Source organism: Wolbachia endosymbiont (group A) of Barypeithes pellucidus, assembly GCF_964030885.1.
Taxonomy (GTDB): domain Bacteria; phylum Pseudomonadota; class Alphaproteobacteria; order Rickettsiales; family Anaplasmataceae; genus Wolbachia.
The window spans coordinates 1,384,115-1,440,814 of sequence record NZ_OZ034985.1 but is presented as its reverse complement, the minus strand read 5'-3'; the positions used below and the strand labels follow the sequence as shown (position 1 = coordinate 1,440,814).

62 protein-coding genes, 3 tRNA genes and 4 pseudogenes are annotated in these 56,700 nt (G+C 36.2%); 44 read left to right on the top strand and 25 right to left on the bottom strand.

Annotation, left to right across the window (positions count from 1 at the left end; translation table 11 throughout):
* Positions 1-187: 187 nt before the first annotated feature.
* The 7 genes and pseudogenes from ACQH1X_RS07380 (at position 188) to ACQH1X_RS07350 (ending at position 4,468) form a co-directional block, all read left to right on the top strand.
* Positions 188-523 (top strand): hypothetical protein, encoded by a 336-nt coding sequence (locus tag ACQH1X_RS07380; RefSeq protein WP_425385942.1) that lies wholly within the window; start codon positions 188-190, stop codon positions 521-523.
* A gap of 75 nt (positions 524-598) precedes the next feature.
* A complete protein-coding gene (locus ACQH1X_RS07375; protein WP_265026145.1) occupies positions 599-1,057 on the top strand; it encodes an IS4 family transposase in 459 nt (152 codons plus the stop codon).
* A gap of 6 nt (positions 1,058-1,063) precedes the next feature.
* Positions 1,064-1,231, top strand: a pseudogene (locus tag ACQH1X_RS07370) (IS630-like element ISWpi10 family transposase); the annotation flags it as partial.
* 565 nt (positions 1,232-1,796) lie between these two features.
* The gene (locus ACQH1X_RS07365) at positions 1,797-2,570 is read left to right on the top strand and encodes a reverse transcriptase domain-containing protein (RefSeq protein ID WP_425386133.1); all 774 of its coding nucleotides are present in this window, start codon (positions 1,797-1,799) and stop codon (positions 2,568-2,570) included.
* The gene (locus tag ACQH1X_RS07360) at positions 2,560-2,946 is read left to right on the top strand and encodes a hypothetical protein (RefSeq protein ID WP_246433168.1); all 387 of its coding nucleotides are present in this window, start codon (positions 2,560-2,562) and stop codon (positions 2,944-2,946) included. Before ACQH1X_RS07365 ends, ACQH1X_RS07360 begins: the two co-directional genes overlap by 11 nt.
* A gap of 26 nt (positions 2,947-2,972) precedes the next feature.
* Positions 2,973-4,274 (top strand): group II intron reverse transcriptase/maturase, encoded by a 1,302-nt coding sequence (gene ltrA / locus ACQH1X_RS07355; RefSeq protein ID WP_425385808.1) that lies wholly within the window; start codon positions 2,973-2,975, stop codon positions 4,272-4,274.
* Positions 4,275-4,285: 11 nt separating this feature from the next.
* Positions 4,286-4,468: a hypothetical protein gene (locus tag ACQH1X_RS07350; RefSeq protein WP_425386132.1), complete on the top strand. Its 183-nt coding sequence runs from the start codon at positions 4,286-4,288 to the stop codon at positions 4,466-4,468.
* Here the strand turns inward: ACQH1X_RS07350 and pnp are convergent.
* The 5 genes from pnp to ACQH1X_RS07325 all read right to left on the bottom strand — a co-directional run bounded on the left by pnp (position 4,410) and on the right by ACQH1X_RS07325 (position 8,386).
* Positions 4,410-6,683, bottom strand: coding sequence for a polyribonucleotide nucleotidyltransferase (pnp, locus tag ACQH1X_RS07345; protein WP_425386131.1), 2,274 nt, complete (start codon positions 6,681-6,683; stop codon positions 4,410-4,412). The genes ACQH1X_RS07350 and pnp overlap by 59 nt on opposite strands.
* A gap of 14 nt (positions 6,684-6,697) precedes the next feature.
* A complete protein-coding gene (rpsO, locus tag ACQH1X_RS07340) occupies positions 6,698-6,970 on the bottom strand; it encodes a 30S ribosomal protein S15 (RefSeq protein WP_006279944.1) in 273 nt (90 codons plus the stop codon).
* Complete coding sequence (locus ACQH1X_RS07335) at positions 6,971-7,264, bottom strand: hypothetical protein (RefSeq protein WP_425386130.1); 294 nt, start codon at positions 7,262-7,264, stop codon at positions 6,971-6,973. It lies immediately after the preceding gene.
* A 286-nt stretch (positions 7,265-7,550) separates the two neighbouring features.
* Positions 7,551-7,694, bottom strand: coding sequence for a WPE palindromic element domain-containing protein (locus ACQH1X_RS07330; protein WP_265035086.1), 144 nt, complete (start codon positions 7,692-7,694; stop codon positions 7,551-7,553).
* 619 nt (positions 7,695-8,313) lie between these two features.
* A tRNA-Gly gene (locus ACQH1X_RS07325) sits at positions 8,314-8,386 on the bottom strand.
* A 180-nt stretch (positions 8,387-8,566) separates the two neighbouring features.
* Between ACQH1X_RS07325 and ACQH1X_RS07320 the strand changes: the two genes are divergently transcribed.
* The 8 genes and pseudogenes from ACQH1X_RS07320 (at position 8,567) to ACQH1X_RS07285 (ending at position 13,833) form a co-directional block, all read left to right on the top strand.
* On the top strand, positions 8,567-9,187 hold the full coding sequence (locus ACQH1X_RS07320; protein ID WP_375604205.1) for a ribonuclease D: 621 nt from the start codon (positions 8,567-8,569) through the stop codon (positions 9,185-9,187).
* 124 nt (positions 9,188-9,311) lie between these two features.
* Positions 9,312-9,635, top strand: coding sequence for a thioredoxin (gene trxA / locus ACQH1X_RS07315; protein ID WP_182320954.1), 324 nt, complete (start codon positions 9,312-9,314; stop codon positions 9,633-9,635).
* A gap of 42 nt (positions 9,636-9,677) precedes the next feature.
* Positions 9,678-9,754 (top strand) — tRNA-Ile (locus ACQH1X_RS07310).
* A 78-nt stretch (positions 9,755-9,832) separates the two neighbouring features.
* Positions 9,833-10,447, top strand: a pseudogene (locus ACQH1X_RS07305) (CADD family putative folate metabolism protein).
* A 94-nt stretch (positions 10,448-10,541) separates the two neighbouring features.
* Positions 10,542-10,928 carry a hypothetical protein gene (locus tag ACQH1X_RS07300; protein WP_246433168.1) on the top strand — a complete coding sequence of 129 codons (387 nt, stop codon included), beginning with the start codon at positions 10,542-10,544 and terminating at the stop codon, positions 10,926-10,928.
* Positions 10,929-10,954: 26 nt separating this feature from the next.
* Positions 10,955-12,256, top strand: a complete 1,302-nt coding sequence (gene ltrA, locus ACQH1X_RS07295) for a group II intron reverse transcriptase/maturase (RefSeq protein WP_425385808.1) — start codon at positions 10,955-10,957, stop codon at positions 12,254-12,256.
* Between the two features lie 11 nt (positions 12,257-12,267).
* Positions 12,268-12,423 carry a hypothetical protein gene (locus ACQH1X_RS07290; protein WP_425386129.1) on the top strand — a complete coding sequence of 52 codons (156 nt, stop codon included), beginning with the start codon at positions 12,268-12,270 and terminating at the stop codon, positions 12,421-12,423.
* 138 nt (positions 12,424-12,561) lie between these two features.
* Positions 12,562-13,833 carry a phage tail protein gene (locus ACQH1X_RS07285; protein WP_425386128.1) on the top strand — a complete coding sequence of 424 codons (1,272 nt, stop codon included), beginning with the start codon at positions 12,562-12,564 and terminating at the stop codon, positions 13,831-13,833.
* Here ACQH1X_RS07285 and ACQH1X_RS07280 read toward each other — a convergent pair.
* Positions 13,787-14,539, bottom strand: coding sequence for an IS5 family transposase (locus ACQH1X_RS07280; protein ID WP_425385758.1), 753 nt, complete (start codon positions 14,537-14,539; stop codon positions 13,787-13,789). The two genes, ACQH1X_RS07285 and ACQH1X_RS07280, sit on opposite strands and share 47 nt — an antisense overlap.
* A 124-nt stretch (positions 14,540-14,663) precedes the next feature.
* Between ACQH1X_RS07280 and ACQH1X_RS07275 the strand changes: the two genes are divergently transcribed.
* The 6 genes from ACQH1X_RS07275 (at position 14,664) to ACQH1X_RS07250 (ending at position 20,090) form a co-directional block, all read left to right on the top strand.
* Positions 14,664-14,885: a phage tail baseplate protein gene (locus ACQH1X_RS07275; protein ID WP_425385986.1), complete on the top strand. Its 222-nt coding sequence runs from the start codon at positions 14,664-14,666 to the stop codon at positions 14,883-14,885.
* Positions 14,886-15,152: 267 nt separating this feature from the next.
* Positions 15,153-16,316 carry a multidrug effflux MFS transporter gene (locus ACQH1X_RS07270; RefSeq protein WP_425385987.1) on the top strand — a complete coding sequence of 388 codons (1,164 nt, stop codon included), beginning with the start codon at positions 15,153-15,155 and terminating at the stop codon, positions 16,314-16,316.
* Between the two features lie 141 nt (positions 16,317-16,457).
* On the top strand, positions 16,458-17,852 hold the full coding sequence (locus ACQH1X_RS07265) for an ankyrin repeat domain-containing protein (protein WP_425385988.1): 1,395 nt from the start codon (positions 16,458-16,460) through the stop codon (positions 17,850-17,852).
* A complete protein-coding gene (locus ACQH1X_RS07260; protein ID WP_425386690.1) occupies positions 17,774-18,154 on the top strand; it encodes an ankyrin repeat domain-containing protein in 381 nt (126 codons plus the stop codon). Before ACQH1X_RS07265 ends, ACQH1X_RS07260 begins: the two co-directional genes overlap by 79 nt.
* A 38-nt stretch (positions 18,155-18,192) precedes the next feature.
* A complete protein-coding gene (locus ACQH1X_RS07255; protein WP_425385989.1) occupies positions 18,193-18,780 on the top strand; it encodes an ankyrin repeat domain-containing protein in 588 nt (195 codons plus the stop codon).
* Positions 18,781-19,067: 287 nt separating this feature from the next.
* Positions 19,068-20,090, top strand: a complete 1,023-nt coding sequence (locus ACQH1X_RS07250) for an IS110 family transposase (protein ID WP_425385829.1) — start codon at positions 19,068-19,070, stop codon at positions 20,088-20,090.
* Positions 20,091-20,271: 181 nt separating this feature from the next.
* Here ACQH1X_RS07250 and ACQH1X_RS07245 read toward each other — a convergent pair whose 3' ends face one another.
* A complete protein-coding gene (locus ACQH1X_RS07245; protein WP_425385836.1) occupies positions 20,272-20,400 on the bottom strand; it encodes a hypothetical protein in 129 nt (42 codons plus the stop codon).
* Positions 20,401-20,553: 153 nt separating this feature from the next.
* On the opposite strand from ACQH1X_RS07245, the gene ACQH1X_RS07240 reads away from it, so the two are divergent.
* Entirely contained in the window at positions 20,554-21,510 is a 957-nt protein-coding gene (locus ACQH1X_RS07240) for an IS5 family transposase (protein ID WP_425385760.1), read from the top strand.
* A gap of 784 nt (positions 21,511-22,294) precedes the next feature.
* Here ACQH1X_RS07240 and ispH read toward each other — a convergent pair.
* A complete protein-coding gene (gene ispH / locus ACQH1X_RS07235; protein ID WP_425386689.1) occupies positions 22,295-23,224 on the bottom strand; it encodes a 4-hydroxy-3-methylbut-2-enyl diphosphate reductase in 930 nt (309 codons plus the stop codon).
* 20 nt (positions 23,225-23,244) lie between these two features.
* On the opposite strand from ispH, the gene ACQH1X_RS07230 reads away from it, so the two are divergent.
* Positions 23,245-24,792 carry a peptidoglycan D,D-transpeptidase FtsI family protein gene (locus ACQH1X_RS07230; RefSeq protein WP_425386127.1) on the top strand — a complete coding sequence of 516 codons (1,548 nt, stop codon included), beginning with the start codon at positions 23,245-23,247 and terminating at the stop codon, positions 24,790-24,792.
* A gap of 2 nt (positions 24,793-24,794) precedes the next feature.
* Here ACQH1X_RS07230 and ACQH1X_RS07225 read toward each other — a convergent pair whose 3' ends face one another.
* Positions 24,795-25,103 carry a hypothetical protein gene (locus ACQH1X_RS07225; protein WP_253307278.1) on the bottom strand — a complete coding sequence of 103 codons (309 nt, stop codon included), beginning with the start codon at positions 25,101-25,103 and terminating at the stop codon, positions 24,795-24,797.
* 178 nt (positions 25,104-25,281) lie between these two features.
* Positions 25,282-25,989 (bottom strand): isoprenoid biosynthesis glyoxalase ElbB, encoded by a 708-nt coding sequence (gene elbB, locus ACQH1X_RS07220; RefSeq protein WP_425386126.1) that lies wholly within the window; start codon positions 25,987-25,989, stop codon positions 25,282-25,284.
* A 136-nt stretch (positions 25,990-26,125) separates the two neighbouring features.
* Here elbB and ACQH1X_RS07215 point away from each other — a divergent pair, with 136 nt between their 5' ends.
* Positions 26,126-27,136, top strand: a complete 1,011-nt coding sequence (locus ACQH1X_RS07215) for a hypothetical protein (RefSeq protein ID WP_425386125.1) — start codon at positions 26,126-26,128, stop codon at positions 27,134-27,136.
* Positions 27,137-27,416: 280 nt separating this feature from the next.
* Positions 27,417-28,646: an IS256-like element ISWpi15 family transposase gene (locus ACQH1X_RS07210; RefSeq protein ID WP_425385875.1), complete on the top strand. Its 1,230-nt coding sequence runs from the start codon at positions 27,417-27,419 to the stop codon at positions 28,644-28,646.
* Here the strand turns inward: ACQH1X_RS07210 and ACQH1X_RS07205 are convergent.
* From ACQH1X_RS07205 to ACQH1X_RS07190, 4 genes are all read right to left on the bottom strand, one after another.
* A complete protein-coding gene (locus ACQH1X_RS07205) occupies positions 28,587-28,967 on the bottom strand; it encodes a hypothetical protein (RefSeq protein ID WP_425386124.1) in 381 nt (126 codons plus the stop codon). The genes ACQH1X_RS07210 and ACQH1X_RS07205 overlap by 60 nt on opposite strands.
* A 144-nt stretch (positions 28,968-29,111) precedes the next feature.
* Entirely contained in the window at positions 29,112-30,086 is a 975-nt protein-coding gene (locus ACQH1X_RS07200; protein ID WP_425386123.1) for a hypothetical protein, read from the bottom strand.
* Positions 30,087-30,171: 85 nt separating this feature from the next.
* The gene (gene trxB, locus ACQH1X_RS07195) at positions 30,172-31,110 is read right to left on the bottom strand and encodes a thioredoxin-disulfide reductase (RefSeq protein WP_425386122.1); all 939 of its coding nucleotides are present in this window, start codon (positions 31,108-31,110) and stop codon (positions 30,172-30,174) included.
* Complete coding sequence (locus tag ACQH1X_RS07190) at positions 31,097-31,696, bottom strand: peroxiredoxin (protein ID WP_425386121.1); 600 nt, start codon at positions 31,694-31,696, stop codon at positions 31,097-31,099. The genes trxB and ACQH1X_RS07190 overlap by 14 nt, the downstream gene beginning before the upstream one ends.
* A gap of 1,099 nt (positions 31,697-32,795) precedes the next feature.
* On the opposite strand from ACQH1X_RS07190, the gene ACQH1X_RS07185 reads away from it, so the two are divergent.
* Positions 32,796-32,869: transfer RNA gene (locus ACQH1X_RS07185), tRNA-Arg, on the top strand.
* An 8-nt stretch (positions 32,870-32,877) separates the two neighbouring features.
* Here the strand turns inward: ACQH1X_RS07185 and ACQH1X_RS07180 are convergent.
* Both ACQH1X_RS07180 and ACQH1X_RS07175 read right to left on the bottom strand, forming a co-directional pair.
* Positions 32,878-33,828: a complex I NDUFA9 subunit family protein gene (locus ACQH1X_RS07180; RefSeq protein WP_425386120.1), complete on the bottom strand. Its 951-nt coding sequence runs from the start codon at positions 33,826-33,828 to the stop codon at positions 32,878-32,880.
* Between the two features lie 50 nt (positions 33,829-33,878).
* On the bottom strand, positions 33,879-35,255 hold the full coding sequence (locus ACQH1X_RS07175) for a UDP-N-acetylmuramoyl-tripeptide--D-alanyl-D-alanine ligase (protein WP_425386119.1): 1,377 nt from the start codon (positions 35,253-35,255) through the stop codon (positions 33,879-33,881).
* A gap of 185 nt (positions 35,256-35,440) precedes the next feature.
* Here ACQH1X_RS07175 and ACQH1X_RS07170 point away from each other — a divergent pair, with 185 nt between their 5' ends.
* From ACQH1X_RS07170 to mdh, 7 genes are read left to right on the top strand one after another with little or no spacing between them, the layout of a single operon-like run.
* A complete protein-coding gene (locus ACQH1X_RS07170; protein ID WP_425386118.1) occupies positions 35,441-36,310 on the top strand; it encodes a hypothetical protein in 870 nt (289 codons plus the stop codon).
* 25 nt (positions 36,311-36,335) lie between these two features.
* On the top strand, positions 36,336-36,590 hold the full coding sequence (locus ACQH1X_RS07165) for a hypothetical protein (protein ID WP_182367681.1): 255 nt from the start codon (positions 36,336-36,338) through the stop codon (positions 36,588-36,590).
* Between the two features lie 3 nt (positions 36,591-36,593).
* Entirely contained in the window at positions 36,594-36,962 is a 369-nt protein-coding gene (locus ACQH1X_RS07160; protein WP_425386117.1) for an HIT domain-containing protein, read from the top strand.
* Between the two features lie 18 nt (positions 36,963-36,980).
* On the top strand, positions 36,981-37,334 hold the full coding sequence (locus tag ACQH1X_RS07155; RefSeq protein ID WP_425386116.1) for an NADH-quinone oxidoreductase subunit A: 354 nt from the start codon (positions 36,981-36,983) through the stop codon (positions 37,332-37,334).
* A gap of 3 nt (positions 37,335-37,337) precedes the next feature.
* Complete coding sequence (locus ACQH1X_RS07150) at positions 37,338-37,853, top strand: NuoB/complex I 20 kDa subunit family protein (RefSeq protein WP_164224545.1); 516 nt, start codon at positions 37,338-37,340, stop codon at positions 37,851-37,853.
* Positions 37,846-38,418 carry an NADH-quinone oxidoreductase subunit C gene (locus ACQH1X_RS07145; RefSeq protein ID WP_425386115.1) on the top strand — a complete coding sequence of 191 codons (573 nt, stop codon included), beginning with the start codon at positions 37,846-37,848 and terminating at the stop codon, positions 38,416-38,418. The genes ACQH1X_RS07150 and ACQH1X_RS07145 overlap by 8 nt, the downstream gene beginning before the upstream one ends.
* 3 nt (positions 38,419-38,421) lie before the next feature.
* A complete protein-coding gene (gene mdh, locus ACQH1X_RS07140) occupies positions 38,422-39,381 on the top strand; it encodes a malate dehydrogenase (protein ID WP_425386114.1) in 960 nt (319 codons plus the stop codon).
* A 5-nt stretch (positions 39,382-39,386) separates the two neighbouring features.
* Here mdh and ACQH1X_RS07135 read toward each other — a convergent pair whose 3' ends face one another.
* Genes ACQH1X_RS07135 through ACQH1X_RS07125 form a run of 3 tightly spaced genes read right to left on the bottom strand, consistent with a single transcriptional unit; the run spans position 39,387 to position 41,249 of the window.
* The gene (locus ACQH1X_RS07135; RefSeq protein ID WP_425386113.1) at positions 39,387-40,175 is read right to left on the bottom strand and encodes a TatD family hydrolase; all 789 of its coding nucleotides are present in this window, start codon (positions 40,173-40,175) and stop codon (positions 39,387-39,389) included.
* Positions 40,172-40,666: an RNA pyrophosphohydrolase gene (locus tag ACQH1X_RS07130; RefSeq protein ID WP_406832574.1), complete on the bottom strand. Its 495-nt coding sequence runs from the start codon at positions 40,664-40,666 to the stop codon at positions 40,172-40,174. The genes ACQH1X_RS07135 and ACQH1X_RS07130 overlap by 4 nt, the downstream gene beginning before the upstream one ends.
* Positions 40,653-41,249: an AAA family ATPase gene (locus tag ACQH1X_RS07125; protein ID WP_425386112.1), complete on the bottom strand. Its 597-nt coding sequence runs from the start codon at positions 41,247-41,249 to the stop codon at positions 40,653-40,655. The genes ACQH1X_RS07130 and ACQH1X_RS07125 overlap by 14 nt, the downstream gene beginning before the upstream one ends.
* A 570-nt stretch (positions 41,250-41,819) precedes the next feature.
* Here ACQH1X_RS07125 and ACQH1X_RS07120 point away from each other — a divergent pair.
* Together ACQH1X_RS07120 and ACQH1X_RS07115 are read left to right on the top strand one after the other, a co-directional pair.
* Positions 41,820-42,104, top strand: coding sequence for an AAA family ATPase (locus tag ACQH1X_RS07120; RefSeq protein WP_425386111.1), 285 nt, complete (start codon positions 41,820-41,822; stop codon positions 42,102-42,104).
* 45 nt (positions 42,105-42,149) lie between these two features.
* Positions 42,150-43,100: an IS481 family transposase gene (locus ACQH1X_RS07115; RefSeq protein ID WP_425386110.1), complete on the top strand. Its 951-nt coding sequence runs from the start codon at positions 42,150-42,152 to the stop codon at positions 43,098-43,100.
* 208 nt (positions 43,101-43,308) lie between these two features.
* On the opposite strand, the pseudogene ACQH1X_RS07110 reads toward ACQH1X_RS07115, so the two are convergent.
* A pseudogene (locus tag ACQH1X_RS07110) lies at positions 43,309-44,295 on the bottom strand (IS630 family transposase).
* Positions 44,296-44,379: 84 nt separating this feature from the next.
* On the opposite strand from ACQH1X_RS07110, the pseudogene ACQH1X_RS07105 reads away from it, so the two are divergent.
* From ACQH1X_RS07105 to ACQH1X_RS07090, 4 genes and pseudogenes are all read left to right on the top strand, one after another.
* A pseudogene (locus ACQH1X_RS07105) lies at positions 44,380-44,840 on the top strand (phage tail protein); the annotation flags it as partial.
* 276 nt (positions 44,841-45,116) lie between these two features.
* The gene (locus tag ACQH1X_RS07100; protein ID WP_246433168.1) at positions 45,117-45,503 is read left to right on the top strand and encodes a hypothetical protein; all 387 of its coding nucleotides are present in this window, start codon (positions 45,117-45,119) and stop codon (positions 45,501-45,503) included.
* A gap of 26 nt (positions 45,504-45,529) precedes the next feature.
* The gene (gene ltrA / locus ACQH1X_RS07095) at positions 45,530-46,831 is read left to right on the top strand and encodes a group II intron reverse transcriptase/maturase (protein WP_425385808.1); all 1,302 of its coding nucleotides are present in this window, start codon (positions 45,530-45,532) and stop codon (positions 46,829-46,831) included.
* A gap of 11 nt (positions 46,832-46,842) precedes the next feature.
* Positions 46,843-47,532: a hypothetical protein gene (locus tag ACQH1X_RS07090; protein WP_425386109.1), complete on the top strand. Its 690-nt coding sequence runs from the start codon at positions 46,843-46,845 to the stop codon at positions 47,530-47,532.
* A gap of 969 nt (positions 47,533-48,501) precedes the next feature.
* Here ACQH1X_RS07090 and ACQH1X_RS07085 read toward each other — a convergent pair.
* Positions 48,502-50,058 (bottom strand): penicillin-binding transpeptidase domain-containing protein, encoded by a 1,557-nt coding sequence (locus tag ACQH1X_RS07085; protein ID WP_425386108.1) that lies wholly within the window; start codon positions 50,056-50,058, stop codon positions 48,502-48,504.
* Positions 50,013-50,852, bottom strand: coding sequence for a polysaccharide deacetylase family protein (locus ACQH1X_RS07080; protein ID WP_425386107.1), 840 nt, complete (start codon positions 50,850-50,852; stop codon positions 50,013-50,015). The genes ACQH1X_RS07085 and ACQH1X_RS07080 overlap by 46 nt, the downstream gene beginning before the upstream one ends.
* A 125-nt stretch (positions 50,853-50,977) precedes the next feature.
* Here ACQH1X_RS07080 and ACQH1X_RS07075 point away from each other — a divergent pair, with 125 nt between their 5' ends.
* From ACQH1X_RS07075 to ACQH1X_RS07060, 4 genes are all read left to right on the top strand, one after another.
* Complete coding sequence (locus ACQH1X_RS07075; RefSeq protein WP_255317433.1) at positions 50,978-51,100, top strand: hypothetical protein; 123 nt, start codon at positions 50,978-50,980, stop codon at positions 51,098-51,100.
* An 84-nt stretch (positions 51,101-51,184) separates the two neighbouring features.
* Positions 51,185-51,844 (top strand): JAB domain-containing protein, encoded by a 660-nt coding sequence (locus tag ACQH1X_RS07070; RefSeq protein ID WP_425386106.1) that lies wholly within the window; start codon positions 51,185-51,187, stop codon positions 51,842-51,844.
* A gap of 148 nt (positions 51,845-51,992) precedes the next feature.
* Positions 51,993-52,277: a helix-turn-helix domain-containing protein gene (locus tag ACQH1X_RS07065; protein WP_236080324.1), complete on the top strand. Its 285-nt coding sequence runs from the start codon at positions 51,993-51,995 to the stop codon at positions 52,275-52,277.
* Between the two features lie 22 nt (positions 52,278-52,299).
* Positions 52,300-52,662: a helix-turn-helix domain-containing protein gene (locus ACQH1X_RS07060; RefSeq protein ID WP_006012367.1), complete on the top strand. Its 363-nt coding sequence runs from the start codon at positions 52,300-52,302 to the stop codon at positions 52,660-52,662.
* A 138-nt stretch (positions 52,663-52,800) separates the two neighbouring features.
* Here the strand turns inward: ACQH1X_RS07060 and ACQH1X_RS07055 are convergent, their stop codons facing one another.
* From ACQH1X_RS07055 to ACQH1X_RS07045, 3 genes are read right to left on the bottom strand one after another with little or no spacing between them, the layout of a single operon-like run.
* Positions 52,801-53,985, bottom strand: a complete 1,185-nt coding sequence (locus ACQH1X_RS07055; protein WP_425386105.1) for a hypothetical protein — start codon at positions 53,983-53,985, stop codon at positions 52,801-52,803.
* A gap of 11 nt (positions 53,986-53,996) precedes the next feature.
* On the bottom strand, positions 53,997-55,298 hold the full coding sequence (gene ltrA, locus ACQH1X_RS07050; protein ID WP_425385808.1) for a group II intron reverse transcriptase/maturase: 1,302 nt from the start codon (positions 55,296-55,298) through the stop codon (positions 53,997-53,999).
* 26 nt (positions 55,299-55,324) lie between these two features.
* A complete protein-coding gene (locus tag ACQH1X_RS07045; RefSeq protein ID WP_246433168.1) occupies positions 55,325-55,711 on the bottom strand; it encodes a hypothetical protein in 387 nt (128 codons plus the stop codon).
* Between the two features lie 559 nt (positions 55,712-56,270).
* On the opposite strand from ACQH1X_RS07045, the gene ACQH1X_RS07040 reads away from it, so the two are divergent.
* Positions 56,271-56,474: a hypothetical protein gene (locus ACQH1X_RS07040; protein ID WP_425386104.1), complete on the top strand. Its 204-nt coding sequence runs from the start codon at positions 56,271-56,273 to the stop codon at positions 56,472-56,474.
* Positions 56,475-56,700: the final 226 nt, after the last annotated feature.

The window sequence follows — 56,700 nt, the reverse complement described above, 5'->3', positions numbered from 1 at the left end:
CAGTATTTCTAAAGCTTATACAAAGCATAAAATGGGTTTACTGTTGCATAGTGCCTAGCAAAGACGGATTACCTTTAGGTCTATCTTCCCAACAATGTTGGGCGCGTTCTATTAGGGAAGAAGAAACGGTACAAGAAAAAGCAAACAGAAAATACCGTACCTCCATAGAAGAAAAAGAAAGTTATAAGTGGATAACAGCTCTCAAAGAAACTATAAACAACCTTCCTCCAAATGTACAACTTTTGGTGATAGGGAAGCAGACATCTTCAAATTTTTATGGGTGGCTGAGACGTTAGGTAGTTTTTATGTAATCCGCAATCGAGCTAATAGAAGATTTATCTGTACTGAAGTCGGAAAAACAGATTTGCAAACACGCATCACTCAACTGCCAGTAAAAAAGAAAATTTCTCTAGAAGTTACTAAAGGTGAAAACCAGAGATCAAGGAAAGCTAATATTGAAGTTAAGTATATGAAAGCCTATCAGATCTTCTTCCATTTATGGGTCAAAAGATACAATACATAAAATAAGTCCCTGTATATGTGGTAAGTGCAAAAGCTCCTGATGGATTGGAAGCTGTCGACTGGACTCTACTAACTAATGTACCATACTTTAGATGCCATAGAAAAGATAAATTGGTATAAGCTAAGATGGAAAATTGAAGAGTATTTTAGGATTTTAAAATCAGGATGTAAGATAGAAAGCTCTCGCTTAGCTACAAAAGAAAGATTACAGAAGTTAATTGCTATAAAAAGTATAATCGCGTTTAAAATTTTATATTTGACAAAAGTGGCTTTATCAAATCCCATGGAAACTTGTACTAAAATTTTAAGCAACGAAGAGTGGAAGGTCCTTTACATGCGTGAGTATCGGGTAGCAACATTACCCGAAGAACCTCCAAACATAAAACAAGCTATTATTTGGTTAGGAAAATTGGGTGGATTTATGAATAGAAAAAGTGATAATTTACCAGGGTCTATGACTCTATGGCGGGGCTATGAAAACCTTAAGGAGAGCATTGTTATGCTTCACATCATAACCTCTCAAAATTGTGGGTAAAAGTAAGACCTCAATCCTGTTGAGAGGTTTTGGTTATATATAAAACAGAACATTTTGCGTAACAAAATCTACGATACTATTGCTTTGCTTGAGAGCGCTTTATGCAAATTTATTACCTCTCTTTCTCACTCTACAATTAAAAAACTCTGCAATGCCGCTTATTTGATTCACTAGTAATGAGAATTGGTATAAGTAGTCAAGGTACTGGGATGACAGTGCGCCGTAGAAACACGGGAAGTGTTGAAGCTGTGCAATAGATGAGGGAGGGCTCCTCGGAGCCGGTTTACAAGAGCAGGCTTCAAACAGCCATAAGCTGCTTTGGTAAAGAGCTAAGGTAGTGAGCGTTATGGAAAAGGCACAATTATGTGTCATGTGTGAAATAGAAAGACGAACGCAAGTGAATCACTGATGAAGTGTCGAAAGCGTAGAGACGACGTCAAAACCAGGGGGTAGTCGTTAATCTGGGATAAATCTACCGGGAGCTTGTTTACTGGGTAGGTGGCGTCCGGCATAAAAGTGGCGTGAATCTATTTTAGGCTATTGCATGGAACTACGGGAACCTGTCGTTTCGATGATAAGGAAGAAGTCCAAAGAGCAGATCTCTGAGGATGAGAGTACCGATGCGGAAAACAGGGGCGGATCAGTTTGTAGTAGTGAAGAAGTTTCTGTAATGGAAATGGAGCGAAGGGACTGAGTTATTTAGTTTTAATTATTTTGTCAACCGTAATGGGAGGAATTAATGAATAAAACAAAGTCTTTTGATATACCGAAGCAACTTATTTGGAGAGCTTATAAACAAGTATCGAAAAATAAAGGTGCTGCAGGTGTAGATGAGGTCTCGATAACAAAGTTTGAGGAAAATCTAAAAGATAATTTGTACAAACTATGGAATCGGATGTCATCCGGAAGTTATTTTCCTGAGCCAGTAAAAGCTGTTGCAATACCGAAAGATACGGGAGGACAAAGAACTTTATGCGTTCCTTCAGTGTCCGATAGGATAGCACAAACAGCCGCTACTATGTATCTTGAACTGATAGTAGAGCCGAAATTTCACGGGGATTCATATGGTTATAGACCAAATAAGTCTGCATTGGATGCGGTATATACAGCACGGAAGAGATGTTGGAAAAATGATTGGACAGTAGATCTTGATATATCTGGATTTTTCGACAATCTGGACCACGATTTAGCACTGCAGGCTATCAAGAAACACACTGACTGCAAATGGATCATACTGTATGTTGAGAGGTGGATGAAAGCCCCCATTCAGCAAGCAGATGGCAGTAAGGTAGTTAGGGATAAAGGAGTTCCGCAAGGAGGTTCAGTTAGCCCAATCATCTCTAATATATTCATGCATCATGTGTTTGATATATGGATGAAAAAGAACTACCCGACAGTACCATTTGAGAGGTATGTGGATGGTGCGCCAAGAAGTGCTTGGAGAACAGTTGGTGAAAATCCAACACAAACAAAGTCTAGCCAACAGTTTGGAACAGACCACTATGTTGCATGAGGTAACGAGTGTAATAGAGCTAGTGGGATGGACAATGCAGGGTACAACGAAAGTGAAGGGATTGAGTTCCGAAATACCTGAAGACATAGAGGTCGACATTTTCATGGCCATGGAAGACAGCATGAAGGATAACGTAAAGGCAAGTTATCACTCACTCTATCGGGATCTGAGACCGTGCCATGTATTGAAATGGACTTCAAGTGAACTTGGGAGATCCTATGCATTCCTACAAAGGTACGCTGGAACAAGTCAACAAAGGCAAGAACTAGCGGAAGATGCAGGGGAAGTCGGACTGATTGATAGTACTCAGAATGTGGGAAAGCCACGTACAAGGGGAAGCGATCAGCAATATAGTAACTGGAATAGGGATTGCTAGGCCAATACAACGGAGGTTGGAATAACATGCAAAATAAACTAAACCAGATAGCAGTAAGAGCAAAGCAAGATAAGCGACTAAAATTCACATCGTTAGTCCATCTGATAAATACAGAGAATCTTGCGAGATGTTATAAAGAACTGAAGCGTAACAAGGCTTGTGGAGTAGACCAGATAACAGTGGAATCATACGGAGAAAATCTGAATGAGAAACTCGAAGTGCTAGTAGAAAGTATGAAGAGGAAGCAATATCAACCACAACCAGTAAAGAGGGTATATATACCGAAAGCTGGAAGTAAAGAGAAACGCGGACTCGGAATACCATCGACCGAGGATAAATTAGTACAGATTATGCTGAAGAAGATATTAGAAAATATTTACGAGGCAAACTTTCTGGACAGCTCATATGGATTTCGACCTGGAAGAAACTGTCATCAAGCGGTAAATGCACTAGATAAAGCAGTTATGTACAAGCCAATAAACTACATTGTAGAAGTGGATATCAAGAAGTTCTACGATAATATACAGCATAAATGGCTAATGAGATGTCTAAGGGAACGAATAACTGACCCAAATTTGCTGTGGTTAGTAAAGCGGTTTCTCAAGGCAGGGATAGTCGAAGCTGGAAATTATGAAGCAACAAAACAAGGTACACCCCAAGGTGGTATAGTAAGTCCTGTATTAGCAAATATATACTTACATTATGTGTTGGATTTATGGATAGAAAAGAAATTTAAACCAAGATCCAGAGGATATATACAACTAATAAGGTTTTGCGACGATTTTGTGGTTTGTTGCGAAAGTAAGGTAGACGCGGAAGAATTTCTGGAATTACTGAAACAAAGGCTAAATAAATTTGGGTTGGAAGTATCTGAAAACAAGACCAGAGTAGTAAAGTTTGGCAAGAGGGAGTGGCAACAAGCGATAAGAGAGAAACGAAGGACGGAAAGTTTCAATTTTCTGGGGTTTACGCACTATGGTGCAAAAAGTCGTCGTGGTAGATTAATAATGGGACATAAAACCTCAAAGTTAAATCTAGCCAGAAAACTAAAAGAAATCAAGGAGTGGTTGAAAATAGTCCGCGGAAGTATTCGACTTAAAGATTGGTGGCAAGTACTGAAGGCTAAATTAACAGGACACTATAACTACTTTGGTATTAGCGGAAATTATTGGTGTTTGAAACAATTTTACACATCAGTAAGAAAGCTAGCATTTAAATGGATAAATCGGCGTAGTCAGAAAAAGAGTATGACCTGGGAACAGTTTGTACACTACGTAGAAGTAAATCCATTACCAAAGCCAAAAATACATTTTTCTTTATATGCATAAGAGGGACGACTGTGAAAACTAATATTGATGAGCCGTGTGCGGGAAATCTGCAAGCACGGTTCTTTAGGGGGAGTTGTAGTAATATAACTCAAACGAGAGGAGTAAAGCTACAGCTTCTACCGAACAAGTTTACTCTTAATAAAAACCTGATGATGAATCATTATTACCAAATTTCGGCCTGTTTCTGTTGCTGAAACCAGAACGAGGACGAGGAGGCCTCTTATGGTGACTTCCTCCAGGTTTTCTATTAAATGAATTATTGTAATAATTATCCCTGTCATTTGGACCATCTTTCCTTTCCTCGTTGTAAAGCTCACCTTCAAAAAACTCTCCCGTCTCTTGATCAACCCGACGTCTTGACAACTTTGGACATCCACCTTTTTCGAAGTCAATTACTAGTGCTTTGAAAGTATCATCTTGTTTAAGTATGCTCTCTATAGAATCTATGTGTTCATTAGCTACTTCACTTATGTGCATTTTTCCTTTTCTGCCATTAAGAAATTCAAGCTCTACAATAGACTTCTCTATTCTTACAACCTTGACATCAACTATAGAACCTTGTTCTAGTTCTGTTATTGAATCAATCATCATACTCTTTGCAATTTCAGCTTCAGTGCCACTCGTGGCAAAAACAGAAACTTTACCATCATCTCCTATTTCAATTTTTGCATTACTTCTTTCACACACACTGCGTATATTTTTTCCTTTAGCACCAATAGCTGCAGAAATTTTATCTTTATCTATGTAAAATGATAACATTCTTGGTGCATGGTCTTTGACATCATCACTGTGTTCTGAAATTACTGCATTCATTTTTTCTAAAATATGTAATCTTCCAGCTTTTGCCTGTTCTAAAGATTTTTCAACAATTTCAAAGCTTATACCAGAAATTTTCATATCCATTTGTAGTGCCGTAACCCCTTCACTAGTTCCTGCTACTTTAAAGTCCATATCACCAAGATAATCTTCATCACCCAATATATCGGAAAGTATCACATACTCGTCTTTATCTTTAATAAGGCCCATAGCAACTCCAGCAACAGGGGCCTTTATTGGCACACCCGTATTCATTAAAGCAAGAGAAGTCCCACAAACTGTTGCCATAGAAGAAGAACCATCAGACTCCAAAATCTCGGACACTACTCTTATTGTATAAGGAAATTCAGATTTATCGGGTAAAACAGAATGAATTGCTTTCCAAGCAAGTTTACCGTGACCAATTTCTCTTCTTCCAGGTGGACGTCCAGTAGAAATTTCTCCAACAGAAAAAGGAGGAAAATTATAATGTAACATAAAGTGCTCACGTCTATCCCCTTCAATATCATCCACGATTTGCTCATCTTGCGTAGTGCCAAGAGCAGTAACAACCAGCGCCTGAGTGTTACCTCTGGTAAACAACGCAGAACCGTGAGTCTTGGATAGAACATCAACTTCAATTTCTATCTGACGTATTTCATCATGCTTACGACCGTCTATCCTTACACCTTTCTTTCTAATTATTTCACGTACTAAAGATCTTTCAAAGTTTTTTACTGCATACGTAATTAACTTTTCGTCTTTTCCAGCTTCCTTAAGAGCATTCAATATATTATCTCTGATCGCTTCTAGAGCTTGAACTCGCTCTTGTTTTACTGTTTGTGAATATGCTTTCTCAAAATCTTTACCGTGTTTTTCAAGCTCTTGTGTTATATCTGATATATCAACAGGAGCAAAGCTTTCAGGTTTATTGCCAACTGTATCAGCAAACTCTTTTATGAGCTCAATGACAGGCTTAAGGTGTTCATGGCCAAATTTTATTGCATTAAAAACATTTTCTTCAGAGAGCTCTTTCACTTCTGATTCAACCATTAAAATTGAATTTTCATCACCAGACAAAAATAGATCCAAGCTGCTTGCTTTCATCTCTTGAACAGAAGGGTTGAGTATATAGTTATTATTTTCATCACAACCAACCATCACTCCAGCTATAGTAAAGTAAAAAGGAACACCAGAAATTGCAAGAGCTGCAACAGTACCAATCAATGCTGGCACTTCAGGAGGATTGACTGTATCATAAGTTAATAGATTGCACACCACACTAACTTCATCATTAAATCCTTCTGGAAATAGTGGTCTTATACTTCTATCTATTACTCTTGAGATTAAAGTTTCTCTATCAGATGGTTTGCCTTCTCTTTTAAAAAAGCCACCAGGGATCTTACCCATGGCATAGCTTTTTGCGATAAACTGTACATTTAAAGGTAGGAAATCAACATTTTCTTCCTTCTTTTTACTTACAACAGTTACTAAAACAGAAGTATCACCGTAATTTACAACTACTGAACCATGAGCTTGGCGTGCTATTTTTCCTGTTTCTAAAGATAAGGTACGACCACCCCACTCTATAGATTTTTTTATAATTTTAAACATACTAAATTCCTCGATTATTTTCTAATGCCTAACTTCTCTATTAATTCCTGATAGGCTTCATTACCAAATTTACGCTTTATATAATTTAAGTGCTTGCGTCTTCTACCTATCAATATAAGTAAACCACGCTTAGAGTGATGGTCATGCTTGTGCACTTTAAAATGCTCAGTTAAATTACTGATCCTCTCGGTCAAAATTGCACATTGTACAAAAGATGAACCTGTATCATCTTCTTTAATTGCATATATATTTATCAAACTCTTTTTCTTTTCGGATGTTATCGACATCTAAACCTCATTTAAAATATTAAAAACACGAATAGGTTCCACACAACCATAAATAAAACTGCAGATTGCAATAGGTACACTAACCATTGTCGTACAACAAGTATCATAATTCTTTAAATTACGCAAGTTATTTAATACAATTTCCTGGCCTTTTCTGATTTTCCCCGCATCTTCTAGGGAAATTTCAACTTTGAACATCGATTTTAAAGCCGATTCAAGGGGGATAACGAAACTTTTTGCACTACTCCCTGTCACTCTATTACCTTCTATTACTCCAGTATCACCTTTTGTCATCGGAGTAGCTTGAATACTTGGATCCAGCTAAGTTGGTGAGCATAAAAGTATAGCTAATGCGAGCTCTACGTCATCCCGTCACGGTATCTCTAGATCCCGCTAGCAAGCAGCGGGATGACGAAGTTATCGTCATGCCACCGCAGACCGTCATACCGCCGCGGTGCTAACAAGCAGCGGGATGATGATTGTCAACTTCCCCTGTCATCCCAGTAGCTCCTTCGGTGTCATTCCAGTGCTTGACACTGGAATCTAGTTTTCTTTACAAATTCATCAAAAGTGCTTCATTCTATAACGCAAAACCCATACTCACCAAACCCAATGCATTACTTGCAATTAAGTTTCCTGGATCCCAGTGTCTGGGCACTGGGATGACACCCTTCCTGGCGGAGATTGTTCTCAAATCACAATGTTCGTACAGTTGTGGATTCATTCGCGGTATCTTTAGATCCCGCTAACAAGCAGCGGGATGACGAGGTTATCGTCATGTTGCCACGAACCATCATACCGCCGCGAATCTTCATACTGCTGCAGTATCTCATCAGCTAACAAGCAGCGGGATGACGGTTGTCGTTTAGCTATAAATATTAAGAAATTTACCAAGCGAAAAAAAAGGCAAAAGAAGCCCTGGTCATTGTCTATTTTCAGTATTGGCGTTTTTTTATGTTTTAAACGTTTAATAACCGCGACTCAGCTGCTTTTTAATGCAACTAACCTTTAGTCATAAATGTTTAAGAAATTTACTAAGCAGAAAAAAAGGCAAAGAAATCCCGTGGTAATTAGTGTTCACTCTCTAATCCTTCAAATTGGCGTACTATACTGTCTTAAACGCTTTATAAGCGCGTTTCGGCTTGTATAGGTAGAAACCTAAAAGTTTTATAAAGACATAAGGTGCACATAGTGCGAAAAATTAAAAATAAGACGCCAAGTACGTTGTTTTTTTTGCTGTTTAATCTGCACAGATGAAGATAACTGAATACCTTCAGTACCATGATAAGGGCGCTGGCGGAGTTTGTCAAGGGATTTTTGACGAAATGATTTTGAAAGTAAAGAGCGGGAGAAGGGGTTCGAACCCTCGACCTCAACCTTGGCAAGGTTGCGCTCTACCAACTGAGCTACTCCCGCAATTAAATTAACCTAAATTTACTTAATTATAGGCATATACAGCGATTTGTAAACCCCGTGTACACGAAAAATGTGAGAGCCCATAAATTTGTGTGGTTCCTTCTATGATCTTTTCGTATACTTAAGGCTCATTTTTGATTATCATAGGTTTTCAATTGTGCCAAAAAATGTATTAATTTTATGGGAATATTTTTATATAAAGACGACTTGCCAGCTAGTTCAATACCAGATGATGTAAGGTCTATAGCTGTTGATACCGAGGCAATGGGGCTACTTCATAGCAGAGATAGATTATGTCTTGTGCAGCTCTCTTTTAATGATGGCAACGCTCACTTAGTTCAACTCAAGAACGATTATACAGCGCCAAATTTGAGAAAAATATTAGAGGATAAAAATATAACTAAAATATTTCACTTCGCGCGATTTGATGTAAGCATAATACGTCATTACTTGGAAACTTGGGCACTTCCATGCTATTGCACGAAAATAGCTTCACGTTTAGTTCGCACTTACACAGATAATCATAGCTTAAAAGAATTATGTTTAGAGCTGCTTGATACCAAACTAAATAAGCAGCAGCAATCTTCTGATTGGGGAAATGAAAATTTGACAGACAAACAAAAAAGTTATGCTGCATCTGATGTTTTGTATCTCCATAGGATAAAGGAAAAGCTAGACTTAATGCTGGAACGTGAAAATAGAAAAGAATTGGCCCAAAAGTGTTTTGAATTTCTTCCTACTCGTATTGAGTTAGACTTAATGGGTTGGGAAAACGTGGATATCTTTAACCACCAGATGTAATAGTTTATGAGAAGTGTTTTGCTTGTGCAAAACACTTTAGGGCAATTTTTCAGGCTCTGCGGTAAGAATTTAGTTGATTAGTTGCTAATTGATGCGCTATATTTTACAAAAATTTAGGTATTTTATGAGTGATGATATTACATCGGTAAATGATCAAAATTTCAAATCTGAAGTCACTGACTATAAAGGGTTCGTGCTGGTAGATTTTTGGGCAGAATGGTGCGGGCCATGCAAAAGTCTAATGCCACGTATCGAACAATTGGCTAAGGATAGAAAAGGCAAGATCAAGATCTGCAAATTCGATATAGATGGAGAAACTGAAGTGCCAAGTAAGTATGGAGTGCAATCTATACCCACTTTAATCATATTTCAAGATGGTAAGGAAATTGCACGCAAAATTGGTGCAACAAATGATTTGCTAAGTTGGGTTGATAGTGAAATAAGCTAATAGACAAATTTGCTTTTGTGTGTATTATAAATATTGATAAAAGGGATTGTAGCTCAGTCGGTTAGAGCAGTTCGCTCATAACGAATTGGTCGTAGGTTCGAGTCCTACCAATCCCACCATTGTGTTGATCTTAGCATGATCGTAACAATGAGAAAACTATAATATATGAACTATATGTTGATATAATAGAGGAAATAATGGAATTTACTAAATCTTTGAATAATAAGTTAGATGAGTTGCACTTACTAAATCATCCATTCTACCAATCATGGAATACAGGAAGCTTGAGCTTGCAAGCTTTACAAACCTATGCTAAAGAATATTATCACCATGTTGCTGCGTTTCCTCGTTATATCAGTGGTATACATTTTTTGTGCCCAGATCTAAAAATGCGACAGGTTTTGCTTGGTAATTTGATAGAAGAAGAACAAGGCGATGAGAATCACCCAGAATTATGGCAGCGTTTTGCTGAAGGACTAGGAGTAGCACGATCTGAACTTCTTGAAGATGCACAGATTAAGGAGACGCAAGAATTAGTTAACGGTTACTTTGACATTGTAAGATCAGGTTTTGCGGCAGGTCTTGGAGCCTTGTACGCTTACGAACGTCAAACTCCAGAGGTTTCTAAGTCTAAAATTGAAGGTTAAAAAAAACACTATTCAATAAGTGATGAGCGTTCTCTTCAATTTTTTACGGTCCATATGCATGCTGATGAATGGCATTCTGAGGAATGTGCAAATCTTATTGAAGATCTAGATGAAAAAGAGCAAGATAAAGTTATGCAGGGTGCTCAAAAGGGAGCAAAGCTCTAGTGGGGTTTTCTTGGTGCGCCAAGAAGTGCTTGGAGAACAGTTGGTGAAAATCCAACACAAACAAAGTCTAGCCAACAGTTTGGAACAGACCACTATGTTGCATGAGGTAACGAGTGTAATAGAGCTAGTGGGATGGACAATGCAGGGTACAACGAAAGTGAAGGGATTGAGTTCCGAAATACCTGAAGACATAGAGGTCGACATTTTCATGGCCATGGAAGACAGCATGAAGGATAACGTAAAGGCAAGTTATCACTCACTCTATCGGGATCTGAGACCGTGCCATGTATTGAAATGGACTTCAAGTGAACTTGGGAGATCCTATGCATTCCTACAAAGGTACGCTGGAACAAGTCAACAAAGGCAAGAACTAGCGGAAGATGCAGGGGAAGTCGGACTGATTGATAGTACTCAGAATGTGGGAAAGCCACGTACAAGGGGAAGCGATCAGCAATATAGTAACTGGAATAGGGATTGCTAGGCCAATACAACGGAGGTTGGAATAACATGCAAAATAAACTAAACCAGATAGCAGTAAGAGCAAAGCAAGATAAGCGACTAAAATTCACATCGTTAGTCCATCTGATAAATACAGAGAATCTTGCGAGATGTTATAAAGAACTGAAGCGTAACAAGGCTTGTGGAGTAGACCAGATAACAGTGGAATCATACGGAGAAAATCTGAATGAGAAACTCGAAGTGCTAGTAGAAAGTATGAAGAGGAAGCAATATCAACCACAACCAGTAAAGAGGGTATATATACCGAAAGCTGGAAGTAAAGAGAAACGCGGACTCGGAATACCATCGACCGAGGATAAATTAGTACAGATTATGCTGAAGAAGATATTAGAAAATATTTACGAGGCAAACTTTCTGGACAGCTCATATGGATTTCGACCTGGAAGAAACTGTCATCAAGCGGTAAATGCACTAGATAAAGCAGTTATGTACAAGCCAATAAACTACATTGTAGAAGTGGATATCAAGAAGTTCTACGATAATATACAGCATAAATGGCTAATGAGATGTCTAAGGGAACGAATAACTGACCCAAATTTGCTGTGGTTAGTAAAGCGGTTTCTCAAGGCAGGGATAGTCGAAGCTGGAAATTATGAAGCAACAAAACAAGGTACACCCCAAGGTGGTATAGTAAGTCCTGTATTAGCAAATATATACTTACATTATGTGTTGGATTTATGGATAGAAAAGAAATTTAAACCAAGATCCAGAGGATATATACAACTAATAAGGTTTTGCGACGATTTTGTGGTTTGTTGCGAAAGTAAGGTAGACGCGGAAGAATTTCTGGAATTACTGAAACAAAGGCTAAATAAATTTGGGTTGGAAGTATCTGAAAACAAGACCAGAGTAGTAAAGTTTGGCAAGAGGGAGTGGCAACAAGCGATAAGAGAGAAACGAAGGACGGAAAGTTTCAATTTTCTGGGGTTTACGCACTATGGTGCAAAAAGTCGTCGTGGTAGATTAATAATGGGACATAAAACCTCAAAGTTAAATCTAGCCAGAAAACTAAAAGAAATCAAGGAGTGGTTGAAAATAGTCCGCGGAAGTATTCGACTTAAAGATTGGTGGCAAGTACTGAAGGCTAAATTAACAGGACACTATAACTACTTTGGTATTAGCGGAAATTATTGGTGTTTGAAACAATTTTACACATCAGTAAGAAAGCTAGCATTTAAATGGATAAATCGGCGTAGTCAGAAAAAGAGTATGACCTGGGAACAGTTTGTACACTACGTAGAAGTAAATCCATTACCAAAGCCAAAAATACATTTTTCTTTATATGCATAAGAGGGACGACTGTGAAAACTAATATTGATGAGCCGTGTGCGGGAAATCTGCAAGCACGGTTCTTTAGGGGGAGTTGTAGTAATAAAACTCAAACGAGAGGAGTAAAGCTACAGCTTCTACCGAACATTATTTCTATGATTACTCAAAGAGTGAACCTGAAAAAGTAAAGTATAACGACAGCAGGTATGCGTGGAAAAATATAGAGAAATGGTGGAGTGAAACTCACATAAATCTAGGTGGTAGCAAAACGAAATGGCAACCAAAAATGAAAAAAAATATGGTTTACTGAATATGGATTTCCCAGTATGAACGGCTGCACTAATGAGCCAAATGTGTTTGTTGATAAAGGCAGCATAGAGAGCAAATATCCACGATATTCAAACGGAGAGGTGAGCTTTCTTTCGCAAAAAATTGCAATTGAAGGAACGCTAAAGAAGTGGCAAAGCTCAGAAATGGTAGAAAAAATGTTTCTCTGGGCATGGGATGCAAGGCCATTTCCTTATTTCCCCAACTTGTGCGATATGTGGACTGACTGCCATAATTGGCAAACAGGACATTGGATTCAGGGAAAGCTTTCACAGCTTAATATTTCCGATGTTTTATCGGATCTATTACAAAAAGCAGGTTTAAAAAGCGATCAGTTTGATACAGGTGGCGTCAAAGGGTTATTGTCTGGATATGTGATAAACGACCAGCAACCCGTACGTTCTATTATTAAAATGCTGCAAAGTTGCTATTTTTTTGATGTGGTTGAACAGGACTCTAAACTGAAATTTATCCAAAAGGGCAGGGCAGTTACGACTGGAATACCAATTGGTGAAATGGTTTTCAATAACAGTTCAAAGTCGATGCAACTTGTTAATATTAGTCAACTGGATTTAAACAATAAAGTTAACGTCGTTTATTTTAATCGCAATTTTGGCTATCCAATTGATGTTAAATATGCTGAGTTGCCAAAGCAAGGCACTGCTATAACAGTTGAAATACCGCTCATTATGGAGGAGGGGGAGGCACAAAATATAGCTGAGGTTTTACTTTATTCTTCGTGGCAAGAGAGAAATATATACAATTTCAAGCTGCCGATAAAATATGCATGGCTTGTGCCAAGTGATGTAATAACGATTTTAGACGGTGAGAAAAAGCATACGGTGAGAATTATAAAAACAAAATTTGAAAGCATGGCCATTCAAGTAATTGGCGTTGGTTATGATCACTCTATATATAAGCTCTCTTTTCCTTCAACAAGGTCACTTATGCTGAAGGAATACCCTCCTTCTCACATCAGCAAAACCATCATAGAAATGATAGATTTACCGCATGTTAAAGGTAATAGCGCAAGCTTTATTTTAATTAGTGAGGAAAAGAATTGGAAAGGAGCAACACTCTTTATTTCGTATAACGATAAGGATTATAAGCCTATCGCAAGCACAAATAAACAGTCTACTTACGGATATGTAATGGAATCTACCGATGAGGGGCTTGTAATAGTATTACGTTTTGGTAAGCTGCCTAGGCTCTGTGGACAAAATTTTAGAGAAGCCATACAAGAGCCCCGACAAAATTTAGAAAACCCATAAAAACCTCAGCCGTTTTATCGAATCTGGAAAAAATACGCCTAAAGTTCTTAATTTTACCGAAAAAACACTCAATTAAATGACGCTCTTTATAAATGTGTTTATCGTAACCCCTCTGCACTTTTCGATTACGCTTCGGAGGAATAACTGCTGTACATCCCTTGCTTTCAAGACTCGTAACAAAAGCATTGCTGTCATAGCCTTTATCAGCCACTACAGTGGTATTATAGACACTTTCAGTTAATGTTGCTGCTTGTGTAATCTCATTTCTTTGACCAGGGGTCAGAGTAAATTTAAGTGGATTTCCAAGTGCATCGACAAGCGCATGTATTTTAGTTGTAAAGCCACCTTTGCTCCTCCCTAAAGCTTCTTGATCCTTGGAGTTTTTTGTATATCCAGATGAACATGGATGGGCTCGGATGATCGTACCGTCGATTATAGCAACTTCTAAATCAGGCTCTTGTTTAGTATATTCAAGCAATTTTTCCCAGACATCTCTTTCACACCATCTTTTAAATCGCTTATGTATACTCCTGTAATTACCATAAGTTTTTGGTAAAAGTCTCCATTGGCAACCACTTCGGACTATGTACCACACTGCCTCTATGAATATTCTTAAACGTTTTTCATCTTTGCTATGCATTCCTTTTACGCTTTTTATGAACTCTAAAATTTGTTTCCAATTTTCCTCTTTGATGTAATATTGCATATGGTAGTTTCTCCATTTTTTACCTATTAAGCTAAACTACCATCTTTTTCTCTCTTTTCATATTTTTTGTCCACAGAGCCTAGGAATTATCGATTCAAATTCAGCATTAATCGGAAAAGAGATAGTGAAATTCCAGAGTACTGAACTCATAGATAAAAATAAATATAAGCTTAGCAACCTAATTAGAGGGCAAGAAGGTACTAAAGACACCGCAGGTGAAAAATTTGTTCTACTTGATGATTCAATAATATCTTTCGAAGTGCAAAGGGGAAAAAAGTTTTACCTAAAAGCAGTGACTTATGGTGACTCGCTGGAAAATACGGAAGCGAAGGTCCTAAACAATTGATGCTCAGTATTTAAACTTAAACTTGAATAATCAAAGATAAAATATTGAAATTCGCGCTTTTTATGATTTTAGCTTAAGATCCCAGTGTCAGCTACTTGCATGACACCCTACTGGATAGAGCCTTCACAGGCTTTTTCTCGAATAGCTACCCTTAATTTCAGTAGTTAAATTAATGTACTAATGAAAAAAATATACTATAATCAAGCATATTTACCAATAAATCATTAAGTGAAAACAGCTCTTTCGCAAAATATCATCTCTCTTATTATGATATTGTCTGTAGCAATTGTCGATATGGCAACTGATTTGTACTCAGTTGCACTACCAAGCATTGCCAATTATTTTAAAGTAGAAGGCAGTGTAGTGCAGCTTACAATTAGCTTGAATCTAGTTGGATTTGCAGTATCTGGATTAATTTATGGTCCATTATCGGACCATTATGGTAGGCGTCCAATGATGCTGATTGGTATGACAATTTTTACTTTGGCAAGTGTCATGTGTTATATAGCCGACAGTATTGCGCTCTTGATACTAATTCGCTTCATACAAGGAACAGGGGCTGGTGTTGCAGGTGTTGTTGGGTATGCAGCAATAAGGGATATGTATTCGGGTAGTGAATACTCGAGAGTAATTTCAAAGTTAAATATGGTAGTGGCACTCTCACCTGGAATAGCTCCAGTGGTGGGCAGTTATATAATTTCGCATGGGTATAGTTGGAAATTTTTGTTTTTTATTATATCACTTGCGGCAATTGCTATGCTTATTTTTATTTACTTTAAATTACAAGAAACACTCACTGTAAATAAAAATGAAACCAGTATAACTAACATAACTACTAATATCTTCAAGCAATATATATCAATATTTAGAAATTATCGTTTCCTTGGGTTTTCAATTATTCATGGATTAACTTTCATGTGGCTTTGGGCATACGTTGCTAACTACCCGTTCATATTTGAATCGATGGGCATTGAAGTACAGTGTTTTGGCTACCTCATATCGATCATAGTCATATTCTACATAATTGGAACTTTAATTAATAGAAGGTATGTACCAAAAATAGGGGTTAGCAAAATGCTAATAATAGGTTTGGTGTTACCGATAATATCCGATAGTTTATTGGTATATTTTTATTTCGCGGACAAGTTGAATATATTAATTCTTCAAGTCGCCTGGATTCCAGCCAATATCGGACTTGCATTAATAATAAGCAATAACGTAACTTCTGCTTTAGAAACGATCAAAGGTATAGGGCTTGGTAGTGCAGTCCTCTCATTCTGCAATATGATGTTTGGGGCTATTGGAATATATATAGTAGGAAAATTTTTTTGCTATGGTATTTTACCAAATTTACTATTAACAATAGCATGTTCTACAATTGCGGTTCTTATGTACAGCCAGCTCAAATGTACTGAAAAACACGGGGAATAGCCATTATTTACGTGATCCAGGAACATAGAGCTCATGGGTTATTAATGACTTTATCATGATAATATAATTTTACAGGGGGTGAGAGCTCATAGATTATTAACGGCTTTATCATAACAATATAGTTTTACAAAGAGGTGTAGGATGAGTAGTTCACAAAGTATAGATGATTTGTTTCAGGCTGCTAAAAGAGGTGATGTTGATGCAGTAAACCGTCTAATAAGTGAAGGAGCAGATGTTAATGCAGTAGGTGCACATAACAACACTCCTTTACATTGGGCTACTGAAGAGGGCCATAAAGGGGTAGTAGAAGTTTTACTAAATAATGGGGCAAATGTTAATGCAACAAATGAGTTAAAAGAGACTCCTCTACATCGGGCTGCTAAAGAGGACCATAAAGGGGTAGTAGAAGTTTTACTAAATAATGGGGCAAATGTTAATGCAATAGAGGACCATAACAACACTCCTTTACATTATGTTGCTGGATATGGCTATAAAGAAGTGGTGCAAGCTCTATTGGATAATAGGGCAAATGTTAATGCAGTAAATAAAGATGGAAAGACTCCTTTACATTTTGCTGCTGCACATGGCCGTAAAGAAGTAGTAGAAGCCCTACTGCAAGTAGAAGGGATCGATGTTAATGCACAAAATAAATATGACAGCACTCCTCTACATTTTGCTGCTGAAATGGGCCATGCAGAGATAGTAAAAGATCTATTGGACAAAGGGGCAAGTGTTAATATAACAGATCAAAATGGAAAGACTCCTTTACATTGGGCTGCTCAAAGAAACCATGCAGAGATAGTAAAAGATCTATTGGATAAAGGGGCAAATGTTAATGCACAAAATGATAAAGAAGAGACTCCTCTCGATTTAGCCACTGATGAAGGAATACAAACTCTATTACAAAACACAACTAAATTACTTGAGGCTGCTAAAAATAGTGATAGTGATAGTGATGAAGTAAGACGTCTAATAAGTGAAGGAGCAAGTGTTAATGCAACAGATGAAGATAGAAGGACCCCTTTACATTGGGCTGCTGAAAAAGGTTATAAGCAAGTGGTGCAAGCTCTATTGGATAATGGGGCAAATGTTAATGCAGGAGCATTTGGTCTGAATATTACTCCTTTACATCTTGCTGTTGCAAGTCGCCATGAAAAGATAGTAGAAATTCTATTAAATAAAGGAGCAAATGTTAATTTAGTAGAAAGTTCTAGAGGAATGACTTCTTTATGGCTGGCTGCTGAAAAGGGCTATGGAAATGTAGCAACAGTGCTATTAACAGCAAAAGAAATTGATGTTAATACATATCCTCGAGCATTACGTTTTGCTGCTGAAAAGGGCTATGAAGATGTAGTAAAAGTGTTATTAACAAAAGAAAAAGAAATAGGTGTTAAAATACTTTCTGAGGAATTACGTTTGGCTGCTGTAAATGGCCGTGAAGGTGTAGTAAAAGTGCTATTAACAGCAGAAAAATCGATGTTAATGAATATTTTCTGGCATTATATTGGGCTGCTCAAAATGGCCATGAAGGTGTAGTAAAAGTGCTGTTAACAATAGAAAAAGTCGATGTTGCAGCAAAAGGTATTCACGAAAAGACCCTTTTACATTTGGCTGCTGAAAAGGGCTATACGGATATAGTAAACACTCTATTAAGAAAAGGAGCAGATGTTAATGCAAAAGATTATTTTGGAAATACTCCTTTACATTGTGCTGCTGCAAATGGTCATACAGAGATAGTAAGTGCTCTAATAAGAAGCGAAGGAATTAATGTTTATGCAAAAGATAACAAAAACAATGCTCCTTTAGATCTTGCTAAAAAAATAATCACAACGAGGTAGTAGAAGTTCTAAAACAAGCACAAGAAAACATCGAAGCTTTGTGCTCAGCTGTTAAAAATGGTAATGCGCAGGAGGTAGACACACTGGTAGAAGCTCTATTACAAGGGCGATTTGGTGATAATCTATCTATAGGAACAAATATTGATAATATAGTAGATGAGGATGGAAATACTCCTTTACATTTGGCTGTTTTACTTAATAAAACAGAGATGGTAAAAATTCTAATAGGCTACTCAAAAAATGTTAATATAGTAGATGAGGATGGAAAGACTCCTTTAGATTTAGCTAAGACAGAAGAAATAAGAACTCTATTATTAAAAGCCGCAGAAAACCCTGTTGATGGTTCAGTGGATGAATCATCGACAGATAGTGAAGAGGTTCTAACAACCGGAAGTGCACAGCCTATTGCTCCCACAGAACCTGCACAAACAGAAGAACAGCCGAGCTCTTTTTTTTGTAGTTTGTTTAGTATACTTATGAAGCCTTTTTCATTAATTGCATCATTTTTTGGTGGGTTTTTTCCATGGTTGTTTGGGTCTGATGAGCCAATACAATCATCATCTGAATCTGACCAACCAGTTGTGTTAGAATCATCGAATAATTCAGGAGACCATGACATAATATAGCTAAAGGTTTACTAGATTCCAGCGTCACGTGCTGGAATGACATCCTCTCTAAGTAGCCTCCTTCTTGTATCTTGTCAAAAGCATCTAATGTTTTAAGCTTAAGCATTAGGTGGAGAAGGGAGGAACTCTGTGCTTCTTCTTAGATATAAAATCTGTAGAGGAGATAAGAATTCCCTTCTCAAAAGTATAGGCTGGACGGTATCGTAGAAAAACCTAAATGGTTCTAATTCTGTATTCACAAGGTTAGCCTTACTTTTCATTTTAAATAGTAACGTATGGGGTTATATATGATCAACAACTTTCTGGGAATAGATGTATCAAAAGATCGCTTTGATGTTTTTCTCTCATTTATAAGTAAAAAAGGAAAACGTGAAACTAGGAAAAGAAGCTTTAAGAACGATGATAATGGGTTTCAAGGTCTGCAGAGCTTTCTACAAAAACATAACGTAGAGCAAGTGAAAGCTTGTATGGAAGCTACCGGTTGTTATAGTGAAGCTTTGGCTGAATTTCTACACAATGCTGGACATTTTGTAAGTGTTGTAAATCCTTATTGTATTAAATCTTATGCGAGGAGTAAGCTTGTAAGACAAAAGAATGATCAGACCGATGCAGAAATTATTGCTGATTATTGCCAAAGACAGGAACCTACTCGTTGGACACCACCTTCTCCTGAAATGAAAAAATTAAAACATCTTTATCGTTGCTCGGTTGCGTTAAAAGATGGATTAACATTCGTAAATAATCATTTAGAAAAGAAGGAGAGACTGCCTGAAGAAGTTGCAAATGCTTGGGAAAACCTTGCAGTGAACATAGAACAATCAATAGAAACAATAAAAAACTCCATACGTGAACTATTAAAACAGCACAAAGAGTTGTTGGAAAACTTTCAACTCTTATTGACTATTCCAGGAATAGGAGAGGAATCAGCAATAGCTATTTTAGCTGAAATTCCTGACACAAAGGCTTTTATAAATGCCAGACAATTGGCAGCATACGCTGGAACTATACCACGAAATATAACATCAGGTTCATCTGTATATGCCAAGCCCAGATTAAGTAAATCAGGTTCACGAACACTACGTAAGGCCATGTATTTTCCTGCTATAGTAGCTAAAAATCACAATCCTATTATTATGACTTTTTGCAAGAGATTAAAAGAAAAAGGCAAGCATAATATGGCCATTGTTGGTGCTGCAATGCGTAAGTTGCTTCATATTGTTTTTGGTATTTTAAAATCAAAAAAGGCTTTTAATCCTGACCATATCAAAAGCTACAGGACTAGGAGATTGACTGAAGCTTTAGTAATTTAAAATCGAAAAATGCTTCCATTCTATCTTATGTAAAATGGTATCTTACACAAATTTATTGAATGTAGTTGGTTAGTGTATATGTTGATAAGTGTAAAAGACAAGATTTAATCTGACAGACAAGAATTAACTGACAGAAGAATTGAGGTAGTCAAAACTAATATCAGGCTCTTGTTTAATACAACTACAATCTGTATACCGCTACACAGGACGGGAATTGGCAGTATTTTTTGATTTCACAATATAACTTAGGCAATTTAGATTCAATTTTTGTAATTTTCTTGTTGACTGGCGAGACGGTATCTCCTGTCATCCGAGTAGCTGACACTGGGATCTCATTTTACTTTATGATGATGTCATGAAAGTAGCTGACACTGGAATGGCTTTGTTGCATAGCAACCGAAAAAATCTGGTAGCTACTGACAAAATTCATTATAAATAACCATTTAACTGTTGAAGAAAAAATATGCCACAGAAAATGAAAGTCAGTAACCAAAACGAATATAACAAATTCCTTGAAAAAAGGGGAAATATTTTTCATTACATCGATGAAGCTATCGAAAATTGGTATGAAAATAGTCCAAAAATGCAGGGCGGCAACTATATTTACAGTGATAAAGTCGTAATTTTGGTGCATATAATTGTCAATCTTTTTAGAATTGGTTTAAGACAAACGGTGGGGTTTATAAAAGGATATCTGCAACAAATAGGAAAAAATTTGGCAGTTATCAGCTATTCACAAGCATCAAGAAGGTTTAAAAAACTTAATATTAAGATAAATGATTGCAGGGTTGATAAAAGCAACATGGAAAATATTGAAATTATCATAGATAGCACAAGTATCAGCATTTACAGTAACACTCCTGGCCACAGTAAGGAAAACAGTGCAGATAGAAAGTACCGAAGCTACGAGCAAGTAAGAAAGTTACATGTTATGTTAAGTGTGAATAGTAAAAAAGCTATAGCTGCAAGATACAGTAATGGCGTCTACTCTGACCACTATGGAGCTTGCGATTTGCTTGAAGAAGTTAATTTTCAGCACAAAATAAAAGCATTATATGCAGATAGGGCATACGATAGGCACAAACTTTATAAATTGTGTAAGAAATACGATATAAAGACAAAAGTTCTACCAAAAAAGGATGCAGCAGAACATTCAAAAATAGATTATATGTCTGACAGAAATGCTGCTATTAGGTTAATAAAATTATATGGACAAGATGGTGTAAAAGAGTGGAAAAAGGAAGCGATTTATGGAAAGAGATCTTACATAGAAGGATTTTTCTCAAGGTTGAAGCAAGTATTTGGATTTAGCTTTAGGAATAAATCTGAAGTAAATCGTGAAAAAGAATTACTAATTAAGTGCTATTTGCTCAACAAATTCACTGATATTGGTATGGCTAAATTTGAAATCATTACATAAATTTGTCGTAAACCATCACTGCTTAAGGTGCTATGCAACAAAGCCATCCCAGTGTCACGCACTGGGATGACAAAAAAAGGAGTACTGGAATGACAGCAGTCCTACGTCATACCGCGATTCATTCGCGGTATCTCAGCCGCTAACTGTTCTCCCTCGTCATACCGTCACGGTATCTCTAGATCCCGCTAACAAGCAGCGGGATGACGATTGTCGTTTAGCTATAAATATTTAAGAAATTTACCAAACGAAAAAAAGGCAAAAGAAGCCCCGGTTAATATCTATTTTCAGTATTGGCGTTTTTTAAGTCTTAAACACTGCAATTTGGCTGCTTTTAAATGCAACTCACCTTATCTCAAATGTTTAAGAAATTTACTAAGCAGAAAAAAAGGCAAAAGAAATCCCGTGGTAATTAGTGTTCACTCTCTAATCCTTCAAATTGGCGTACTATACTGTCTTAAACGACTTATAAGCGCGTTTCAGCTTATATAGGTAAAAACCCAGAATATTGTGAAGACATAAGGCGCACATAGTGCAAAAAATTAAAAATAAGACGCCAACTACGTTGTTTTTTTGCTGTTTAATCTGCACAGATGAAGATAACTGAATACCTTCAGTTTCATGATAAGGGGGCTGGCGGAGTTTGTCAAGTAAGTTTTTCGTTTCTATTCCCAATAAAAGTTTGTTATAAGCTTATGCAAGAAGTCTAACGAATCGCGGTATGACGTCTTAGCTATAGATGCTGATTTGTGTGATTTCAAGAGAAGCTTAGTAGATAAGTTGTGTTTTAAACCAAATTCGGTATTTTAAACTGAACATTTTCAATAATACCACCTGGCATCACTGAAATTTTTACACTCAGGTTTACTTTTAGGTAGTCCATTAATTCATCAACCAATATGTCAGGAGCGGAAGCACCTGCAGTGATTCCTATCTTTTCTACGCCCTGAAACCAGCTTTTATTCACACATCTGTAATTATCAATCAAGTAGGCTCTTTTTCCTCTGGCAGTGCACAGATCTAATAAGCGGTTTGAATTTGAGCTATTTTTACTTCCTACAACTAACACCATGTCTACAATTTCAGCTAGCTTTTTAACAGCATTTTGTCTGTTTTGCGTTGCATAGCATATGTCCTTTAAATCTGGACCTGTTATGCTTGGAAACCTGAGCTTCAGAGCAACAATAATTTCACGGGTATCGTCAATGCTTAACGTGGTTTGTGTAACATAAGATAAATTATCTGGATCTTTAACTTTTAAATTGCGTACGTCCTGCACAGTTTGCACTAAAATGATAGGATTATTTACTCTTCCTCTAATTCCCTTAACTTCTGGATGGTTTTCATGCCCAATGAGAATTAGTTCTTTACCACCGTTTTCATACCTTTTTGCCTCTTTATGCACTTTGCTGACTAAAGGACATGTTGCATCAATCACTTGAATACCCTTTCTTTTTGCTTCATCTTCTATATTTTTTGATACTCCGTGCGCGCTGAAGATCAGTATTCCTCCATTATCTTCAATTTCCTCGATACTGTTCACAAAAACCACTCCTTGTCTCTTAAAGTCCTCTACTATATATTTATTGTGAACAATTTCGTGTAGCACATAAACTTGGCACTTGTTTTTGTATTTTTCTAAAGTAATAGCTAATATGTCCACAGCTCTTTTTACCCCGGCACAAAAACCTCGTGGTTCAGCTAAGATGATTTCCATTTTTGTCAAATCAAGTAAATATGCAAGCATTACTTAAAAACAAGCTCCGCTCACTGTGTTTTATAGTACCATTATTTATATTTTATATAATAATTATTTTTCGCATATTCTCTTTAACATTTGATCAACCTACTACTTCAGAAAATTTTAGAAAAGATAATATAGTACATAAACAACCTGATATTTTGGATAGAAATGGAGTGGTAATAGCAACAAATGTGCCCACAACATCACTATATACAGATGCAACCAAAGTAAAGAATCCGGAAAGTATAGCAGCACAACTGTGTTCTACTTTGCATGACCTCGAATACGAGAACTTATATAGAATACTTACTTCAGAAAAGAAATTTGCTTGGATAAAGCGGCACTTGACTCCAAAAGAACTGTTAGCAATAAAAAATGCCGGCGTGCCAGGAATAAACTTCTATAACGATGTAAAACGTATATATCCTCACAGTAATTTATTTTCACACGTGCTTGGTTACACTGACATAGATGGCAATGGTATTGCAGGAATTGAGGCATATATAAGTAAAAACAATGAGCAAGAAAAGCCCATAATACTATCCTTAGATACACGAGTGCAAAGCATAGTGCATGAAGAGCTAACTAAAGCTGTAAGCAGATATCAGGCACTCGGCGGAGTAGGAATTGTTTTAAATGGGAGAAATAGTGAAGTCATCTCGATGATCAGTCTACCTGATTTTAACCCCAACCTACAGAATAAGGCAGAAGATGTACAAAAGTTTAATCGCGCCAGTCTTGGGGTGTATGAGATGGGGTCGGTATTAAAATACTTTACAATAGCCGCAGCACTTGATGCAAATGTTACAAAAACTAGCGATTTATATGACGTATCAACACCAATCACCATTGGAAAGTATAAAATTCAGGATTTTCACAAGTCTAAAATTCCAAAAATTACTGTGCAAGATATATTTGTAAAATCATCCAACATTGGTGCAGCAAAAATTGCAGTCAAATTAGGTATTGAAAAACAAGTAGAATACTTTAAAGCTATGAAGCTATTTTCTCCTTTGAAAATAGAAATACCAGAAAAATCTACACCGATAATCCCGGATAAATGGAGTGAAAGCACTTTAATAACAGCATCTTATGGTTATGGCATAGCTGTAACTCCTATACATCTTGCACAAACTGCAGCAGCATTAATCAACAATGGGATATTTCATAACGCAACCTTGATGTTGAATAAAAGAAGTATAGGAGAGCAAATTATCTCAAGAAGAACTTCCAGGGAAATGAGAAAATTATTACGCGCAGCAGTAACGGATGGCACTGGCAGCAGAGCAAAAATAAAGGCATATTCAATAGGGGGAAAGACTGGATCGGCGGAAAAAGTTGTAGATGGTAAATATAGCAAAGATGCAAACATAGCGTCATTTATAGGAGTGCTAACCATGCTTGACCCAAGGTATATAGTGCTAATTGCTATTGATGAACCTCAAGGGATACACCATACCGGGGGAATAATTGCTGCGCCTATAGTAAAGAACATTATAAATAGAATAGCACCTATACTAAATGTTACACCTGAGATGTAAAATTATGATTGCTTTACTATAACTTCAAATCTATCATTACCAAAATTCTTATTAATATACCAAGAACCATCATCTTTAGTTACAAATTCAAGACCTTTAAGGTCTCTTTCTATTGTCTTTCCATTTTGACCATCAATAGCGATATTAATATCGAATGTAATAACATCTAGATTTATCATAGCTTCTTTCCCGCTGCACGAATTTAGACTGAACTTGCCTAACATAACATCATTAAAACTTACTTCCCCTGTATAGACATCACACTGACCGTCCATACAACACGTAGTTTCAATATAGAAAAGGTCTGACATATAAAATACCTTACGTTTATAAAAAAAGAGCTAAATATATATAGCTAGTGCAGCCCTACGCCATACCACTAACAAGTAATAGTCAGTAAACCTAGGTCTCTTAGCTATATAACCATAATACAGCTAGGAATGTAAAGTTCAACAGTTAATTGTGTAAGGAAGTCTAAATTACTACATCTTAGAGGAATGGTTGTTTAGTTTTTTTGTTAATCTTTTTTACCATACTGTCAATCATATGCTTTATCCCTTGATATACAGAGTATGTACTTTCGTCGCTACGCATATAAGCAGAACAGGAAAATACATTATACTCTTCGTCTTCGATTGATAACCCTGTATCGCACTTTATGTGTTTGCCGCCAAGCTTCTCTATCAACTGTTCTTTGTCATCTCCTATAGTTACCTTAATCTCACTTTCTTCTTTACCTATCTTGCTACTTAAAATTGAAACAATTACGGCTGGAGATATGCATATTGCTCCTATTGGCTTTTTTGTGACAAAAAATTCTGAAACTAATCTTTCAAATTCAGGCATTACTGTCACCATGTCTTTATTTTTAGCTAAGTCAGATAAATTTTTCGCAACCCCGTATCCACCAGGTACGACTAGCATGTCAAAATTTTCAGCTTTGGCTTCTTTTAAGTCATATATTTCGCCTCTTGCGATTCTTGCTGCTTCTACAAGTACATTCCTTTTTTCTTTCACTGCCTCCTTTGTTTTATGATTCATAACTTGTGTGATATTGATGTCAGGTGCAAAGCATTTAACATCCACTTCCTGCTGATCAAGCACAAGCAGACTTAAAACCGCTTCTCTTACCTCTGCACCGTCAAGGTGACCACACCCTGATAAAATCACAGCAGCTTTTAATTTTTTTTCACCCATAAAGTACCTTGATTTCATATAATCTAGATATTTTAATACAAATTCTATATTTGGAAAGGGGTATGTTATATCAATTATGATATAATTAATAATTAGTATGTATAATTAGGCATATTTACAGTCAATGGAGTAAAATGTGGCTGAGTTCTTTGATAATGAAACTGACTACCAAGAACTAAGAAAAGCTATTTCAGATATAATAGAAAGCATCGCACAATTCCCACAGGAAGAAAAAGGGAAGTTGTTTGAAGCCCTATCAGAACAAGTTAAAGGGATGAATCTCAAAGATTTAGGTTTAGCGATTAATGACCAAGGCTTGCAAAAGGAGGTAAACAAAGAATTATTTATAAAATTCATTGAAGAAGCACTTAAAAGTCCAACTTTTGAAAAAACCAACTTAGAAGTAATAGAAGATGCGCTAAAGCATGTCAATGATCAAGCAATAGGTAATGTTATAAATAATAATAAAGGTCCGCTGGATGATCTAGTCAATTATTTTGAATCAGCATCTGCAAACAAAAAAATTGGAATAGCTTCTACTGGAATAGTATTAGGAGTAGCATTTTCTCCGCTTATTGTGCTTGCTACATTAATAGCACTTGTAGCTATTGGAGCACGTTATGTAGGAATAGGTATAGGAAAGGCAGGGGAAAAAATAAAAGAAGGCGCGATTGAAGCAGGAAAAGCAGTGAAAAGTTCATATAAGGATTTAATAGATAAATTACCTACAGTTCAAGCAAGAGAGAATAATTTTGATAGATTATATAGGGACTTGCTTGTAGGTATTGCAGACAATAGTAAGTTAAAAGCAGAGCAAAGCGTGGAAGACGCTCAGAATGAGAAAAAGATAGTAGAAATGCTTCAAAATAAAGAGCAACTAGCAGCCATAGGACAGTTAATAGGGGAAGATAATGCCGATCTTTTGAACAATCTTATGAGCAAGGGTACTAGTACTCATGAGGAAGACATGGAGAAACTTGTAGATTTTATGAGCGAATTTCAACCTGCAATTATGGCAATTGGTAGTAACATAACAGAGGTAGAACAAAAAGTTAATGAGAAAGCTCAGGAAATGAAGCCAGATTCTCAAGTAGATAGTCCAAGTCCTGAACGAGTTAGTGGAGAAGGAATCACAGGACCGAGTTGATGCATTTGAGGAGCGTTTTGACGCAAAAATTACTATTAGAAAGGGGAGTGTTAAATAAACCATACGCGTCAAGTTAAGAAACAAGGGTAAGAAAATTCAATGAACTTAAGGTGGATACTCTTGTTTTTCTATATCTGTCTTTCACAGAAAATGGGAGTGTTAAATAAACCATACGCGTCAAGTTAAGGCCCAATATAGCACCATTTAAGGGAGTGTTAAATAAACTGTGTCAAACCGAAAAAAAAGTAATAAATTGATATAAAAAAATGGAGGTTTGACAATGAGTCAGAAAGTAGTAAACAGAACTACCGGTTTGGTAGATTATAAAGAATTAGAAACAAATATCCTGTCGTCTATACGAGAAGGAAGACCGTTGACAGGAAGAGATGGAGCATTAACACCGTTTATAAAAAAGTTGCTGGAGGTAAGCCTGGAAGGTGAAATAGAAAACCACTTGTCGGCTGAAAGCGAAGAGAATAATCGAAGAAATGGGAGAAATGCAAAAACTTTACGTACAAGTGCAGAGCTATTAACACCAAGAGATAGAGAAGGAAGTTTCGAACCACAAATAGTCAAAAAAAGGCAAACAAACTTACATCCAGAGCTTGAAACGAAGATTTTGAGCACATTTGCCAGTGGTATGGGCTATAGAGATATAGTGTCACATGTTGAGGAAATTTATGATCACAAAATATCGGCGGCAGAGATATCAAGTATTACTGACAAATTGCTACCAGTAATCAACGAATGGCGTAGTCGCCCGCTGCAGTCTGTATATCCGATAGTTTTCATGGATGGCATGTTTTTTAAAGTCAAAGAGGACGGGCATTGCGTAAGTAAATGCATGTATAACATATTAGGCATAGATCAAAATGGCAAAAAAGAAGTATTAGGTTTTTATTTGGCTGAAAGTGAAGGAGCTAACTTCTGGTTGGGAGTGTTAAATGACCTCAAAGAAAGAGGAGTAGAAGATATCCTTATTGCCTGCGTTGATGGGCTAAAAAGCTTTCCTGCAGCTATAAACAGTGTCTTTCCTAATGCGGAAGTGCAGATGTGTATAGTGCATCAGATACGCAACTCACTGAAGTATGTGGCCAGTAAAGATGCGAAGAGTTTTTTGAGCGATTTAAAGAAGGTATATCAAGCTTCAAGCAAGGAAATTGCCGAGAATTATCTGTTGGAATTGGATGAAAAATGGGGCACAAAGTACCCTATGGTTATAAAATCTTGGCAGAATAATTGGGAAAACTTGTCTGGTTATTTTAAGTATTCTGGTCCAGTTAGGAGGATAATCTACACCACCAATCCCATAGAGGGGCTACATAGGCAAATTAGGAAATTCACTAAGACCAAAGGCTCATTTACCAGCATAAATGCCTTGTATAAGCAGGTATATTGTGCTATAAAGAAGGCAGAGGAAAAGTGGACGATGCCTGTACATGATTGGGCATTAACTATCTCTCAACTTGATGTTTTCTTTCCTGGCAGATTGAAAATTGAGTCGAACTAAAAATGCGGTTTGACACAGTTTATTTAACACTCCCCGGATTTCTGATGAAAGCCTATCTCTTTCTTCCCTTACTTGTTTCAAATCTCTTTCTAATTGTGAAATTTCGACAGTTTTATTCGTTAGCTCTTGCTCTTTCTCTACAAGTTGAGCTTTTGTCTTTTCAAGTTCTTCTACAAACCCCTCAAAATCTTTTGGTATATTATTCGTATTTGCAGGAAATTTCTCATTTAAATAATTTGTAATAGATTCGATTGGATTATTAACATTCCTCAATGCAGCAGTAACAATCGCACGATTTATGAAACAATTATCCTCTACCAATTCTTTTACATCACCTAGATCTTTTCTATTAATAGCATCAGCTAATCGCTCTGTAATAGCTTGTTCAATTGGTTGCTTTAATTGTATGTTCTTCTCTATTGCAGGTATTGATCTTATTTGGCTAAAATCTAAGTCTTTATGTTTTTAAAGTTTTGTCAATACTTCTTTGTTATCTTGTGTTATTCCTTGTAAACATGATCTGATAATTAAGCTCAGGGGTGTTTCTATTTCTCCATTTTGGTTTCTTTTCCAGCAATTAGGGTTAAGTTCTTGATTTAATAGTCCTTTCGCTTGGTAAATATTTCCGCTAGAAAGAACATTTAACAACTGTTTTCCTTTTTGTGCTCTTTCTAATTCTAGTTTTATTGTATCCTCAAATCCTCTTGCAATACAATCTTTAGGATCTTTATCTTCACAATTTCTAACATCAGTTTTTATATCTGGGTGCGTGAGCAATATTTTTACTATATCTTTAGCTCCAACTTGGCAAGCAATATGTAAGGCAGTATTTCTTTGTATCTCGGATGTTCTTATCTGCTCCTTCACTCCATCATAGTACTCTTTCAAAATCTTGAAACCAGCATTTTCATCATGACGTCCTACCACATCATCAGTAGTAAACCATATAGGTTCATTATCATCATCTTTCGTTACTATCTTATTACTGTCAATGTACTTGAATTTATTAGCATTTATTGATCCCCATCCATCTCTTAGTATAAAGTGCTTGGAACCCGAAGAATCATCACGTCCTATTTCTTTTCCAAGGTATCGAAAAACCACACGATCTTGGCTGTCTTTCTTTTGCCTTTCCTTATAAACAGGTTGCTTACCTTGAACGTTAATTTTGATATTATTGTTCTGTATGAGTAATTTAGCCATTTTCTCTAGCACAGGTTGTTTATCATAGCTGGCATCACAGGCCCTAGCAATAGACATCAAAGGTGTCATGCCCTCCTCATCAAACGCATTAACATCCGCACCTTCTGCTATAGCTTGTTTAAAAGCTTCTAGATTTTCATTATCAATAGCTTTAAATAACTGTTTTGTAAGCGGTTTTGGAGTTCTCTGATTATATCCGTAACCAGCAGTACTTGTTCTATTCCTTCCATAAAGCATATTAAACCTACCTAATAATTTACTAATATAATTATGAAAAAGAAAAGGAAAATTGCAAGCGATTTATTCAAAATCCTAGAATTAACTACAACTCTAAAAACTTCTCTGCATCAAGTGCAGCCATGCACCCTGTTCCTGCTGCAACTACTGCCTGACGATATACCTTATCTTGAACATCACCTGCAGCAAATACTCCTGCTTTACTAGTTAAAGTTGTTCCAGGTTTTGTAATTATATAACCCTGCTCATCCATTTCAACAAAGCCTTTAAAAATACCTGTATTTGGTGCATGCCCAATTGCAATGAACACTCCATCCACTTCTAACTCTTGAGCTTCCGTTGATTTAACTATAATACCAGTAACTTTTTTTGGATTTTCTTCTCCAAGAATCTGCTCTACGGTGTGGTTCCACATTACTTTTATTTTATCATTTTTAAAGAGTCTATCCTGCATTACTTTTTCCGCTCTCAATTTATCACGTCTGTGTATTAATATCACTTCTTTGGCAAATCGAGTTAAAAATATCGCCTCTTCAACAGCGGTATTTCCACCACCAATCACAGCTACAACTTTATTCCTAAAAAACGCACCATCACAAGTTGCACAAGCTGAAACTCCGTAACCTTGAAATTCCTTTTCACCCCCCAGACCAAGCCATTTTGCTTGCGCACCAGATGCAATTATAATTGCATCTGAATAGTAGTCATTGATATTACCAGAAGATCTAAACCTATACTCATTAGAATCCTCAAGTTGTTCAACGCTTTTTATCTCATCATCTATTATTTTTGCTCCAACCTTTTCTGCATGCAATCTCATCTGCTCCATTAGTTCTGGACCCTGTATTGAAACAAAACCAGGATAGTTTTCAACATCTGTAGTAATTGTAAGCTGACCACCAGGCTGCATTCCCGTTACTACAATTGGCTCTAAGTGTGCACGTGCTGCATATATAGCGGCAGCATAACCCGCTGCTCCGGATCCAATAATAAGAACTTTTGTACTAAATTTATAATTCTTCACTGTATGAGTTTAGATAATCAGCTACTCCTTCATCGCTTGCCTGCATTGCTGGCTTACCTTTCTTCCACCCTGCTGGACATACTTCACCATGCTCCTCATTATGTTTAATTGCATCAACGATTCTAACGAATTCATCGATATTACGCCCTAAAGGCAAATCATTTATCGATTGATGACGTACAATAAATTTATCATCAATAACGAAAGTTGCTCTCAGCGCAATTGAGTCATCATATAAGACCCCATAGTCTCTTGATATAGACTTTTTGATATCAGACACTAGAGTGTAGCTAACCTCTCCAATACCACCATTATTAACTGGAGTATTTCGCCATTTATAATGTGAGAACTTTGAATCTACACTTACCCCTATAACTTCAACACCACGTTTTGAAAAATCCTCTATTTTATTACTAAATGATATCAACTCAGTTGGACAGACAAAGGTAAAATCAAGTGGATAGAAAAAAAGGACAGCATACTTATTTTTTATGCACTCACTCAGACAGAAATCATCAACAATTTCTCCGCCGGAGAGAACAGCTGAAGCAGTAAAATCGATAGCAGATTTTGTTACAAGATTCATAATTGACCTATTCTTTTAAAATAACTTCAATTTTACATCTTGATGAACTTATATGCAAGTTTTCTTTAGTTTTAGCCCTATAAAAACTTCCTAAAATAGCTCTTCTTTTTTACCGATAAGATACAATCTAGTTTCACTTTATGATGGTGTCATCCTGCTGCTCCTTTCTTGTCATCCCGCTAACAAGCAGCGGGATCCAGGATTTTGATTGGGTTGGTAAGCATAAAAGTATAGCTTCTACGTCATACCGTGATTTATTCACGGTATCTCACATAGATCCCGCTAACAAGCAGCGGGATGACGATTGTCAGGCTAGCTGTCATCCCAGTTTGGAATCCAGGAAAAAGAATGGTGTCATCCCAGTGCCCAGACACTGGGATCCAGGAAAGTTTGCTTGTAAACAAGCAAACTAGCATTGAAAGTGGTTACAACGTTTTCGATGAGATTATATGGAAAACTGGATTCCAGTGTCAAGCACTGGAATGACACCTCTCTTGGGCTCTTTTAGCTATAAACATTAAGAAATTTACCAAGTAAAAAAAAGGCAAAAGAAACCCTGGTCATTGTCTATTTTCAGTATTGGCGTTTTTTAAGCCTTAAACGTTGCAATTTAGCTGCTTTTAAGTGCAACTAACTTTAGCTAAAATGTTTAAGAAATTTACTAAGCAGAAAAAAAGGCAAAAGAAACCCCGTGGTAATTAGTGTTCACTCCCTAATCCTGCAAATTGGCGTACTATACTGTCTTAAACGACTTATAAGCGCGTTTCAGCTTATATAGGTAAAAACCCAGAAATGTTGTGAAGACATAAGGTGCACATAGTGCAAAAAATTAAAAATAAGACGCCAACTACGTTGTTTTCTTGCTGTTTAATCTGCACAGATGAAGATAACTGAATACCTTCAGTTTCATGATAAGGGGGGTGGCGAGGTTTGTCAAGGAAGTTTCTATATAACATTTTCTAAAATAAATAGACTTCTCGCATCCAATTTCGGCAGCGCGTGACACACAATTGCAATGACAAGGTGTTGCAAGATAAACATCATATTCACACGAAATACTTGACTTCACTTGTACTAAGAAGCATTTTATATATGTTGTGTGCCCGTAGCTCAGCTGGATAGAGCAACAGCCTTCTAAGCTGTGGGTCGTAGGTTCGAATCCCACCGGGCACACTCTTCTATCAATACTTTCTATAAATCTTCAAGTATTCTGGCACCACATTTTCAATTGCTAATGGTCGAACCTTCATTGTTTCAAGGTCAGCTGACTTTTCGATTGAGCTATTCATCATAACTTTCACCTGATCTTGAGTAAGCACAGGGTTCGTATCTCCGGTTATTGGTTTTAGCAGCATAGAAATAATTTTATTTTCTAAAAAGAAAGCTATTAACTTTGCCATTGGAAAAGATACATTGATCAACAAGCACTTTCTGTTAGTAACATTCAGAATAAACTTCAATAAGCTTTTGAAAGAGTAAACCTTTGGTCCACCCATGTTATAAATTTTCTTGTCTTGCTTATTAAAACTGATAATACGATATACCACTTCAGCTAAGTCTGTTACACATATTGGTTGAAATTTAGTTGTTCCATTGCCAATTAGCGGCAAAAAAGGAAGAATAGTTGCTAGTCTTGCAAATTTATTAAAGAAGTTATCTTCCTTACCAAATACAAGGCTTGGCCTAATTATTATTGCTTCTTGAAATGCTGAAGTTACAGCTTTTTCACCTTCCAATTTACTTTGAGCATATTTTGACAACTTGCTATTTTCTATTCCCATAGCAGAAAAATGTATCATCATAGGTACATTTTTCATTTTTGCAGCTTTTGCTATCCTTTCAGCTATTTTAACGTGAACAGCGTAAAAATCGTGCTTTTTTGCTTCATATAATATTCCCACTAAGTTTATAGCTACATCACATTCTTCCATACCCTCTAGAACTGATTTTTCATCAAAAAAATCGCCTTTAAATATCGATATTTGTCCTAAATTGCCACACAATTTTAAATAAGCAGCTTTTTCCTGATTACGAGTGAATATCTTTATTAAATATCCTTCTTCTGCCAAGCGTCTTACGATGTGTTTCCCTATAAACCCCGTTCCACCAAAAATAATTACACGTTTTGTCACGATTAAAGTTCCTAATAATTTGTTACTGTAAATTAATACAATGATTTTGCTTAATATTCTATTATGAATTCCCGTACAATAAGATCCATTTTCATTCCTTGTGAACCTTTAACTAGAATTGCGTCATTATTCTGAACAATGTTAGCTAAATCACTTTTCAATTGATTAGAATCATTAAAATGTGCGCCTCTTATATTATCTGGCAAAAGCTCATGTAATTCTAACATAGATTTACCAACTGTATAAACTTTATCTATATTATTTTCTGTGATAATCTTAACCAAATCTGTATGGAATTCTATGCTCTTATCACCAAGTTCCAACATATCACCAAGCAAAGCTACTTTTCTCTGATTAGAATATGTACTCAAAGTTTTTATTGCAGTTTTCATCGAAGTAGGGCTGGCGTTATAGGAGTCATCAATTAAATGTATATATTTTTTATTGTATTTGACCTTATGAATATTGCCTCTACCTTTCGTTACACTAAAATTCTTAAGTGCAAGTGGTAATTTTGATAAATCAAGTCCGAGGCTCTGCACAACTACTGCTGCAACAAGTAGCGAATAAGCAAAATGCTCACCTTGCACACGTAAATTACAGTTTATAGTTTGATTATCACTCAGCCTGATTTTTAAATTTAGCCCGTCATCATTTCTTATTAGGTCCAACAAACAAACTTCAGCATTTTTATCTTTACCGAAGCTTATTACATTTCTATTGGCATGTGATGAGAGATAATCATAATATTTATTATCTCTGTTCAAAATCAAAGTACCGTTATTTTTCATACCATACAGAATCTCTAACTTCGCTTGTGCAACGTCAAATAGTGATGAAAAATTTTCAGTATGTGCAGGTTCGATGTTGGTAATAACTGCAATATTCGGATTACTAATCTTTGATAATTCTTTTATTTCACCAGCTTTATTCATTCCCATTTCAAGGATTAAGTACTGGCAGTTTTTTGGAGCTTTTAGAATTGTCAAAGGCAATCCTATATTATTATTTAAGTTACCTTCGTTTGCATGGGACACTCCATATTGCGATAAAACAGTGTGCAGCATATCCCTTGTAGTAGTTTTCCCGACACTGCCTGTAATTGCAATAACTTTAGCGTCAACAAGAACATTTCTAATATAGTATGATGCCATATCGTGCAAAGCTTTCAGGGTATCTTGTACAATAACGAGAGGAAAATTTTTATATTTACCCTCACTTACTATTGCAGCTACTGCCCCTTTTAAAAACGCTTCATGCAAAAAATTATGGCCATCAAAATTCTTTCCCTTGAGTGCAATAAATAAATCACCTTTTTTTATGCTTCTTGTATCCGTTGAAATATTTGAGCTATGTATCCAATTACAACCATTTACGTCTCTTCCGCCAGTTGCATCAATGATATTATTTGTGCTCCATTTAAACATAATTTAGAGAGTATTCTTTATAATAAATTGAACAATAAAAGTAGCGAAAATACTACATGTTTTAGACAATGTACAAATAATGGTTGCAATCCCTATAATTCTATCTTACAATGGATATAGAAGTTTAAATTTTTTCGTCTATAATTAAAATGTATTTAGTTGTAGAAAGTACCTTGGAGGTATGTATGTTCACAGGAAAAAATGAAGAATCTACTTCTATACTAGCTAAAGTTGGTAATGCAGCTTCGGGAGTAGGAAGTTTTCTGGGTAGAGGTGTAAAAGTTCTAGTCAAGGGTGCAGTGTACCCTATATGGCCAAAGAATTGGTTTAAGTCCTGGGATGAAATGCGGCACGACATAAAAAATGGCGGACGTTCTATTATTGGCAACCCACTTGAAGAATATGATCCACCTATAGAAACCACACAAGCTAGTGAGGATCTTGGTGTCCAAATAATGGAGCAAAAGAAAGGAACAGGAAAGGTAACTTTTTTAGCATCAAGGACTCTGACAGGGGATATACCCTATTTGACGCCAGAACGATTAGGTAAAATAAAGCAAAACCTGCCAAATGTAACTATCTTTAAAGAAGAAAACAAAGTTGTAATTGAAGTTGATGTTAAAAAAATAATTGAAGACATCAAAAAGAACAATCCAGGAATTGATGAGAAAAGAATAAAAGAGCTTGCTCTTGAAAAAATTGCTGAAGGAGCTGAAGGAGTTGGTGGCAACCTTAAAAAGCTAGCAAAAATTACTGGCGGAGAATTTAAAGTTCACACAGACTTAAAATTGCTGTATGGTATTGCAGAAAAATTGTATAAGGAATATGATGATCAAAAGCAGTTATCAGAAGCTGCGAAACCTGCAAGTAGCGAAGGGTTACTAAAGGCTGGTCAGTCTTCAGAAACTCTGGCTTTATCTGCTAGTGATAGGGGTAAGGCATTGGAAGCTGCTGAAACATTTGTAGATAGTAGTAGAGGAGAGTTATTAAAGGAAACTGCAAATTGGCAGAATAAAGTTGAGCAGGGTTCTGAAAATATAAGGAGTAGGGGGTAAAGTTATGAGTTATAAGGGGAGTATTATGAATGAAGTTAAAATAGAGGAAAGACATCATAGTTTAACTGTTCCTGGGGATATGTATTACTTACAACCAGGAGTTATTACTGGAAAAAGGGTAAATGGAATAGAAACCTCTTTGAAAGAACAGCAGAACATGGTAAAAGCAAGGGAACTTGTAAGCTCTTTAAATCTTGAAAATGCTTCTGGTGAAACGATAAAACCACTATCTACACCTAATGTAGAGAAAAACGAAGGAAGAGGGAAAGGTCGCTCTTAAAATATGAGCAATGAAGTTTATGATAGCAATAACATCTTTGCTCAAATATTAAGAGATGGGTTACCTTGTGAGAAGGTACATGAAAATGAAAATGTACTAGCTTTTCGCGATAAGTACCCTGATGCACCAGTTCACATTTTAGCTATACCCAAAAATCAATATATTTCATACGATGATTTTATTCTAAAAGCTTCTGAAGAGGAGATAATAAGTTTTTTCAAAACTGTTAGAGAAATAGCACACAAATATAATCTAGAAAAAACAGGATATAGATTAGTTACTAACTACGGTGAAAATGGAGAGCAGGTTGTACCACACTTTCACGTGCATATTTTAGGTGGTAAAAAGTTAGGAAAGCATGTAAATTCATAGTGTTATATGTTTTGTTAAATGAGCGAATACTTAACCATAGTAATTTTTATCTGCGTATCAATTGTAGTATCTTTTGCTTTAGGTATATTGCCTATGTTTCTTGCAGTGAGTAAGCCAGATGGTGAAAAGCTTTCCACATATGAGTGTGGCTTCAATCCACTATCCAGTGCAAGAAAAAAATTTGACATTAAATTTTACCTAGTTTCAATATTATTTATAATATTTGACTTAGAAATTGCTTTTCTTTTTCCTTGGGCTGTTTCTTTATCTAAGATAAGCTATGGTGGATTTTGGTCTATGATGGTATTTCTTGCAATACTCACTATAGGTTTTATCTATGAATGGTGTAAAGGTGCATTAGAGTGGGAGTAGTTTATGACAAATCAAATTCTATCTAATGATGACTGGGGTCGTTATAAAAAAGAAGGGTTTCTTGTTACTAAATTTGGTGATTTAATAGATTATGTAATGAATTGGGCAAGGTCTGGTTCATTGTGGCCAATGACATTTGGTCTTGCATGTTGCGCAGTTGAGATGATGCATACTGCATCCAGCCGTTATGATCTTGATAGATATGGCATAATGTTCCGTGCAAGCCCACGTCAATCAGATGTGATGATTGTTGCTGGCACACTAACTAATAAAATGGCAGCAGCATTGCGCAAGGTTTATGATCAAATGGCAGACCCGAAGTATGTTATTTCTATGGGAAGTTGTGCAAATGGTGGTGGTTATTACCATTACTCTTATTCAGTAGTCCGAGGCTGTGATAGAATTGTGCCAGTTGACGTGTATGTCCCTGGATGTCCACCAACTGCTGAGGCGTTGCTATATGGAATGCTATGCCTACAAAACAAAATAAAACGAACTCAGAATATAAAGCATGGATAAAACTGCAAGGCATATACAAAAAAAGACCAAGTGTGAGTGCATTCAAAAAGATGATGGCATTATTGTAATATATTCAACTTTAGATGAAATTGAAAAGCACTTACTCTTTCTACGTGATGATGAAAAGTGTAGGTTTGAACTATTAGTTGATATTTTTGGAGTTGACTATCCAAATAGAGAGAAGCGTTTCGAGCTAATATACAATCTGCTCAGCATTGTGCATAACATTAGAGTACACATAAAGCTTCAGTTATGTGAAAGCGACATACTTCCAAGTGTAGCGAAGATATTTAGTACGGCTTTGTGGTTTGAGCGTGAAGTATTTGATATGTATGGAATAGAGTTTTTTGATCACCCCGATTTGCGTAGGATTCTAACAGACTATGGATTCAAAGGTCATCCAATGTTAAAAGATTTCCCTCTCACTGGTTATGAGGAAGTAAGATATGATATAGAGGCAAAAAAGGTTGTATATAATCCTATAGATTTACCGCAAGATTTTCGTATGTTTGATAGCCTATCGCCTTGGGAAGGTAAAACCATAAAAGTAAATACAAAGGAGTAGAAAATGATAGTACAAAGAAAAAAAATATCTTTAATCGGTGCAGGAAATATCGGTGGAACTCTCGCCCATATGATTGCACTAAGGGAACTCGGTGATGTTGTTTTACTTGATATTAGTGATGGAATACCACAAGGTAAAGCACTCGACATAGCAGAGTCATCTTCCATTGATGGGTTTGATGTTAACTTAGTTGGTATAAATAAGTATGAAGACATAAAAGACTCTGATGCAATTATAATAACCGCTGGCATTGCCAGAAAACCAGGAATGAGCAGGGATGACCTCCTGCAAACCAATGCTAAAGTAATGAAGGAGGTTGGCGAAAATATTAAAAAATATTCTCCAAACGCGTTTGTAATAGTGGTTACCAACCCTCTGGATGCCATGGTTTCAGTGGTGCATAAATTTTCAAACCTTCCAGCTAATATGGTTGTTGGAATGGCAGGAGTGCTTGATTCTTCCCGTTTTCGTTATTTTCTTGCAAGAGAGCTAAATATTTCCGTTGAAGATGTGTCTGCCTTTGTGCTTGGAGGACATGGCGACACTATGGTACCACTAATCAATTGTGCTTCAGTTGCTGGCATTCCACTTACCCAAATTATCGATATGGGTCTCATTACGCAGAAAAAAGTTGATGAAATAGTGAAGCGCACTCGCAATGGCGGTAAAGAAATAGTTGATTTGCTTAAGTCTGGATCTGCATACTACGCTCCTGCATCTTCAGCTATATGTATGCTAGAGTCATATTTAAAAGATAAAAGGCGTATATTACCATGTGCTGCTTACCTTAATGGTGACTATGGCGTGAAAGATTTGTTTATTGGTGTTCCTGTAATTATTGGAAAAAATGGAGTTGAAAAGATCCTAGAAGTTAAAATGAATGATAGTGAACGAGAAATGTTCGATAAATCTGTGAATGCAGTGAAAGAACTAGTGAAATCTTTAGGTTCACAAACAAATTAATGGTTTTATAGAGTTTCTTTATAGCTCAGCTTTGTAAATAGCCTAAAAAAGTTGCTTGTGGTTATCTCTGCCACTTTATCGGGTGACTGATTCCACAACTCTGCCAAACAATCAACAACGTATTTCACCATTGCTGGTTCATTCTTTTTTCCCCTATAGGGCTCGGGTGATAGATACGGTGCATCAGTTTCGACTAAAACACGCTCGCGCGGTACATTTTTTGCAATTCCTCTGAGTAAGCTCGCATTTTTAAAGGTAATGATCCCAGAAAATGAAATGTATAATCCTAAATCTATAGATTGATAAGCAAGCTCTTTAGAAGAAGCAAAACAGTGCATCACTCCACCAAAAGTACCGGTTTTCATTTCTGACTTTAACATATCAATCATCTCATTATCAGCATTTCTAGTGTGAATAACTAAGGGTAACCCAGTAATTCTTGCTGCCTCTATGTGCGATGCAAAACTTTTTTTCTGATTGTCTTTGTTGCCAGATTTATAAAAATCTAACCCGGTTTCGCCGATACTAATTACCTTTTGATTTTTGGTAAATTCAACTAATTCATCAACATGTATACACTCACCGTTTTCTATGGCAGCATCAAGTGGATGCACACCAACAGAGGAGTAAACTTGATCATAGGATGAAGAAATTTTTAGTAATTTAGGAATATCATTAACGCTTATGCATATGTTATGCAAAATCTTTACACCATTTTGCTCTGCCCTTGAAATTACTTTTGGTATTTCATCATCGGAAAAATAAATCAAGTGGCAATGAGAATCTACTATCATGAGCTTATTGTTGAGGCTTTTATTGTAGAAGAAAACTCTTCTATCACTGTTTTATAAACTTCTTTTTTAAATGATATAGCACTGGCTACTAAACTATCTACACTTTGCCAACGCCACTCTTTGAACTCTGGATGATCAGTATAATTAATATCAATATTCTTATCCTCTCCACAAAACTTCATTAAGAACCACCTTTGCTTTTGACCAGAATATTTTCCATTCCAGCATATTGGTATAACTTCTTCAGGCAAGTCGTAGTATATCCAATCTTTGTTTTTAGCTATAATTTCTGCTTTATCTGTACCAACTTCCTCTAGCAGCTCACGTAACGCTGCTTGTTCCAGTTCCTCACCATCATCAACCCCTCCCTGTGGCATCTGCCAGTAAGAGTCGCTATCAAAGCGTTTTCCAATAAAGACATGTCCTTGTTTGTTAAATAGCATTATGCCAACACAAGGACGATATTCACTTTTCTGCTTAATCACAAGCATCCCCTGTTGTTAAATTATTTGTTATAGAAGTTTTAATTAATTTTCCATTTTTTTCTTCCTTCATCTCTTCAACAATTTTCTTTGCAACTTCCTTTGCACTTAAGTTTGAGTTATCAATTTCAAGTGTACCTCCAGGTATAAATAGCTTTTTTCCTTTAATTTTCTTCGTGGCATAGTTCGAATCAGTAATTTTATTTTCCTGGTGCCTTTCTTCTGATTGAACACGCCTTACTAGTTCCTCATTATTACAATGTAGTACCACAGGAAGAATTTCCGCACCCATTTTTTTACTTAAATTTACCACTGAGTTGTATATCTTCTGATCATAGGGATCACCCTCTACCAATTCATTTGTAAATATATAATGTTTTGATTTTACGTAATATTTTTCCAGTATTGCTAATATATTTTCTCTGACTGCAAAAATTTTTTCCCATAGGTCATCTGGAACTTCAGCATTCTGTAATTTAACAATATCAAATATAATATTATTGAATAGATTATTGCTTACTATCACCGCATCAATGATTTTACACAGTTCCTTTGCAGTAGTAGACTTACCACTACCTGGAAAGCCGATCAAGTAGATGAGAGTCTTGCCCATAATGAATATTAGTAAAAAGCTATTCTCAATTATATAAAAAGTATATACATTGTACATGCTAAAAACATGATGATAAAATAGATGCAGGTAATACCTTTAACGAACAGTCGCGTTGAAAATAGATACTGTCTTTACTGTCAACAAATTATTTGACTAAAAAGATAAAAAATAACAAAACAATTTAAGATTACATCTTCTATAAATTAGTGTAACTGTGCTTTTAGTTTATATAGGCGCACAGTTACACTAGCTTATCATCGTGTCTTCTTATACAATAAGGCTTATTTTGTAAGATAACCGAGTATCTCTATCAAAATGAAATGGTAGGGTACAACCTATATAGCACTAGAACTCTAAGCACGGTCTTTTATGTTAAATAGTATATATTTCAAAACCGTTGAGCATAAGCTCATGTTACTCCTTACTGTTAAAATTATTTTACTAAATCACTATTGAATGGTTGATTGTTTTTAAGAATACCAAAAAATACATGCATTATTAGAGAGAAGCCGGATGATGGGAAACTATCAAGTTCGGTTTTGAAGTCGAGTGGGGAGAGGTGACTTTTTCCACTTAGATAACAATACTCCAACTACTGATATTCTAAAGACGAAGAGATTTGTTTCATTTCCTGCAAGACAATATTTGAGTGACAAATCACCAATGCCGGAGGATACAATTGCCCCAAGAATCTTAACTCCAAGAGGGCTTTTAGTCTTTGCTGGTGCACCTAAGGTAGGAAAAAGTGACTTTCTTATTTCTTGGCTATTTCATATGGCAGCAGGAGTTTCATTCCTTGATATGGTGCCTAAGATGTACAGTCCTAGAGTGTGATGGTATGATAAAATATGAGAAAAAAATACCATCAAAGGAGGAGTTATGGGACAAATATTACATGGGTGCGCCAAAACAACACAGACGATTCGTAGAGCAATACAAAATAGAAAAGAGAGCATAGCAAAACTCTCCAAGCATTATAACCTTAATCCAAAAACTATTATTAAGTGGAGAAAACGTTCATTTACGAAAGATGCTGATATGGGTCCAAAGCATCCAAGATCGACTGTTTTAACGCTAGAAGAGGAAGCTATAATAGTTACATTTCGCAAGTATACACTACTGCCACTAGATGATTGCCTTTACGCTCTGCAGTCTACAATTCCGCATTTGACTCGCTCTAGCTTGCATCGTTGTTTACAAAGACACAACATTAGCAGATTACCAACTGTTGATGGAGAAGTTAAGTCAAAAAAGAAATTCAAACAATATCCTATCGGTTACTTTCATATTGATATTGCTGAAGTTAGAACTGAGGAGGGCAAATTACATTTGTTTGTTGCTATTGATAGGACATCCAAATTTACCTATGTTGAGTTGCGTAACAGTGCTACAAAACCCATAGCTGCTGAGTTCTTACGTAATTTGATTAGAATTTTACCGTATAAAATCCATACTATTTTGACAGATAACGGTATACAATTTACAAACCAGAAGCGTCATAAGTATGCTTTCCAACACATATTTAATAGAGTTTGCGAAGAGAATGTTATTGAACATCGTTTGACAAAAGTTAGCCATCCTTGGACAAATGGGCAAGTTGAGCGTATGAATAAAACTTTAAAGGATGCTACAGTTAAGAAGTATTACTATCAATCGCACCAGCAACTTAAAGAACACCTTTATAACTTTGTTATGGCTTATAATTATGCAAAGAGACTCAAAACTCTTAAGGGTCTTACTCCTTATGAATTTATATGTTATCAGTGGACACAGTCTCCAGAATTATTTATACTAAATCCACACCATCACACTCTGGGACCATACATCTAAGACCTCTTTAAAAGCTTTAACACATGGCTTAAACGTTGGCTATGATCTACTTTTTATAGCTAAAGTGGCTTAGGTTTACCTACAATTTGAAAAACAACAAATTCGTCATTCCGCTACTCGTTAGCGCCGCGGCGGTATGACGTAGGGAAACCTTTCTTGGGTTAGGTGTGCCGTAGAGACACAAAGAATGTTCAAGTAATACCAATTCTCATTGTTGACCAGTCAAATAGGAGACATTGCAGAGTTGTTTAATTGTGGAGCTGGCAAGAGAAGTAATAAATTTGCACAAAGCGCCCTCAAGCAAAGCAATTGTATCGTATATTTTATTGCGCAAAATGTTCTGTTTTATATACAACCAAAGCCTCTCAACAGTCAGGTGAGTATGGAGGTAGGTATATAATGTCGATATTTTTAGGTACCTTTAAATTTTTTGACCTATGCCAACTAGCACAGTCCATAACGAGAAAAGCCTCTCGTGTTTCTAGATATTGCGACATCTGCTCAAGAAATATGTTCATGCAATCAGTGTTGACATTTGAGCTAGAACTCTCTCCATTTCTAGGATTAACCGCACTATAGAGATAGAAATTTTGCCTACCTAATTTTGTTTTAACCTGTGCCCTTTTTAAACCACCCATGTCCAACCTTTGAATGTGTGCCAAACCGTGATTCATCAAAGAAAAATAGCTCTTTTTCTGGATACTTGCTAATAGCTCCATTGAGATTTTTTTTTGAATTCCTCTTGTTTGCTTTTATCTTGTTCATTATGAACTGGTCTTGGTGTAATATATGAGAATTTCATCTTTTGCATATGGCGGTGTACTGTAGATTTACTGATATTTAATCCGAACTTTTCCTGGATTCTTATTCTCATTTCTTTAATGGTAATATTAGGATTTTCTTCTATCCATGCTTCAATTTGTTGTAGTTGAGCCTGATTTAATTTAGTTTTTCTACGGCGTTGTGGAGGAGCAAACAGTTTTTCTTCTCTGCCAAATTTCAAGAGTTTTACCCACGAAGTTAGTGCGCTTCTTGAAATGCAATATATTTTTGCTACAGCCGTTATACTGTACTTTTTTGCTGCAATTACAGCATTTAGTTTTTTTGAAACATATGCATTATTCCTTACTTTCTTCAGCATTTCTTTTGCTGATTCTACTACTTTTTCATCCAATAATTTTGATCTTAATGCCATTTATACCTCAACTATTTTACTTACTTCATTATGGCTTTTCTTCCATTATTGTCCATCTATTTGCCGTGTAATGGGAATTGGTATAAGAACTATAACGGTATTTATGAACGAAATCATTTGTGGTATAACTTCAAAGCGCTATATCCGCTACCACAGACCGGCAATTAAGTTTGCTAAAGCGCAATAGTATTATCGGACAGTTGGAGTTTAGAACGCATGTTTTCCGGTTACAAGTGCAGAAGAAGAAGGGAGCAAGTTTTTACTAGGAAGTATCTGAACAACTGTGGAATTTAAAATACAAGCCAATTTTAGAAAGGTTTAGCGTTACTCACCACTACAAGGTAGAAGATTTTACCAACCAAAAAGTTATAGGATTTGGTGTGGCAGAGCACTATGTTCATTTTGAAAACAATTTAGATTTAAGGCAAAAGGACGCAATACACGAGTTAGAAAGTTACATTTTAGTGTTTTACCCAGGGTGGCACGAACATCGTCATTTAAACAGAAGTTGGGAAGAGAAACGGGTGATATGTTTAATAACCTAATCATATATTTTTATATCTTCATATATTATATTAGTATTTAGTTAAAAAAGGTGTACTACGCGAAAAAAGACTTGCCTTTTTATGCTAAAACGCGCATAACTTAAATAGTAGCAAGTAAATAAAAAAAATTGATCTTGCACTAAAGTGAGCCAAATTAGGCGACTTTATGTATGTTTTTATAGTGAGGTATGTATGGTGCGCCAAGAAGTGCTTGGAGAACAGTTGGTGAAAATCCAACACAAACAAAGTCTAGCCAACAGTTTGGAACAGACCACTATGTTGCATGAGGTAACGAGTGTAATAGAGCTAGTGGGATGGACAATGCAGGGTACAACGAAAGTGAAGGGATTGAGTTCCGAAATACCTGAAGACATAGAGGTCGACATTTTCATGGCCATGGAAGACAGCATGAAGGATAACGTAAAGGCAAGTTATCACTCACTCTATCGGGATCTGAGACCGTGCCATGTATTGAAATGGACTTCAAGTGAACTTGGGAGATCCTATGCATTCCTACAAAGGTACGCTGGAACAAGTCAACAAAGGCAAGAACTAGCGGAAGATGCAGGGGAAGTCGGACTGATTGATAGTACTCAGAATGTGGGAAAGCCACGTACAAGGGGAAGCGATCAGCAATATAGTAACTGGAATAGGGATTGCTAGGCCAATACAACGGAGGTTGGAATAACATGCAAAATAAACTAAACCAGATAGCAGTAAGAGCAAAGCAAGATAAGCGACTAAAATTCACATCGTTAGTCCATCTGATAAATACAGAGAATCTTGCGAGATGTTATAAAGAACTGAAGCGTAACAAGGCTTGTGGAGTAGACCAGATAACAGTGGAATCATACGGAGAAAATCTGAATGAGAAACTCGAAGTGCTAGTAGAAAGTATGAAGAGGAAGCAATATCAACCACAACCAGTAAAGAGGGTATATATACCGAAAGCTGGAAGTAAAGAGAAACGCGGACTCGGAATACCATCGACCGAGGATAAATTAGTACAGATTATGCTGAAGAAGATATTAGAAAATATTTACGAGGCAAACTTTCTGGACAGCTCATATGGATTTCGACCTGGAAGAAACTGTCATCAAGCGGTAAATGCACTAGATAAAGCAGTTATGTACAAGCCAATAAACTACATTGTAGAAGTGGATATCAAGAAGTTCTACGATAATATACAGCATAAATGGCTAATGAGATGTCTAAGGGAACGAATAACTGACCCAAATTTGCTGTGGTTAGTAAAGCGGTTTCTCAAGGCAGGGATAGTCGAAGCTGGAAATTATGAAGCAACAAAACAAGGTACACCCCAAGGTGGTATAGTAAGTCCTGTATTAGCAAATATATACTTACATTATGTGTTGGATTTATGGATAGAAAAGAAATTTAAACCAAGATCCAGAGGATATATACAACTAATAAGGTTTTGCGACGATTTTGTGGTTTGTTGCGAAAGTAAGGTAGACGCGGAAGAATTTCTGGAATTACTGAAACAAAGGCTAAATAAATTTGGGTTGGAAGTATCTGAAAACAAGACCAGAGTAGTAAAGTTTGGCAAGAGGGAGTGGCAACAAGCGATAAGAGAGAAACGAAGGACGGAAAGTTTCAATTTTCTGGGGTTTACGCACTATGGTGCAAAAAGTCGTCGTGGTAGATTAATAATGGGACATAAAACCTCAAAGTTAAATCTAGCCAGAAAACTAAAAGAAATCAAGGAGTGGTTGAAAATAGTCCGCGGAAGTATTCGACTTAAAGATTGGTGGCAAGTACTGAAGGCTAAATTAACAGGACACTATAACTACTTTGGTATTAGCGGAAATTATTGGTGTTTGAAACAATTTTACACATCAGTAAGAAAGCTAGCATTTAAATGGATAAATCGGCGTAGTCAGAAAAAGAGTATGACCTGGGAACAGTTTGTACACTACGTAGAAGTAAATCCATTACCAAAGCCAAAAATACATTTTTCTTTATATGCATAAGAGGGACGACTGTGAAAACTAATATTGATGAGCCGTGTGCGGGAAATCTGCAAGCACGGTTCTTTAGGGGGAGTTGTAGTAATATAACTCAAACGAGAGGAGTAAAGCTACAGCTTCTACCGAACAAGTTCAGTGAGGAAAAGAGAGAAGCTTTTAATAAGTCATTTTATGAATTATTAGAGAACTCGTTTAAGAATATTAATGAAAAAGACGAAAAAGGTGAAACAATACTGGTGCGCCAAGAAGTGCTTAGAGAACAGTTGGTGAAAATCCAACACAAACAAAGTCTAGCCAACAGTTTGGAACAGACCACTATGCTATGGGAGGTAACGAACGTAGTAAAGCTAGTGGAATGGATAACACAGGATGCAACGAAAGTGAAGGTATTGAGTTCCGAAATTTTCAACAGCATAGAGGTCGACATCTTCAGTACGATGGAAGACAGCATGAGGAATAACGCAAAGGCAAGATATAACTCACTCTATCGGGATCGAAGGCCGTGTCATGTGTTAAAATGGAATCTAAGTGAACTTGGGAGATCCTCTGCATTCCTACAAAGGTACGCTGGAACAAGTCAACAAAGGCAAGAACTGGTGGAAGATGTGGAGGAAGTCGGACTGATTGATAGTACTCAGCGTCAAACAGACGAAGTCTGTAAAATCGGGAAAAGAGAATCCAGTCCTTTTACGCAATCCCATTAAAAACGTTGTGTTTTAACATAGGATTAGCTACTTTTATACTCACCAATTTAATCTCTAATCAAAATTCCTGGATTCCAGTGGGCTTTGTTGCATCGCTAGCTATGATGGATTAAAGATAAAAAAGATAGAGAATATCAGTAGCTTATTATTCTGGTATTTATAACAAGAACGGTCAGTGAATACCTAAATTTGAGTAAAAGAAATTTCACTACCACTCACTAATCCGGCTAAAATTCAAGAATTTCAATGCTTTAGCTATTTTCAATAGAATTAAATTTATTAATATAAATAATAAATTACTATTCTTAAATTTGATCAGATTGATTGCAAAAAAACAAGATTTTCAATAGGTTGCTTATAATCCTAACTATAGTTAGCCTTTCATAAATAGCGATGCAACAAAGCCATTCCAGTGTCAAGCACTGGAATGACACCCTCTTGGATAGCGTCACGCGCTGCCCAGTTCATTTAGCTATAAATATTTAAGAAATTTACCAAATAAAAAAAAAGGCAAAAGAAGCCCTAGTCATTGTCTATTTTCAGTATTGGCGTTTTTTAAGTCTTAAACACTGCAATTTAGCTGCTTTTAAATGCAACTCACCTTAGTTTAAATGTTTAAGAAATTTACTAAGCAGAAAAAAAGGCAAAAAAAATCCCGTGTTAGCTAGTTGTCACTCTCTAATCCTGCAAATTGGCGTTCTATACTGTCTTAAACGCTTTAATAAGCGCGTTTCAGCTTATATAGGTAAAAACCTAGAAATGTTGTGAAGACACAAGGTGCACATAGTGCAAAAAATTAAAAATAAGACGCCAACTACGTTGTTTTCTTGCTGTTTAATCTGCACAGATGAAGATAACTGAATACCTTCGACTTCATGGTAAGGGGACTGGCGAAGGGTGTCAAGTAAGTTTTTTCGTTTCTATTCCCAATGTTATATGGTTATGCAAGAAGTCTAATACTCATAGGGATCATCTTTCAAGCATATATCGCAATATCTCATTAGCAATTGCAACATCTTGACGTGGGGCTTTGCCGTGTTCTATAAACACAGAGATTGCGTAGCACGGGTTATGATAAGGGCCATAAGCGATAAATAACTTATGACTTTCGCCCTTAGAGTTTATTTCTGGTGTGCCGGTTTTGCCGGCAATTTGTATGCCGCTTAGCCCTTTTTTATAGGTTCCAGTTTTAGAATTCACCACGTCAAACATAGCTTTTCGAACTATGCTAAGATGCTCACGATTCACATCAATATCGGGAAAATCTTGTATCGTTTTACTCATTTCAATGTGGGGAATTACCTTTTTTCCTGTTGCAATCCTTGCTGCAAGAACTGCAAGCTGCAGTGGTGTTGTAAGCAAATACCCTTGTCCTATAACTAAGTTGATAGTGTCACCTAAATACCATTGCGAATATAGCTTTCGTGCGCGCCAATCTCTATCGGGCAACAATCCTGGAGCTTCTTCTTTAAACGTTCCAATCAGTGGCCCACTTCCAATACCAAATTTTCTGGCCATTTCTACTAGAGAGTCTACACTTATTTTTTTTCCTATGTTATAAAAGTAAGTGTTGCATGATAATGCCATTGCCTCATTTAAAGATACATATCCATGGACTTTGCTTTTCAGGCAACGAAATTTCCGCTCACCTATTTTCATATAGCCCTTACACGAGAATTTTTCTCCTGGTGTTATTATCCCGTCTTTTAAACTCGCAAGCGCAACTATTACTTTAAATATTGAACCAGGTGGAATTTGATACGACAATGCACGATTCACAAGTGGTAATGAAGGAGTATTCAAGCTTTCCCAAGTCTCATTTGATAATCTGCTAGCAAAAAGATTATTATCGTAAGAAGGTGAATTATATAATGCTAAAATTTCTCCATTATTTACATCAATTACCACTGCGGAGCCCTGGTGATCTTTAAATACCTCTGCGATTTTCTCTTGCAGATTAACATCAATTGTCAGCTGTACATCTTGTCCGTCTTGTTGTGGTATACTTGATAATTCTTTTATGACGCGTTTTTTAGAATTTATTTCCTGCTCAGATTTTCCTGGCTTGCCTTTCAATATATGATCATATGTATATTCAATACCGCTGATTCCTACTTCGTTTATACCTTGCTGTCTTTTTGTATATCCAATTACATGAGAACATATTGAACCAAACGGGTAATAACGTTTATAAAGAGCAGTTACTTTTGTTTCTGACGATTTTGCTATTTTAGACTCGACTTCTGATAATGTTTGCAAATCAACTTCCTTACCAGAACCATCAAACAAAACAACATACGAAATTTTGTTTATCGCAAGTTCAATGCTATTCCTATCTAAAATTTTGCCTCGCTGAGGCATAATAGTGGTGATTCGTACCCTATTGTTATTAGACAGCGTTTCGTATTTTTGTCTGTTTCGTACTTGTAAATTATATAACCTATAGCTAAAAACAGCGGAAATGGTAAGCTGAATACCGCCTAATATAAATGCTCTGCGGTTAAAGACTTTGTTTTTTGTCCACATAACATTCCTTCAAAACGCACTTTTCCCCCCTCTTTTATTGTTACACTTCTGGCTTTTACCGTATTACAAACCCTTTTTTCCCACTCACTTAAGGTAACAAATTTGTAACCTGATTTTTTTAGTATTTTAATAATATGAGGTAAAGCTTCAATTGTGTTTGATCTGTTATTGTGATCATGAAACAGTATAACTGCTCCATTATGTACATTACTTAAAACTCTTTCAACTAAAGCTTCTGGTTTATCACCTTGCCAATCTAGCGAATCAACTGTCCATAATATTGAATACATATTTAATTGATCAGTATTTTCAATCAGATTATCGTCATGACATCCATATGGCGGACGAAACCATTTTACATCTTGTTTTATTACATTTTTAATTGCTGTATTTGTCTTTTCCAATTCTTGCAATTGTTCCTCACTTGAAAGTGATGTCAACTTCCTATGCGACCAAGAGTGATTGCCTAACTCATGACCTGATTCATGAATTTTCTTTACTATTTTAGACGTTTTTTCATTTATACGTTCACCAAGCACAAAAAATGTTGCTTTTGCTTCATAGCTTTCCAGAACATTAATAATATCGTTTACTCTATTGTTAGACGGTCCATCATCAAACGTAAGTGCAACAAACTTATCGTCATTATTCAATAATTTTTTTATATTACTTAAATTCCTATATGATAGATCCAGATTACAACTGAGCCCACAGTATGGTAAATTAAAATTACAATCACTACAGAAAACTGCGCTTGAGTATAGCAAAAGAAAAGTTATTATCCTTATAAACATTTTGTAATCAGCAAAGCGATAGGATACTATGCACTTTTTTGCTAAGTTAAGCCATCTTTAATTGCTGTAGCCTTTACTTCATCACTTCTTTAATATATTATATTAACAATTTTATATAATATATTATGATTGCAAATATAAATACCGTTGCGCTTCAGGGAATTAGCACAGTAAATGTCAATGCACAAATTCATATGGCAAATGGTATTCCAGCTTTTAAAGCAACAAGGACAACATTGCAAATTTAGAGTTCAAGAGGGTTATTCCTCGAGAACTATTGCGTCAGAAAGCTGGCGCTGAATTTGTATATAATGTTGACCTTGGAGGTTTTTATGAATAATAGTGAGAGAAAAGAAAAATTGGAAACTCGTATTCTATCAAGCAGAGGCAGGTCTTTATTGGATCACGAGCTACTAGAACGTACTCTGTCTGGATATGCAGAAGGAAGAGAAGTTTCCAAAAGGCTAATGGAGCTCTTTAGTAGTTTAGGGAGGGTAATTAATGCTGATTTTCATGAACTAAAAAATGTTACAGGAATGAACGATGGAGCAATAGCAAGTATCTTTTGCCTGAAAGAGATTTTCGATAGGATATTGAAAGGTAAGTTAAAAAAGCTGTCGATTCTTGATAATAGAGAAGAGCTATTAAAATACTTTAAAGCAGCAATAGGGCAGTCACGAAAGGAAAGCTTACGAGTGGTATACTTAGATCGAAGTGGTCATTTAATATATGAGTATATTCAAGATTGTGGAACTATAGACAGAGTACCTCTATATGTGAGGGAAATAATAAAGCAGGGGTTACTGATTGACGCAGCATCTGTTGCAATTTCACATAATCATCCAAGTGGAGATATAGAACCGTCAAAGGAGGATGAGGATAACACACTTACATTAGCTGCAACCTGTGAAAATGTAGGAATGAAATTGATAGATCATATAATCGTAACACAGAAGAGCCATTTTAGTTTTTATGACAGTGGTTTATTGTAATCTGTAGACTGGAAGGAAAGTTCTCTAGCTTTCCTTCTTTTTTTCCACTTCATAAATTAAAAAATTCAATATAAGCTTGAACAGCTAAAATTAGTAATGAAAGGTGGAATTAGGCAAAAAAATAAAGGAACTTAGGTTATACTGTGGCTTGACACAAACTGAATTAGGAAAAAGAATAGGTGTTTCATATAGACAGATACAAAGGTACGAAAATGGTTCAAATTGTATTTTAGCCAGTAGACTGTATGACTTAGCAAAAGCCCTATCGATTAATGTTGCTGATTTTTTTACTGATATGCACGCCGACTCACATGAAAGTTACGATGAAGAAATACTAAAACTAGTCAAAGGATATAACGAAATTAAGAGCAAAAGGTTACGTAGTGTAGTTTATATATTGGTAAAATCTTTTTCTCAAAGTGATAATACATAGCTAATATTACCTGATATGTAAAATGACCATACAACATCCTATCGATAAGCAAATAGCTGAAAGAATAAGAAAAAGAAGGTTAATGTGTGGTCTCAGCCAAAGAGACTTAGGAAAAAAGCTTGAAATTTCATTTCAGCATATACAAGGATATGAAACTGGAGAGGTAAGGCTTATAGTTGATAGGCTGTATAATTTGGCAGAAGCTTTGTCCGTTGATATGTCATATTTTTTTACCAAAGCCTCTGAAGACTTGCATGATAATGCCTTCCGTAGCGATGTGGGCAGCGAAGAAATATCAAGATTAGTAAGAGAATACAGGAAAATTAAGGATGAGGCATTGCGTGATATTGTTCATTCAGTAATAGAAGCGCTTGCCAATAAGTAATAATGCCTAAATGTATTTCCAACTCACCTTTACAAGAAAATTATTGGTTAAAGTAAATTATTTATGGTAAACTTGATTGAATTTTAAAAACTACTTTACTTCGCAATAGCTAAGGCTATGTAAAAACATAGCCTCCGATCAAGAACGTCCTACGGATGTTGTTTTGTTGTCTTTTAATTTATTTACCCAAGAAAAAGTCTCACTACTTTTAGAATTTTGGTCACCCCACCTTCCACACCTAGTAAAACTGCCTCTTTCTACTGCTTCTTTAACAGACATTCCACCAAATAAACACCCCTGTCCTATGATTTTTCCTATTTTTTGCAACTCATTCCACATTTCTTCATCTTCCACCTCAACTTGTACTTGATGATAGTCTTCTGTATCGTGATATACCATTAAATTTAGCTCTCCTAGGCTAGTGCAAAGTGTTACTGTAAAAGCGCTGTTATCGGATATATCTACATAATTTCTTTTACCGTCTTTCCCGGTTTTGACCTCAACTTCACCATCACCTATTTTTATGATATTACCGCCAAGGTTTAAGTCTCCTTTACTTAAGCCCAAATTTTTTGCACCTTCTACAACTTTGGCAACATCAACTATGCAGCTATGTGAAAATTCAATATAGAAGGTCTTATTATCAATTTCTACATCTTCAACAGTTCCTTCTATAGTAGCGTCTTCTCCAACTTCCCTAAGTTTCTTGAGCCTACTATATATTTGTGGCTCAATTTCTTTTTGCACTTTTTCAGCTATTTTCTTATCAACTTGTACATTAAAATCTGCTCCATGTAAGGCTAACTTTCTGATTATATCTTCTTGTTTATTTTCTTTGAATTCATCACGATACATCTTAAACATTGTAACGTTAGCGAAGCTAAAGCCATCTTCGTTGCGAGCGTTTACTCTTATTCCTAAATCCAAAGCTTCATCGACGATTTTACTTAATTTGTCTAGATTTTCAGCTGCAATAGCTTTTTCCAAGAATTCATTTAATTTCACATTTTCATATTCACTTAGCCTTATCTTGCATAAAGCTGATCGAAATGGATTGAGCTCCTCAGGATATGTTAAGACAGGCAATTTACTAATCTTTTTATTTGCTGTTGGAGCAGCTTTTATAAAATTAGGTAATAACCCTTCTTTTGCTATTCGCTCTACCGCTTTTAACATTTTACTAGACAATTTTTTACCATTTATTTTTTTGTTCGGTAGAAGCTGTAGCTTTACTCCTCTCGTTTGAGTTATATTACTACAACTCCCCCTAAAGAACCGTGCTTGCAGATTTCCCGCACACGGCTCATCAATATTAGTTTTCACAGTCGTCCCTCTTATGCATATAAAGAAAAATGTATTTTTGGCTTTGGTAATGGATTTACTTCTACGTAGTGTACAAACTGTTCCCAGGTCATACTCTTTTTCTGACTACGCCGATTTATCCATTTAAATGCTAGCTTTCTTACTGATGTGTAAAATTGTTTCAAACACCAATAATTTCCGCTAATACCAAAGTAGTTATAGTGTCCTGTTAATTTAGCCTTCAGTACTTGCCACCAATCTTTAAGTCGAATACTTCCGCGGACTATTTTCAACCACTCCTTGATTTCTTTTAGTTTTCTGGCTAGATTTAACTTTGAGGTTTTATGTCCCATTATTAATCTACCACGACGACTTTTTGCACCATAGTGCGTAAACCCCAGAAAATTGAAACTTTCCGTCCTTCGTTTCTCTCTTATCGCTTGTTGCCACTCCCTCTTGCCAAACTTTACTACTCTGGTCTTGTTTTCAGATACTTCCAACCCAAATTTATTTAGCCTTTGTTTCAGTAATTCCAGAAATTCTTCCGCGTCTACCTTACTTTCGCAACAAACCACAAAATCGTCGCAAAACCTTATTAGTTGTATATATCCTCTGGATCTTGGTTTAAATTTCTTTTCTATCCATAAATCCAACACATAATGTAAGTATATATTTGCTAATACAGGACTTACTATACCACCTTGGGGTGTACCTTGTTTTGTTGCTTCATAATTTCCAGCTTCGACTATCCCTGCCTTGAGAAACCGCTTTACTAACCACAGCAAATTTGGGTCAGTTATTCGTTCCCTTAGACATCTCATTAGCCATTTATGCTGTATATTATCGTAGAACTTCTTGATATCCACTTCTACAATGTAGTTTATTGGCTTGTACATAACTGCTTTATCTAGTGCATTTACCGCTTGATGACAGTTTCTTCCAGGTCGAAATCCATATGAGCTGTCCAGAAAGTTTGCCTCGTAAATATTTTCTAATATCTTCTTCAGCATAATCTGTACTAATTTATCCTCGGTCGATGGTATTCCGAGTCCGCGTTTCTCTTTACTTCCAGCTTTCGGTATATATACCCTCTTTACTGGTTGTGGTTGATATTGCTTCCTCTTCATACTTTCTACTAGCACTTCGAGTTTCTCATTCAGATTTTCTCCGTATGATTCCACTGTTATCTGGTCTACTCCACAAGCCTTGTTACGCTTCAGTTCTTTATAACATCTCGCAAGATTCTCTGTATTTATCAGATGGACTAACGATGTGAATTTTAGTCGCTTATCTTGCTTTGCTCTTACTGCTATCTGGTTTAGTTTATTTTGCATGTTATTCCAACCTCCGTTGTATTGGCCTAGCAATCCCTATTCCAGTTACTATATTGCTGATCGCTTCCCCTTGTACGTGGCTTTCCCACATTCTGAGTACTATCAATCAGTCCGACTTCCCCTGCATCTTCCGCTAGTTCTTGCCTTTGTTGACTTGTTCCAGCGTACCTTTGTAGGAATGCATAGGATCTCCCAAGTTCACTTGAAGTCCATTTCAATACATGGCACGGTCTCAGATCCCGATAGAGTGAGTGATAACTTGCCTTTACGTTATCCTTCATGCTGTCTTCCATGGCCATGAAAATGTCGACCTCTATGTCTTCAGGTATTTCGGAACTCAATCCCTTCACTTTCGTTGTACCCTGCATTGTCCATCCCACTAGCTCTATTACACTCGTTACCTCATGCAACATAGTGGTCTGTTCCAAACTGTTGGCTAGACTTTGTTTGTGTTGGATTTTCACCAACTGTTCTCCAAGCACTTCTTGGCGCACCTTGGCGCACCTTGGCGCACCTTGGCCACTTGTCACGTAATCTTCTTGCTATAGATTTAAGTAATCAACCTGAAATAGCAACAAGCAATGCGGCAAGACCATCTTCATGGATAAATAATTGTATTTCTTGGGTGAAAAAATTAGCAGCTAGCACTTTTTCTACAATTCCTGGGCTACCACCCAATACAACATTGCGGGTAAGAATGATGTCATTAATGTAAAAGGTGAGAATAATAATGCACCAAAAAGTATATCAGCTGTTGGTTGGAATAATTTCCTAAACAGTGAAAATGTTGCCCTTGCAAGTTGTGTTGCTGATGCATTAGATAATACTCCAAGTAGACGCTATCAAAATTTAATAAGTAAAGGAGTAGAAGTTGTACCAAGCAGCAAAGTTGCAGTTGAGTTTGCTCTTAGGAATTTTGATTCATTTGTAGAAGGTAAAATAAGAAACCTAGACTCAAAAGAACAAGCTAGAATGCGTGTTGAACTTAAAGACGCATATCCAGAAATAACAGCAAGTCTTGAAAGAGGAGTTGAATTTAGTGGTAATATTGGGTTAGATAATGTTTTAGAAAAGTGCAAGAAGTGCTTTTGTACAAATGTCCTACCAAAGGATAAAGTATCAACTTGTCTTTCTGATGTAGGAGTAACCAAGCTTGGAAATAATCTCAATAGGTAGATTAGAATATAAGAGGTGGAGCTATAATATGCCAAATAGTAGAAATTTACAGTAGAATTTAAAGTAAAGGCTGTAGAATTAGCCAAAAAATTAGGGAGATCAGTAGCAAATTTGAGGGTTATAGATAGATAAAGTAGAAATTATAGGCAATAAGACTGGAATTGGGAAATAAGTGGTAATGTACTCTCCATATTAAACTTACAGTATGTATTTTTGATATGGAAGG

Coding starts and splice junctions, on each gene's coding strand:
- ACQH1X_RS07040 (WP_425386104.1), top strand. CDS start 56,271: ATGCGTGTTGAACTTAAAGACGCATATCCAGAAATAACAGCAAGTCTT.
- ACQH1X_RS07045 (WP_246433168.1), bottom strand. CDS start 55,711: ATGTTGCATGAGGTAACGAGTGTAATAGAGCTAGTGGGATGGACAATG.
- ACQH1X_RS07060 (WP_006012367.1), top strand. CDS start 52,300: ATGACCATACAACATCCTATCGATAAGCAAATAGCTGAAAGAATAAGA.
- elbB (WP_425386126.1), bottom strand. CDS start 25,989: ATGGGTGAAAAAAAATTAAAAGCTGCTGTGATTTTATCAGGGTGTGGT.
- ACQH1X_RS07230 (WP_425386127.1), top strand. CDS start 23,245: ATGCAAGCATTACTTAAAAACAAGCTCCGCTCACTGTGTTTTATAGTA.
- ACQH1X_RS07240 (WP_425385760.1), top strand. CDS start 20,554: ATGCCACAGAAAATGAAAGTCAGTAACCAAAACGAATATAACAAATTC.
- ACQH1X_RS07285 (WP_425386128.1), top strand. CDS start 12,562: ATGAACGGCTGCACTAATGAGCCAAATGTGTTTGTTGATAAAGGCAGC.
- pnp (WP_425386131.1), bottom strand. CDS start 6,683: ATGTTTAAAATTATAAAAAAATCTATAGAGTGGGGTGGTCGTACCTTA.
- ispH (WP_425386689.1), bottom strand. CDS start 23,224: ATGGAAATCATCTTAGCTGAACCACGAGGTTTTTGTGCCGGGGTAAAA.
- ltrA (WP_425385808.1), top strand. CDS start 2,973: ATGCAAAATAAACTAAACCAGATAGCAGTAAGAGCAAAGCAAGATAAG.
- ACQH1X_RS07130 (WP_406832574.1), bottom strand. CDS start 40,666: ATGCTTGTGATTAAGCAGAAAAGTGAATATCGTCCTTGTGTTGGCATA.
- mdh (WP_425386114.1), top strand. CDS start 38,422: ATGATAGTACAAAGAAAAAAAATATCTTTAATCGGTGCAGGAAATATC.
- ACQH1X_RS07210 (WP_425385875.1), top strand. CDS start 27,417: ATGAGTCAGAAAGTAGTAAACAGAACTACCGGTTTGGTAGATTATAAA.
- ACQH1X_RS07200 (WP_425386123.1), bottom strand. CDS start 30,086: ATGCTTTATGGAAGGAATAGAACAAGTACTGCTGGTTACGGATATAAT.
- ACQH1X_RS07335 (WP_425386130.1), bottom strand. CDS start 7,264: ATGACAAAAGGTGATACTGGAGTAATAGAAGGTAATAGAGTGACAGGG.
- ACQH1X_RS07145 (WP_425386115.1), top strand. CDS start 37,846: ATGGATAAAACTGCAAGGCATATACAAAAAAAGACCAAGTGTGAGTGC.
- ACQH1X_RS07075 (WP_255317433.1), top strand. CDS start 50,978: ATGATTGCAAATATAAATACCGTTGCGCTTCAGGGAATTAGCACAGTA.
- ACQH1X_RS07300 (WP_246433168.1), top strand. CDS start 10,542: ATGTTGCATGAGGTAACGAGTGTAATAGAGCTAGTGGGATGGACAATG.
- ACQH1X_RS07155 (WP_425386116.1), top strand. CDS start 36,981: ATGAGCGAATACTTAACCATAGTAATTTTTATCTGCGTATCAATTGTA.
- ACQH1X_RS07265 (WP_425385988.1), top strand. CDS start 16,458: ATGAGTAGTTCACAAAGTATAGATGATTTGTTTCAGGCTGCTAAAAGA.
- ACQH1X_RS07250 (WP_425385829.1), top strand. CDS start 19,068: ATGATCAACAACTTTCTGGGAATAGATGTATCAAAAGATCGCTTTGAT.
- ACQH1X_RS07080 (WP_425386107.1), bottom strand. CDS start 50,852: ATGTTTATAAGGATAATAACTTTTCTTTTGCTATACTCAAGCGCAGTT.
- trxA (WP_182320954.1), top strand. CDS start 9,312: ATGAGTGATGATATTACATCGGTAAATGATCAAAATTTCAAATCTGAA.
- ACQH1X_RS07170 (WP_425386118.1), top strand. CDS start 35,441: ATGTTCACAGGAAAAAATGAAGAATCTACTTCTATACTAGCTAAAGTT.
- ltrA (WP_425385808.1), bottom strand. CDS start 55,298: ATGCAAAATAAACTAAACCAGATAGCAGTAAGAGCAAAGCAAGATAAG.
- ltrA (WP_425385808.1), top strand. CDS start 10,955: ATGCAAAATAAACTAAACCAGATAGCAGTAAGAGCAAAGCAAGATAAG.
- ACQH1X_RS07270 (WP_425385987.1), top strand. CDS start 15,153: ATGATATTGTCTGTAGCAATTGTCGATATGGCAACTGATTTGTACTCA.
- ACQH1X_RS07280 (WP_425385758.1), bottom strand. CDS start 14,539: ATGCAATATTACATCAAAGAGGAAAATTGGAAACAAATTTTAGAGTTC.
- ACQH1X_RS07165 (WP_182367681.1), top strand. CDS start 36,336: ATGAATGAAGTTAAAATAGAGGAAAGACATCATAGTTTAACTGTTCCT.
- ACQH1X_RS07330 (WP_265035086.1), bottom strand. CDS start 7,694: ATGAATCCACAACTGTACGAACATTGTGATTTGAGAACAATCTCCGCC.
- ACQH1X_RS07245 (WP_425385836.1), bottom strand. CDS start 20,400: ATGACAGGAGATACCGTCTCGCCAGTCAACAAGAAAATTACAAAAATT.
- ACQH1X_RS07225 (WP_253307278.1), bottom strand. CDS start 25,103: ATGTCAGACCTTTTCTATATTGAAACTACGTGTTGTATGGACGGTCAG.
- ACQH1X_RS07320 (WP_375604205.1), top strand. CDS start 8,567: ATGGGAATATTTTTATATAAAGACGACTTGCCAGCTAGTTCAATACCA.
- ACQH1X_RS07070 (WP_425386106.1), top strand. CDS start 51,185: ATGAATAATAGTGAGAGAAAAGAAAAATTGGAAACTCGTATTCTATCA.
- ACQH1X_RS07375 (WP_265026145.1), top strand. CDS start 599: ATGTACCATACTTTAGATGCCATAGAAAAGATAAATTGGTATAAGCTA.
- ACQH1X_RS07360 (WP_246433168.1), top strand. CDS start 2,560: ATGTTGCATGAGGTAACGAGTGTAATAGAGCTAGTGGGATGGACAATG.
- ACQH1X_RS07175 (WP_425386119.1), bottom strand. CDS start 35,255: ATGTTTAAATGGAGCACAAATAATATCATTGATGCAACTGGCGGAAGA.
- ACQH1X_RS07115 (WP_425386110.1), top strand. CDS start 42,150: ATGGGACAAATATTACATGGGTGCGCCAAAACAACACAGACGATTCGT.
- ACQH1X_RS07150 (WP_164224545.1), top strand. CDS start 37,338: ATGACAAATCAAATTCTATCTAATGATGACTGGGGTCGTTATAAAAAA.
- ACQH1X_RS07190 (WP_425386121.1), bottom strand. CDS start 31,696: ATGAATCTTGTAACAAAATCTGCTATCGATTTTACTGCTTCAGCTGTT.
- ACQH1X_RS07365 (WP_425386133.1), top strand. CDS start 1,797: ATGAATAAAACAAAGTCTTTTGATATACCGAAGCAACTTATTTGGAGA.
- ACQH1X_RS07160 (WP_425386117.1), top strand. CDS start 36,594: ATGAGCAATGAAGTTTATGATAGCAATAACATCTTTGCTCAAATATTA.
- ACQH1X_RS07085 (WP_425386108.1), bottom strand. CDS start 50,058: ATGTGGACAAAAAACAAAGTCTTTAACCGCAGAGCATTTATATTAGGC.
- ACQH1X_RS07135 (WP_425386113.1), bottom strand. CDS start 40,175: ATGATAGTAGATTCTCATTGCCACTTGATTTATTTTTCCGATGATGAA.
- rpsO (WP_006279944.1), bottom strand. CDS start 6,970: ATGTCGATAACATCCGAAAAGAAAAAGAGTTTGATAAATATATATGCA.
- ACQH1X_RS07100 (WP_246433168.1), top strand. CDS start 45,117: ATGTTGCATGAGGTAACGAGTGTAATAGAGCTAGTGGGATGGACAATG.
- ltrA (WP_425385808.1), top strand. CDS start 45,530: ATGCAAAATAAACTAAACCAGATAGCAGTAAGAGCAAAGCAAGATAAG.